44 protein-coding genes (2 of these 44 cut by a window edge) are annotated in these 57671 nt (G+C 50.7%); 32 read left to right on the top strand and 12 right to left on the bottom strand.

What is annotated here, in order from left to right:
- The 3 genes from hrpA to EBA_RS08745 form a co-directional block, all read right to left on the bottom strand.
- Nucleotides 1-2220 carry the 5' portion of an ATP-dependent RNA helicase HrpA gene (gene hrpA / locus EBA_RS08755; protein ID WP_192374366.1) on the bottom strand. The gene continues 1674 nt to the left of window position 1, outside the view, so only the first 2220 of its 3894 coding nucleotides appear in the window; its start codon is at nt 2218-2220; its stop codon lies off the left edge, out of view.
- A gap of 173 nt (nt 2221-2393) precedes the next feature.
- On the bottom strand, nt 2394-2798 hold the full coding sequence (locus tag EBA_RS08750) for a HEPN domain-containing protein (protein WP_192374364.1): 405 nt from the start codon (nt 2796-2798) through the stop codon (nt 2394-2396).
- Nucleotides 2795-3139, bottom strand: coding sequence for a nucleotidyltransferase family protein (locus EBA_RS08745; protein ID WP_192374362.1), 345 nt, complete (start codon nt 3137-3139; stop codon nt 2795-2797). Before EBA_RS08745 ends, EBA_RS08750 begins: the two co-directional genes overlap by 4 nt.
- A gap of 1201 nt (nt 3140-4340) precedes the next feature.
- Between EBA_RS08745 and EBA_RS08740 the strand changes: the two genes are divergently transcribed.
- The 3 genes from EBA_RS08740 to EBA_RS08730 all read left to right on the top strand — a co-directional run bounded on the left by EBA_RS08740 (nt 4341) and on the right by EBA_RS08730 (nt 9535).
- Nucleotides 4341-7424, top strand: a complete 3084-nt coding sequence (locus EBA_RS08740) for an SIR2 family protein (RefSeq protein ID WP_192374360.1) — start codon at nt 4341-4343, stop codon at nt 7422-7424.
- A gap of 359 nt (nt 7425-7783) precedes the next feature.
- Nucleotides 7784-8260, top strand: coding sequence for a hypothetical protein (locus EBA_RS08735; RefSeq protein ID WP_192374358.1), 477 nt, complete (start codon nt 7784-7786; stop codon nt 8258-8260).
- 45 nt (nt 8261-8305) lie between these two features.
- Entirely contained in the window at nt 8306-9535 is a 1230-nt protein-coding gene (locus EBA_RS08730; RefSeq protein WP_192374356.1) for an IS256 family transposase, read from the top strand.
- A 121-nt stretch (nt 9536-9656) separates the two neighbouring features.
- On the opposite strand, the gene EBA_RS08725 is transcribed toward EBA_RS08730, so the two are convergent.
- Nucleotides 9657-9959, bottom strand: coding sequence for a hypothetical protein (locus EBA_RS08725; RefSeq protein ID WP_192374354.1), 303 nt, complete (start codon nt 9957-9959; stop codon nt 9657-9659).
- A 71-nt stretch (nt 9960-10030) separates the two neighbouring features.
- On the opposite strand from EBA_RS08725, the gene EBA_RS08720 reads away from it, so the two are divergent.
- The 4 genes from EBA_RS08720 to EBA_RS08705 all read left to right on the top strand — a co-directional run bounded on the left by EBA_RS08720 (nt 10031) and on the right by EBA_RS08705 (nt 14041).
- Nucleotides 10031-10447, top strand: coding sequence for a transposase (locus tag EBA_RS08720; protein ID WP_192373081.1), 417 nt, complete (start codon nt 10031-10033; stop codon nt 10445-10447).
- The gene (gene tnpB / locus EBA_RS08715; protein WP_192373083.1) at nt 10423-10773 is read left to right on the top strand and encodes an IS66 family insertion sequence element accessory protein TnpB; all 351 of its coding nucleotides are present in this window, start codon (nt 10423-10425) and stop codon (nt 10771-10773) included. The genes EBA_RS08720 and tnpB overlap by 25 nt, the downstream gene beginning before the upstream one ends.
- 36 nt (nt 10774-10809) lie before the next feature.
- A complete protein-coding gene (gene tnpC / locus EBA_RS08710; RefSeq protein WP_192373085.1) occupies nt 10810-12405 on the top strand; it encodes an IS66 family transposase in 1596 nt (531 codons plus the stop codon).
- A gap of 631 nt (nt 12406-13036) precedes the next feature.
- Nucleotides 13037-14041, top strand: coding sequence for a hypothetical protein (locus EBA_RS08705; protein ID WP_192374352.1), 1005 nt, complete (start codon nt 13037-13039; stop codon nt 14039-14041).
- A gap of 109 nt (nt 14042-14150) precedes the next feature.
- Here the strand turns inward: EBA_RS08705 and EBA_RS08700 are convergent, their stop codons facing one another.
- The gene (locus EBA_RS08700; protein ID WP_192374351.1) at nt 14151-14333 is read right to left on the bottom strand and encodes a hypothetical protein; all 183 of its coding nucleotides are present in this window, start codon (nt 14331-14333) and stop codon (nt 14151-14153) included.
- A gap of 30 nt (nt 14334-14363) precedes the next feature.
- Between EBA_RS08700 and EBA_RS08695 the strand changes: the two genes are divergently transcribed.
- From EBA_RS08695 to EBA_RS08670, 6 genes are read left to right on the top strand one after another with little or no spacing between them, the layout of a single operon-like run.
- Complete coding sequence (locus EBA_RS08695) at nt 14364-16331, top strand: TonB-dependent receptor plug domain-containing protein (protein WP_192374349.1); 1968 nt, start codon at nt 14364-14366, stop codon at nt 16329-16331.
- 13 nt (nt 16332-16344) lie between these two features.
- A complete protein-coding gene (locus tag EBA_RS08690) occupies nt 16345-18426 on the top strand; it encodes a TonB-dependent receptor plug domain-containing protein (protein ID WP_192374347.1) in 2082 nt (693 codons plus the stop codon).
- Nucleotides 18427-18469: 43 nt separating this feature from the next.
- Entirely contained in the window at nt 18470-19102 is a 633-nt protein-coding gene (locus tag EBA_RS08685) for a YfiR family protein (RefSeq protein ID WP_225616043.1), read from the top strand.
- A 33-nt stretch (nt 19103-19135) separates the two neighbouring features.
- Nucleotides 19136-21877 (top strand): response regulator, encoded by a 2742-nt coding sequence (locus tag EBA_RS08680; RefSeq protein WP_192374345.1) that lies wholly within the window; start codon nt 19136-19138, stop codon nt 21875-21877.
- Between the two features lie 2 nt (nt 21878-21879).
- The gene (locus EBA_RS08675) at nt 21880-24024 is read left to right on the top strand and encodes a two-component system response regulator (RefSeq protein ID WP_192374343.1); all 2145 of its coding nucleotides are present in this window, start codon (nt 21880-21882) and stop codon (nt 24022-24024) included.
- Between the two features lies 1 nt (nt 24025).
- Nucleotides 24026-26884, top strand: coding sequence for an EAL domain-containing protein (locus EBA_RS08670; RefSeq protein ID WP_192374341.1), 2859 nt, complete (start codon nt 24026-24028; stop codon nt 26882-26884).
- Here EBA_RS08670 and EBA_RS08665 read toward each other — a convergent pair.
- Both EBA_RS08665 and EBA_RS08660 read right to left on the bottom strand, forming a co-directional pair.
- Nucleotides 26881-27711 carry a PHP domain-containing protein gene (locus EBA_RS08665; RefSeq protein WP_192374339.1) on the bottom strand — a complete coding sequence of 277 codons (831 nt, stop codon included), beginning with the start codon at nt 27709-27711 and terminating at the stop codon, nt 26881-26883. The two genes, EBA_RS08670 and EBA_RS08665, sit on opposite strands and share 4 nt — an antisense overlap.
- Nucleotides 27711-29507, bottom strand: coding sequence for an ABC transporter ATP-binding protein (locus EBA_RS08660; RefSeq protein WP_192374338.1), 1797 nt, complete (start codon nt 29505-29507; stop codon nt 27711-27713). The genes EBA_RS08665 and EBA_RS08660 overlap by 1 nt, the downstream gene beginning before the upstream one ends.
- 52 nt (nt 29508-29559) lie before the next feature.
- On the opposite strand from EBA_RS08660, the gene EBA_RS08655 reads away from it, so the two are divergent.
- The 5 genes from EBA_RS08655 to galE all read left to right on the top strand — a co-directional run bounded on the left by EBA_RS08655 (nt 29560) and on the right by galE (nt 35318).
- Complete coding sequence (locus EBA_RS08655; RefSeq protein ID WP_225616041.1) at nt 29560-31527, top strand: transglycosylase SLT domain-containing protein; 1968 nt, start codon at nt 29560-29562, stop codon at nt 31525-31527.
- 76 nt (nt 31528-31603) lie between these two features.
- Nucleotides 31604-32119: a 3-hydroxyacyl-[acyl-carrier-protein] dehydratase FabA gene (gene fabA / locus EBA_RS08650; protein ID WP_033156420.1), complete on the top strand. Its 516-nt coding sequence runs from the start codon at nt 31604-31606 to the stop codon at nt 32117-32119.
- 10 nt (nt 32120-32129) lie between these two features.
- Complete coding sequence (gene fabB / locus EBA_RS08645) at nt 32130-33350, top strand: beta-ketoacyl-ACP synthase I (protein WP_192374336.1); 1221 nt, start codon at nt 32130-32132, stop codon at nt 33348-33350.
- Nucleotides 33351-33398: 48 nt separating this feature from the next.
- Entirely contained in the window at nt 33399-34256 is an 858-nt protein-coding gene (gene ttcA, locus EBA_RS08640; protein WP_192374334.1) for a tRNA 2-thiocytidine(32) synthetase TtcA, read from the top strand.
- 15 nt (nt 34257-34271) lie between these two features.
- Nucleotides 34272-35318: a UDP-glucose 4-epimerase GalE gene (gene galE / locus EBA_RS08635; protein ID WP_192374333.1), complete on the top strand. Its 1047-nt coding sequence runs from the start codon at nt 34272-34274 to the stop codon at nt 35316-35318.
- On the opposite strand, the gene EBA_RS08630 is transcribed toward galE, so the two are convergent.
- Nucleotides 35315-36499 carry a sensor domain-containing diguanylate cyclase gene (locus EBA_RS08630; protein WP_225616039.1) on the bottom strand — a complete coding sequence of 395 codons (1185 nt, stop codon included), beginning with the start codon at nt 36497-36499 and terminating at the stop codon, nt 35315-35317. The two genes, galE and EBA_RS08630, sit on opposite strands and share 4 nt — an antisense overlap.
- Before the next feature lie 200 nt (nt 36500-36699).
- Here EBA_RS08630 and EBA_RS08625 point away from each other — a divergent pair, with 200 nt between their 5' ends.
- The 4 genes from EBA_RS08625 (at nt 36700) to EBA_RS08610 (ending at nt 42487) form a co-directional block, all read left to right on the top strand.
- Complete coding sequence (locus EBA_RS08625) at nt 36700-37239, top strand: RNA polymerase sigma factor (protein WP_192374331.1); 540 nt, start codon at nt 36700-36702, stop codon at nt 37237-37239.
- A 72-nt stretch (nt 37240-37311) separates the two neighbouring features.
- Nucleotides 37312-38274, top strand: a complete 963-nt coding sequence (locus EBA_RS08620; RefSeq protein ID WP_192374329.1) for a FecR family protein — start codon at nt 37312-37314, stop codon at nt 38272-38274.
- A 196-nt stretch (nt 38275-38470) separates the two neighbouring features.
- Complete coding sequence (locus EBA_RS08615) at nt 38471-40939, top strand: TonB-dependent siderophore receptor (RefSeq protein WP_192374327.1); 2469 nt, start codon at nt 38471-38473, stop codon at nt 40937-40939.
- A 390-nt stretch (nt 40940-41329) separates the two neighbouring features.
- Nucleotides 41330-42487: a PepSY-associated TM helix domain-containing protein gene (locus tag EBA_RS08610; protein ID WP_229427399.1), complete on the top strand. Its 1158-nt coding sequence runs from the start codon at nt 41330-41332 to the stop codon at nt 42485-42487.
- 3 nt (nt 42488-42490) lie between these two features.
- Here EBA_RS08610 and acnB read toward each other — a convergent pair whose 3' ends face one another.
- Nucleotides 42491-45049, bottom strand: a complete 2559-nt coding sequence (gene acnB / locus EBA_RS08605) for a bifunctional aconitate hydratase 2/2-methylisocitrate dehydratase (RefSeq protein ID WP_192374324.1) — start codon at nt 45047-45049, stop codon at nt 42491-42493.
- Between the two features lie 247 nt (nt 45050-45296).
- Entirely contained in the window at nt 45297-46307 is a 1011-nt protein-coding gene (locus tag EBA_RS08600) for an isocitrate/isopropylmalate dehydrogenase family protein (protein ID WP_192374322.1), read from the bottom strand.
- A gap of 337 nt (nt 46308-46644) precedes the next feature.
- Here EBA_RS08600 and EBA_RS08595 point away from each other — a divergent pair, with 337 nt between their 5' ends.
- From EBA_RS08595 to EBA_RS08585, 3 genes are all read left to right on the top strand, one after another.
- On the top strand, nt 46645-47559 hold the full coding sequence (locus EBA_RS08595; RefSeq protein WP_192374320.1) for an ABC transporter ATP-binding protein: 915 nt from the start codon (nt 46645-46647) through the stop codon (nt 47557-47559).
- The gene (locus EBA_RS08590) at nt 47556-48851 is read left to right on the top strand and encodes an ABC transporter permease (RefSeq protein WP_192374318.1); all 1296 of its coding nucleotides are present in this window, start codon (nt 47556-47558) and stop codon (nt 48849-48851) included. The genes EBA_RS08595 and EBA_RS08590 overlap by 4 nt, the downstream gene beginning before the upstream one ends.
- A gap of 142 nt (nt 48852-48993) precedes the next feature.
- A complete protein-coding gene (locus tag EBA_RS08585; RefSeq protein WP_192374316.1) occupies nt 48994-50844 on the top strand; it encodes a hybrid sensor histidine kinase/response regulator in 1851 nt (616 codons plus the stop codon).
- A gap of 153 nt (nt 50845-50997) precedes the next feature.
- Here the strand turns inward: EBA_RS08585 and EBA_RS08580 are convergent, their stop codons facing one another.
- On the bottom strand, nt 50998-51672 hold the full coding sequence (locus EBA_RS08580; RefSeq protein WP_192374314.1) for a response regulator: 675 nt from the start codon (nt 51670-51672) through the stop codon (nt 50998-51000).
- A 175-nt stretch (nt 51673-51847) separates the two neighbouring features.
- Between EBA_RS08580 and EBA_RS08575 the strand changes: the two genes are divergently transcribed.
- The 6 genes from EBA_RS08575 to EBA_RS08550 all read left to right on the top strand — a co-directional run bounded on the left by EBA_RS08575 (nt 51848) and on the right by EBA_RS08550 (nt 55599).
- Complete coding sequence (locus EBA_RS08575) at nt 51848-52702, top strand: C1 family peptidase (RefSeq protein ID WP_192374312.1); 855 nt, start codon at nt 51848-51850, stop codon at nt 52700-52702.
- A 279-nt stretch (nt 52703-52981) separates the two neighbouring features.
- Complete coding sequence (locus EBA_RS08570; RefSeq protein WP_192374311.1) at nt 52982-53863, top strand: hypothetical protein; 882 nt, start codon at nt 52982-52984, stop codon at nt 53861-53863.
- A gap of 45 nt (nt 53864-53908) precedes the next feature.
- Nucleotides 53909-54055: a hypothetical protein gene (locus EBA_RS08565; RefSeq protein ID WP_192374309.1), complete on the top strand. Its 147-nt coding sequence runs from the start codon at nt 53909-53911 to the stop codon at nt 54053-54055.
- Nucleotides 54056-54214: 159 nt separating this feature from the next.
- Nucleotides 54215-54727 (top strand): lysozyme, encoded by a 513-nt coding sequence (locus tag EBA_RS08560; protein WP_192374308.1) that lies wholly within the window; start codon nt 54215-54217, stop codon nt 54725-54727.
- A 16-nt stretch (nt 54728-54743) separates the two neighbouring features.
- Nucleotides 54744-55070, top strand: a complete 327-nt coding sequence (locus tag EBA_RS08555) for a hypothetical protein (RefSeq protein WP_192374306.1) — start codon at nt 54744-54746, stop codon at nt 55068-55070.
- A gap of 61 nt (nt 55071-55131) precedes the next feature.
- Entirely contained in the window at nt 55132-55599 is a 468-nt protein-coding gene (locus tag EBA_RS08550; RefSeq protein ID WP_192374305.1) for a M15 family metallopeptidase, read from the top strand.
- A 436-nt stretch (nt 55600-56035) separates the two neighbouring features.
- Here the strand turns inward: EBA_RS08550 and EBA_RS08545 are convergent, their stop codons facing one another.
- Entirely contained in the window at nt 56036-56965 is a 930-nt protein-coding gene (locus EBA_RS08545) for a hypothetical protein (RefSeq protein ID WP_225616037.1), read from the bottom strand.
- 121 nt (nt 56966-57086) lie between these two features.
- Here EBA_RS08545 and EBA_RS08540 point away from each other — a divergent pair, with 121 nt between their 5' ends.
- Nucleotides 57087-57671 carry the 5' portion of a class I SAM-dependent methyltransferase gene (locus EBA_RS08540; protein WP_192374303.1) on the top strand. 42 nt of this gene lie beyond the right edge of the window, so 585 of the gene's 627 nt are visible here — the first part of the coding sequence; the start codon lies at nt 57087-57089; its stop codon lies beyond the right edge, outside the window.

The raw sequence follows: 57671 nt of genomic DNA, 5'->3' as shown, positions 1-57671 counted from the left end.
TTTGGCATCCACATTTTCGTAAGGTACTTTGCGCTTGGCCTGCAAGGTCAAACCGAACAATAGCGTGCGCTCATAAACCCCGCTGCGGCCGGCGTTTTTCTCCCAATGCGGGTCGTAGTAATTGCGTTTGACCAAATGTTGGGCAGCGCCCTCTATCCATTCCGGCTCGACCTTGGCGACGGTACGGGCGTAGACCTTACTGGTTTCCACTTGCTCGGCGGCCATGATCCACTTCGGCTTGGCTTTATGCTGACCGGAACCCGGAAAGATGAAAAACTTCAAACCCCGCGCACCCAGATATTCGTATTGCTCGTGTCTAAAACCGATATTCGATAACAAGCCCGGCAACAACGCCATATGAATCTGTTCGTAATTGGCCGGATTGCCGCTGGTCTTCAAGCCCAAATCACCACGCGCAACCTGCATGATCTGAGTGTGAATGTCATGCCATTCACGCATGCGGATGTAGGACAAGAAATTATCCTGGCAATACTTGCGCAGTTTACTGTTGGTCAGATGCTTCTTCTGCTCTTCAAAAGCATTCCAAAGATTCAGCAAACTCAAAAAGTCGGAATCCTCGGCCTTGAACTGCGCATGCTTCGCTTCTGCCTGCGGCATTTTATCCGCTGGCTTATCACGCGGGTCCTGAATGCTTAATGCCGACACAATAATCGCCACCTCATGCAGCGAGCCCAGCTCAGCCGCCGCCAACAGCATCCGCGCCAGCTTGGGGTCAGTGGGAATCTTTGCCAGTTGTCGCCCTGTATCGGTCAGCTGGCCGGCCTTATCCAGCGCATCCACCTCAAACAGCGCATTCTTGCCGTCGCGGATCATCTTGTCGTCCGGCGGCTCCACGAACGGAAAATCTTCGATGTCGCCCAACTTCAAAGCCGCCATCTGCAAAATCACCGACGACAGATTGGTTCTTAGAATCTCCGGCTCGGTAAACTCCGGCCGCGCCAGGTAATCCTCTTTGGAATACAACCTGATACAGATACCTTCCGCCACCCGGCCACAGCGCCCTGCCCTCTGATTGGCGCTGGCTTGCGAGATGCGCTCGATAGGCAAACGCTGAATCTTGCTTTTATGGCTGTAACGGCTGATGCGGACATGGCCGGAATCGATCACGCAACGGATGCCCGGCACGGTCAAGGACGTTTCCGCCACGTTGGTAGCCAGCACGATGCGCGGCTTGTTACCGCTGGGTTTGAATACCCGCTCCTGCTCGCTAACGCTGAGTTTGGAATACAGCGGCAACACCTCATAGCGGGTATTATTGTGCGACTTGCGCAGCGATTCGGTGGTCTCGCGTATCTCATGCTCACCGCTCAAGAAAATCAGAATGTCGCCCCGCATATCCCGATACAACTCGTCCACCGCATCCAGGATGGCTTGCTGCAAATCCGCCGAAGTTTCGTCGTCTTCTTCGATTAACTCGATAGGCCGATAACGCACATCCACCGGATAAGTGCGGCCGGACACATTCACAATCGGCGCATCATTAAAATGTTTGGCAAAACGCTCCGGATCGATGGTCGCGGAAGTAATCACCACCTTCAAATCCGGCCGCTTCGGCAACAGCCAGCGCAGATAGCCCATTAAAAAATCGATATTCAGGCTGCGCTCGTGCGCCTCGTCGATGATGATAGTGTCGTATTGATTTAAATAAGGATCGTTCTGCGACTCGGCCAGCAGGATGCCGTCGGTCATCAGTTTAACCAGAGAATTGGGATGAGTCTGGTCGTGAAAACGCACCTTGTAACCCACCGCCTGTCCGATAGGCTGGCCCAGTTCCTCGGCGATGCGGTCAGCGACGGTACGGGCGGCAATCCGCCTTGGTTGGGTGTGGCCGATCAAACCGGTTAAGCCGCGCCCGATTTCCAGACAAATCTTCGGCAACTGTGTGGTCTTGCCGGAGCCGGTCTCGCCGCAGACGATGGTGACTTGATTGTTGAGGATTAAATCGGCAATCTCATCCTTCTTGCCGCTGACCGGTAAATCCGGGTAATTAATCACCGGCACGGAAGCGCGGCGCTGATGGCAACGCCCCATCGAACGCTCGATCTTATCAGCCACTTGCTGCACTTGTCCGGTCACATCCCTGCCCTTACTCGCCTCGCTCCGTAAGCGGTCCAACTGCCGCTTCAAGCCGTGGCGGTCGGTACCCATGCAGGTTTGAAGATTTTTGGCGAGTTGTTTCAGGGTGTCTTGGAGGGACATGGGGCGGAGAATCTGGTAAAAGCCCGGCATTATAAGGGCAGACGGGGCGGTTTTATATTTGGCTTATTGATCCTGCCTTCAAATGTCTCAACCGTTCGTGCTGAGCTTATCGAAGCGCAAGCAGCCTTTCGACAAGCTCAAGGCGAACGGATGTTAAAACTTCACAGCCCGGATCAACCTGACTCCGAGCCGTCAAGTTTTGCGACATACTCTTGCATACCGCGTACAAAACATTCGGCTTGCGCGACGGCGTCCGCAGCTTGTTTGAGATCAATCGCATCGCCAGTGTAATCGGCCAACAAACGAATTTCTTGGACACGATTCAGTGACCGCCCAAGTTCTACCGCTATCACGCCCGGCTTAACCAAATGCAAACTGAACAGCGTGATCAGGCCGTTGTGAGTGCGGCTAGCCTCGGCGCCAATCATCCGGCCGCTGACCGACAAAGCCGCTTGCGCGGATTCGAACATCGCATAATACGCCCGGTTGCAAGCCCCCTCGCTATCGCCATCGGCCAACAGCAAGCGCGCCGATGCCAACGCCCGTTCGGCCTTTTGCAACCACTCGCAGGCATTCATAACGGCACACCGTCGCGTTTCACATTTTCCAATAAGTGCGGATGCGCGGAGCTTTCCGGGCAATCCCATTCGGATTGCCAAATAGGCAGGGGCTGGATCAACACTCCAGTTTCCAGCAATACATCGTAAGCAATGTCCGCCAAAGCCAGCTTGGTTTCTAGGAATGGACCGGGCGCCCCGGATAACAACACCGCCACGTCGGTGTCGCTTTGCGCCTGATAATCACCACGCGCCCGACTGCCGAACAGCAACGCTCCGACTAAACGGAACCGGCCAGCCGTTCGACGGATAAATAGCCGCGCAGCCGCTAAGGTGTTGGGGTCTATTGGACGTGGAGGCATAGGTAAAGATAATGCGCTAAAAAACCAATCAGTATCTTACTATTTGCCGACGCTTAGCGAATCGGAATTTTTGCTTAATGTAGGCTTACACCCACACCTAAAATAGACTCGCTGCCACGCCCTGTAAAATCAACAAGCTGGATCACGGGCCCGGCGCAGCTCCGCTACGCGCCTATCGTTTGATCCAACGTCCGGCATTCAATGTTTGAGTGGCTTTGTATCGGAGTAAGCGGAGTTTCGATCGAAATTCGCACTGTGTCTACTTAGAAAAATCCACCCTTCGCCTAAACCTACCAAGATTAAATCCAAGAAATCGAATATTTCCTCTTACCAGCCACCGAATCCGATAAGATTACGCCATTAGCGAATGACGGCTTTTGGATGTAGCAAATTGTAGCAATCGACCCCTATGTATAGTGCCCAACTATGTATAGCTGTAAATTACTATCGACGGCAAAACTTGGTTTCTCTGACACTTGAGCCAACCATCAGTCAATAAGCTTTACATAGTTTTGCTGTTGTTCTGAAGGTGAAATTCACTCGCCTTAAGATACTTTAATGAAATTTGCCTACCAATCAATTTTAATCTGGCCTCCTGAGAGCTAATTGGGACACTATGTTGATGTTTCGCGCCTCATTAGTTGGCTGTCGCCGTATATCAATACGAATGATGGTTGTTATCCGGTTGGTGAGAAATTGATACGGTTTCGACAAGCGTCAAAACTATGCATAGCGTACTGGTAGTCATCTCTGGCTGCGCGCGGGTTGCCAGTCGAAATAGATCACTGCTATACATAGTTGGGCACTATACATTGGGGTCGCTATGGATAGCTATCCATAGCGACCCTAAGCTGCCAAATAAGATTTAATTTGCAGAGACAACAAATGGCAAATAAGCTGTCCTTCAAAATGTAGGTGCGATTAGCTTGCGTAATCACACATATTTAGCCAACTCCTCCGATTACGTTATCATTAACCAGAGCGGTCTACGTAGACATTAGCGGTTATATTTAAAAGTAACATTGCAATATATAACCTTTAATAAAGTTTTAGCAAGCGCAAAACTATTAAGGAACCTCTGATTAATTCAGTTTTTCAAGAAAAGCCAATGCACAAGTCATTGATTTAATTAGTCATGAAATTCATGCCAACGAATTAATCAGAGGTTCCTTAACACATCTGGATTCAAAAAATTTTCTATATGCAAAATCAACATATCACATTTTATCCGTATGAAGTGCTTGTAAACCGTTTATCTAATGCTACGAAACGTAACTCTAAGCGAATTGTTTTTCTCCTTGGAGCTCCTGTTTCAGCACCTTATGATGGTAGTCCAGGCATTGCAAACGTTGATGGCATGGTTGAACTGATCGAAAAAGAGTTTAGTGAGGATAAAACCGCTCTTAAGTCGCTAAGAGATCAATTAGAACAGTCATCAGGAAATGCTTATCAAATTGCGGTAAATTATTTAATAGGCTGTCGTGGTCAAGATGCAGTCAACGATTTAATTAGGGCTGCAGTAGTTGGTTCGTGTCACGATTCAACTAAGTTGATGGATGAACTAAGAATATCTAATGCTCCTGAAGATTATGCTGAACAATTGGAAAAAAATAAAAAGGCCTGGTTCATACCAAATTGTTTACAAGATTTGGCCTCCCTTTGTGTCAAATACCCAGATGTTTTTGGACAAGTACAATTAACAACCAATTTTGATCCTTTGCTTACTTTAGCGATACAAAACCTCGGTGGGTCTTGTTACAGATCAATCCTCAGCAAAGATGGAAGTCTAAATCAAGTACAAGGAGACGGATGCCACATAATACATTTACATGGATATTGGCGTGGGGTGGATACACTACATACTCCCCGACAATTAAATCAACCACGCCCCAAATTGAAGGCCTCTTTATCAGATTTACTACGAAATAGCATTGTAGTACCGATAGCATATAGTGGATGGGATGATGTATTCACAAGAACCTTGATTGAAATTGTAAGTGAAGATGCAGCAAGACCTGAAATATTGTGGACATACTATGGAGAGAATGATGCTGATCTTATGGCGCAAAATGCTTCTCAATTCAATTTATTTTCAGCTGGATTAGACAGTGGTCGTTTAAATTTATACAAAGGCGTTGATTGTCACCAGTTATTTTCTGACTTAACAGGTGAATTGGGTTTGAAACAATCTCAATCCATTCATCTATCGCAAGATAAAATAGCGTCTAGCCCGTTAATTAAACAAGTAGATCATGGACTGTATTCCTCGCTAATTCGTGAAAAAAATATAGAAGAGTTTCATAGTGACTCAATACCCAGCGTTACCGATTTGGTAGGTCGTAGTGCTGAGTTAGAACATCTGACTGACGGACAAAACAAATTAGTCGCAATCGGTGGAATCGGTGGTCAAGGAAAATCAAGCCTTGCCGCTTACTATGCTTTAAACTGTCAAGGACAGGGTAATTTTCAGTTTATTGAATGGAGAGATTGTCGAGAACAAAATGACACGCTTCACAATATTTTACTAAAGACTGCATGTTCACTCATTGGAACAGAAGATTCTATAATTACTTTAAAAGAATTAAGTATTGATAACTTAGCTCAAGAGCTGTCTCAACTTTTCGAATCTAGGGACGGATTGATTGTTTTCGATAATGTTGATAAGTATATTGACCTCAATACAGGCAATCCTTTAGGCGCTTTAAAGTTTTTACTCGAAGCAATTCAACCAAAAAAATTACGGACTCAGTTAGTATTTACAGCAAGACCTCTTTTGAAGTTCGAGTCTGAAAAAACAATATCTATCCCACTTAAAGGGCTTAGTGATCAAGATGTAAGAGTTCTTTTTGAGCAAAAGAGCGATTCGTCAATTCATGAGGATGACTTTATTTCATTGATAAATGTAACCGAGGGTCATCCTTTTTGGATAACGCTCATTGCATCAAGATGTCGCCAACAAAAAATAAGTGTCAATAATATAATTAACGAAATCATTTCTGGCAAAGGAGAACTCCCAGAAAGGACTATACAGTCGATATGGAATTCGTTAAATGACAAACAAAAAGAAGTGCTTAGAACAATTGCGGAGATAGAACGGCCTCTTCCTGAAAAAGAAGTCAGCGAAATTGACTTTGGACTCAACTATAACCAGTTTACAAAAGCATTAAAAGTTCTTAAAAATTTAGGTTTGGTTGAACCTCGTCAACAGAACAATGGAATAGAAGTGCTTGACCTGCATCCTCTTATCCGTAGATATGTACGAACAAATTTTCCACGCCAAGAGCGAGAAAAATTTATTTTAAGAATCATTCATCTGTTTGATAAGCAAATATTAGTCTTGCGTGAGCGATTTAAGTCAAGTTTTCCAACTGACATGTTGGAGTTATGGACTCATAAAATTGATGTGAGCCTAAACGGTGGTAAGTTTGAAGCAGCAATTGACTCCCTTGTCGAAATTGGTTCGTCACTAATAGATAGTGGTCAACTTGAAGAATATATTCGCCTTTCAATTCGTGTCTTTGATGAAGTTAATTGGACTTTAACAGTCGCGAAATATCCAAAGTTTGATCGTTTATGGTCAAGTTCTGTTAATGCTTTAATCGCATTAGGCGATTTCGAAAGAGCTGACTCCTACATTAATCGTTATGCTGACTCAATTGAAGGCACAGGCTCTCAATTTATTAATCTTTGTGACACTAAATGTTACCGTTATTGGTTTGAAGGTGATTTCGAGCAAGCAATATTTTATGGCGAACAAGGGGTTAATTTAAAAAATGCGACAAACGTAGATATTGATTTTGACTGCTCACATAATCTAGCCTTGGCACGTCGTGATAACGGTAATATAGACGAAGCTCTTCAGTTTTTCATAGGTCAACACAATGAAGATGAAATTCTTGATCCAACCGAACTAGATACTCATCGAGGTGGAGTATTCTATGGCAATATTGGTCGATGCTATTATTTTAAAGACGAAATTGCTAATGCTATGAGTTGCTATAAAAAATCTGCACAATTGCTTGAACAGGCAAGAGAAGATGTTCTAAATCGGGGGTATATACGTTTATGGGTGGGGCAAGCCCTTCAAAAACTAGGTCATGTAGAAGATAGCCTTATGTTTCTACGTGCTGCCCATGTTATGTGGAATGGATTCATTCCACAAAGAGCAGATATGACGGAATCTCAACTCAATTCGCTAATTGAAAGTAATCCAAAAATGGAATCTATAATGGAGATGCCGCAATGGCGTCTTGAAAATAGATTTCAACAGTGGATTAAAAGTTAAATATTTCCCTAAAGATAAAAAGTGAACGTCTTGATCGATATTAAGAAATGCCACATTGTAAACATACAAATACTCATCTCGTGTTTGTTCACAACTAAGCGACCGGCGGTACTTGATCAGAACGAAAATTGAACGACTGCTATGGGGCTCATAATTGGCTTTAACTTGATTTTCTGACCGTCCCCTTATGGCCGACTGCCGCCGATTACAAGCCAAAGCTTGGAAACCAGAATCAATCAAAACGCCGCCAATACCTAGCAAATAAAGTAACGCGCTTCTGCAAAAATAGCCTACGCTTTTCTTCTGCGGACCACACCCCGCCATCCGCAATATCAGTAACGCCAAAAAAGGAGATAAACATGAGTCAAAATCTGATTTCTTTAACCCTTTCCGACAATGATCTGACGGACATAGACGCCGCCCTGAAAACATTGGAAGACCGCTTCGCCGGCTTCCTCGTTTTATCACCCGAAGAGCGCCGCACTATCCTGAAGATGGGTGATAAAACCGAAGCGTTCTGCCGGCAGACGCTGACGGTGGCCACCCAAAACACTCATGCCATTCCGCCCGGTCTCGATGTCGTCGAAGCGCAAGCCGATTTGGTGACGCTCGACAAACTCCGCCCTCGCCTACACCGCCTGCGTGATTTAATGAGCAGAGGCGAAGATACCGATATGGCGCTGGGCAGCGATATTTATAGTTTTAGCCTGGATGCTTACGCCTCGTTGAAAATCGCCGGCAAGGGCGCGGGCTTGGAAACGCTGCGGCAGGCGATGTCTGTTCGGTTTAATCGCGGCGCCAAGGCAAAACCCGAGGGTGTAAGAATTTTTGTGTAAACGGCCATGAGGTAGGAAACTACCGATCCTGATGAGGATGAAAAAATGACCGTATCACCCAAAGCCATTCCTGATGAATTACTCGATGCCTTAATGTCGAACTATCAAACACCCGAAGACCTGATCGGTGCCAATGGACTGTTAAAGCAGTTGACCAAAGCCATTGTCGAACGCGCCCTGGAAGCGGAAATGACCGCGCATTTGGGCCACGGCAAGCATGAGGCGGTGACCAACGCCAATAGCAATGCCCGTAACGGCAAGAGCCGGAAAACGCTCAAAGGCGACTTCGGCGACTTACCCATCGAGATTCCCCGTGACCGTCATGGCGAATTCGAACCCCAGATTATCGCCAAGCATCAACGGCGCTGGACGGGCTTCGACGACAAGATCATCTCGTTGTACGCCCGCGGCCTGACGGTACGGGAAATCCAGGCCCATCTATTGGAGATCTATCACACGGAGGTGTCGCCCACCTTGATTTCCTCGGTGACCGACGCGGTCCTTGAGGAGGTGAGCGCCTGGCAAACCCGTCCGCTGGATCCGATTTACCCCATCGTCTACCTCGACTGCCTACACACCAAAGTGCGGGACAGTGGCAGTGTGCGGATCAAGGCGGTCTATCTGGCTATTGGTGTCAATCTGGACGGCCACAAAGAGGTGCTGGGGCTGTGGATTGCCCAAAGCGAAGGCGCCAAATTTTGGCTGCAAGTGGTCACCGAGCTCAAGAACCGTGGCGTCAACGACGTTTTTATCGCCTGTGTCGACGGTCTAAAGGGGTTTCCGGAAGCGATCGAAACCGTGTTTCCCAAAGCCACTGTGCAGTTGTGCATCGTGCACTTGGTCCGTAACAGCCTTAACTACGTCAGCTACAAAAGGCGCCAGTCGGTCGCCGACGACCTCAAGCGTATCTATCAAGCCGCTACCGTCAGGGAAGCCGAACAAAAACTGGCCGAATTCGAGGCCAACTGGCACGAAGCCTATCCCACCATTGCCCCGATCTGGCGACGAAACTGGGACCGTATCATCCCGTTTTTCGACTATCCGCCCGAGATTCGCAAGGTGATCTACACCACTAATACCATCGAATCGGTGAACCGAAGCCTGAGAAAAATCATAAAAAATCGCGCGATCTTCCCCAGCGATGACGCATTATCCAAGTTGCTCTATCTGGCATTGAAGAATATCAGCCAAAAGTGGACCATGCCCGTCTATGACTGGAAAGCCGCATTAAACCGGTTTAGTATTCAGTTCGAAGACCGAATCCCTAACCGATAACTTAAACCCGTTTACACAAAATTCGGGATACCCCCCAAAAACCCATGCCACCCAACCCACCAGCTAAACAAGATAAGCATAATGACTGCCCGGCAAGGCTTTCCGGCTTAGCGATTAAGCTTTATCCCTTGGCGGAATAGATAAAAGCATAGCGCGCAAGCCTTCCCGCTAAAGCCGCAAGCTTATTAGAGTTGCTCGCCACTCTCAAAGCCTTGCCCGCAAGGTAAATCGCTTCGCGGGCAAGGCGATTTGCAATAAACGCAAGTCTAAATGGCTTAAGCGCAAGGCATTGAGGCCAAACCGCAAAGTTCTTTGACTTGCGCGCCAGCTTCAATGGTTTGCGCGCAAGGAAAAAAGCCTTGCTCGCAAGGCAAATAAGCTTGCGCGAATCCGGAAAAGCCTTGCGCACAACGTAAGCGCTCATGTAACTACGTCTGTCATCGATAACTGAAAGAGTCGAAGATGGTGTCCACCTTCGACTAAGTGGACACCTACATGCTAGAGACAAAGAGTGCGTTATCCAGGCGGTTAGTCATCGGTCACCGCTGTGATGGCCGATGCCGCTATGATCCGATCGCTAAACAAGAGCTGGTTCAGAGTTGCTTGCAGCCGGGTGTGTCGATTGCACGCAAAGCGCTGGAGCATGGCATCAATGCTAACCTACTACGAAAGTGGATCAATCACTATCAGGCCGCTGCGCGTGACACCCAAGCCGATGAGTTAGTGCCGCCACTACCGGCTTTTGTGCCGGTGCTGACACCGGTTATTAAGTCTCAGACGTGCGAAGCGATGCTGTCCATTACCCTAGTGAACGGTGTGCAGATGACGCTCCAGGCCATTGACCTGGCTGAGCTATCACCGCTATTAAACACCTTGGCCCACTTGCCATGTTCCGCTTCGACCCGGGGTTAAAGGTTTATCTGTACCGTGAGCCGGTGGACGGCCGTAAAGCAATCAATGGTCTGGCGCTGCTGGTCGAACAGGGACTCAGCCTCAACCCGTTTGAGTCGGCGGTGTTTGTGTTTAGCAATCGCCGCCGTGATCGGATCAAGTTACTGGCCTGGGATCGCAACGGCTTCTGGTTAATGATTAAACGCCTGGAGGCTGACCGGTTCCGTTGGCCGAAGCAGGAGGCGCTGATGGTGCTGAGCGTGGAACAACTCCATTGGCTATTAGAGGGCATTGATCTGGCCGCCATGCGCCCACATTCCGCCCGAAGCTACAGCCAAATTAGCTGAGGTTTCGTCGTCAAAAACCTTGTAAAATAGGCACTTATGACGACGACTATCACGCTGACATCTGACGAATATGCGGCCTTATTGGCCGAGCGGCAGTCGTGGTTAGCTGACCAGCAGTTGGTGCATATGCTCACCCAACAACTACGTGTAGTCACCGTCGAGCGTGATCTGCTCAAGCAGCGGGTCGATGCCTTTTTACGGCAGCTGTTTGCTGCCAAATCTGAAGCCCGAGCTAATCCTGCTCAGCGCGACTTGTTCATCAACGAAGCCGAAGCGTTGGCGCCCACCGGACAGCCGGTGGCTGAAGAAAGCATTCCCGATACTGAAGTCCAGATCGCCCCCCATAGCCGCAAGAAACGCGGTCGCAAGCCGCTGGATCCTTATCTGCCTCGCGAGATTGTCCGTCATGAATTGCCAGAGTCGGAACGGGTATGCGCGCATGATGGCAGCCCATTGGTGGAAATCGGTGCCGAAATCAGTGAACAGCTGGACATCATTCCACAACAAGTGCGGGTGATACAGCATCAACGCATCAAATATGCCTGCCCCTGCTGTGATGACAGTATCCGGGTCACCCCGGCACCAGTGCGGATTATTCCGAAAGGCTTGCTCACCGAGGCGGCACTGGCCTGGGTCATTACCGGTAAATATCAGGACGGCCTGCCGTTATACCGGCAAGCCGCGCTGTTGAGCCGTTTTGGCGGTGATTTATCCCGCAGTACGCTGGCTGCGAGTGTGGTGCGCGTAGGACATGCGTTGCAACCTTTGATTAATCTGTTGCGGGATCGACTACTGGAAGCGGATGTCATTCACGGTGATGAGACCGTGGTGCAAGTGCTCAAAGAACCGGGGCGCGCAGCACAGACCAAGAGCTATTTGTGGGTGCAGATGACCGATTCTGGGCCTCCGATCCGCTTGTTCAGCTATACCCCGGGGCGTGGTCGTAGCCAGGCGCAACCCTTATACGAAGGCATCAAACCCGGCAGCGTTCTGATGAGCGATGGTTATGAGGTCTATAACGGTTTGGCTGCCGGTCACGGCCTGATTCACTTAGGGTGTTGGGCGCATGCCCGACGCTATTTCGTCGAAGCCGAAGCCGCGCAGCCCAAACCAGCCCGAGTGTCTGAGCCACTAGCGACACGCTTTATCACCGCGATTGGCCAGTTGTACGCCATTGAATCACGGACCAAAGACGCCAGTCCCGAACAACGTCTGCAATTCAGGCAAACGCACAGTCGCGAGATCCTGGCCAATATCGAAACACTGCTGCTACAACACCTGCATGGCGTGATGCCTAACAGTTTACTGGGCAAAGCACTGCATTACCTGTCAGCCCAATGGCCAAAACTGATCCGTTTTGTCGAGAACGGCCGCTGGCCGATTGATAATAACGCCTGCGAAAATGCGATTCGCCCCTTTGTGATTGGCCGTCGCAACTGGTTGTTCAGCGACACGGTGGGTGGCGCACAAGCCAGCGCCAGTCTTTATTCGCTCATCGAAACCTGCAAAGCCAATAGCATTGAGCCTTATGGTTATTTGATTGCCGTGTTCCGGCAACTGCCTTTGGCAAAAACGGCAGAAGATTTTGAAGCCCTGTTACCTTGGCAACTCACACCCTCTGTCATACGTTAATAAACTCAGTCAAGGGTGGTGTTTAATAAGCGCTTACCGCACAACTCTAATTGGCTTGCGCGCAAAACGCTGAGTCTTGCGGTTATGGCAAAAGCTGGAATACATTGCCTAGATAACGATTCTCGCGTTGAGAAGCTACAGATGCGCCGACTTAAACTGAAACGCGCGATCACGACTAGGACCAACCTACCACCGACAAGATTCTAAGCTCTCCAGTGTGGTAACTGAACCTTGAAAGCTCTAGCTTTCTCTATTGGATGGGAAGCAAGAGCTTCCAAGATTGGTATCCAAGCTGGAGTTTGGATACTAGGAATAGGCGTCATCGCGATGGAAAGCCGTTTTGGCCGGACAGCCTTATAAGAGATTGTATTGACTCTATCCCTATTCGTGGAAAAGCCTTTAGCAAAAAAGACACGGGGATTTGCCTGATTAGCGCAGCAAGTTGCGTGAATTGACGCATTCGGATTGACCACTCCCGGCTTCGCCATGGAGAAAGCTTATTGATTTCAATAAAATAAGATTTGGGGCGCCATATTTGCTTAAGACAAATTGCTATACCTTTCTATCGAGGCTTAGCGAAACGAATTTCCTCTAAAGTCAATTGGATTTGTTCTTAAACAAGGAGTCATAAATGAAATATCCAAGCAATCTTTCTTTACTAGTGCTTCTGAGTCTCACAGTGTCGGGTGTCGCTTCTGCCGCTTTCGACCAATACACCATCATCGATCTTGGTAGCCTCGATCCTGGTGGGGTCAACGACTACAGTTACGCCTTCGACATTAACGACAGAGGCGATATTGTAGGCTTCAGCAAAGGGGCCGACGGACTGGATCATGCCTTTGCCCGTATGCGGGGACAAACGTTAAGCGATCTAGGCCAGGGGCGGGCCACTAGCATTAATAACCGCCGGCAATTGGTGGGTCGGGGAGCCGGCCCGAACTATCTGCTGTGGAAACAAGACGCCGCCGGCAACTGGGAAGCGCTGGACCTCAACATCCCTGTCATCCCCGCACCTTTTCTGGGCCAGACAATCAAAATAAATGACAGGGGTAATATTGCCGGCGCCGGAGAAATCGGCATTTTTTACTGGAGCAACGGACAAATCGAGTATATCGCTACAAACGCGGGCTGCTTCCCACTTACCGTGGTCGGATTGAATAACCGCGATGAAGTTTTGTACGGGGACTCCATGTCAATGTACTTGGTAACGAACACCGGCGAATCCGTTTTAGGGGACGGGCGCTTTGCGGAGCTGACCGCTATGAATGACGAAGGCGAAGCGGTCGGTTTAAGCGCGTTCGCCTCGGCTTCTTCCTACTTTTCCACTGAAACGGGATTTACGAATCCGCAAACCAATCAATCGTTTAAGGACATTAACAACGCCGGGATTGCGGTCGGTGGAGGAAACTACGGTAGTTATGTTGCGTCTTTCGCACTAGCAAGCACTTTCCGCGCGGTGATTTACTCTAAGGCCGAAAATAGCGTTGTTTACCTGGATACCTTAATCCCCAACAACCCCGGCTGGAGCCTGAGAATCGCCAACGGTATCAGCGATGCCGGACAAATCGTCGGCGTAGGTATCAATCCCGCCGGTAAGACCCACGCTTTCCTACTAACGCCCGTTTCGCCTCCTTAATGAACTGATTCACCTGGTTCCCAAGCCCCGGCTTGGGAACCCTGCTCTCAGGAGTCACAGTTTCCCAATCCAATCACCAATCTCTAATCGCCTCAATCAAGCCTTCCATTCACAGATAATCCCTGGCAATGGGATAACGCCAATGCTTAGGTAAATCAACATCGAGTCCAAAAACCCCAGAATTAAAATCTAAGTAGCTTGAACAACAATAATCTATTGTAAAATAATCGTTTTTCTTTTCCGCGTTGATCGACAGTTCGTACGCACCAAGCCGAGTTTTATCATTATCCATGTCCCCGCTATCCATTCGACAAGACTTTCAATGCGGGCGCTGATCGTCCTAGGTATTTTCTTGATGCCGTTGGCTAGCGCACAAGCAGTCGGCAAGGCTTCGGAAGATTTAACCAATCTGTCTATCGAGCAGTTGCTGAATGTGGAAATCATTAGCGCATCCAGACTGGGTCAAAAAGCCAGTCAAGCCCCTAGCTCGGTTTCCATTTTAACCGCAAGCGACATAAGAACCTTCGGCTGGCGCACGCTGGCGGAGGCGTTGAACAGCATGCGCGGCTTGTTTACCAGCAATGATCGCAACTATAGCTTTGTTGGCGTGCGCGGCTTCATTCAGTCCGGAGACTACAATTCCCGCGTATTGTTCATGATCGACGGCCAACGCATGAACGAAAACATCTTCGACTCCGGCAATATCGGCCAGGAATTCATGCTGGACATGGATTTGGTTGAGCGCATCGAATTTATTCCCGGTTCCGGCTCCACTATTTACGGCGCCAACGCGTTTTTGGGCTTGATCAATGTAGTGACCAAAAAAGGTAAAGCCGTCAATGGCGCGCAAATCGCCGGTGAAGTGGGCAGTTTCGATACTTATAAGGGCCGCATTAGCTACGGCAAACAGTTTGACAACGGCGCCGACGTGCTGGTTTCGGCGTCGCATTACGATACCAAGGGCGTGGAAAATCTCTATTTCCCGAGTTTCGACGACCCCAGCACTAACAACGGCATCGCGCACAATATGGATACCGAGCGCGCGGATCGTTTGTTCGGGCGGATGCAATTCGAAGAATTCACCCTCAGCGGCGGTTTTGTTGATCGATACAAGCGCGTGCCGACTGCGGCTTACGGCGCTGTTTTCAACGACCCCACTGCCCATACTTACGACCGACAGTTTTTCAGCAACCTGAAATATCAAAAAGCTCTGAGTGCGAAAACCTCGTTTTTGGCTAAGGGGTTTTACCAGGGCTACGATTACATGGCCGAAGACCCGTTCAATGACGCCGGTAATTATATTTATCACGACCAAACCAGTGGCCGCTGGTTGGGCGGCGAAGCACAACTAACAACTAGCGTATTCGACGGACATAGACTACTTTTCGGCTTGGAATATCAATACGATCAAACCCAACGCCAATTTGGCTATGTTACCCAACCTTATCAAGTTTACCAAGACAGCGACCTCAGCGGCCACCGCGTCGAACTGTATACCCAAGACGACATTCAGTTGCTGGACAATCTGGTCTTCAGCGCCGGGCTACGCCTAGATCAGACCCACATGCTCAAACGTCTGCAACTTAATCCGCGCCTGGGTTTGATATGGAACCCGCTGGAAAACACCACCTTCAAGCTGTTATACAGCTCAACGTTTCGCGCACCTCATGCCTGGAACCTGGATTACAACAACTATTATTACGGCGTCAGCCCAGAGCTCCGAGAAGAGCAAATCAAAAGCTACGAAGCAATTGCCGAGTGGCATTCCAATGCCGGCTTAAAAGCACTGGTTTCTTTGTTTTACAACGACATCACAAAGCTACTGAAAGCCAACCCCGATACCGCATTGCTGGATAACGTCGGCAAGTACCATGCCTATGGTGCGGAATGGGAAGCGGAAAAACGCTGGGACAACGGCAGAATGTTCAAGGCATCCTACACCTATAGTTTGTTTACCAACGAAGCCAGACACGGCGTGTGGGCTTACGGTTCGCCGCAAAATATTTTCAAATTACACTATGCTGAGCCTTTGTTCGACGATTTTGCAAAGCTCGGTATCGAGAACATTTATATTGGCGACCGTAAGACCTTTCAGGGCGGCAAAGCCGACGCCTACAATCTGGTCAACATGAATTTGACCACGGATCGCTTGATGCGTGGCCTGGACGTGTCTTTCGGGGTTTATAACCTGTTCGACAGCCATTATGAAATGCTGATCAACAGCGACCGACTCGACCTGCTACAAATGAACGGTCGGGAATTTCGCTTAAAACTACAGTTGACGTTTTGAAAGGGCCGATGTCATGAATAAGGCGTTTTACCGACTAAATCCTTGGGCCATTTGTCTAGGGTCGATTTTGTGCTTGGGACACGGCACATTGCAAGCTGCCAATCAAGAGCCGGAAAACGAAAACTTAGAGGATTTGACTAGCCTTAGCGTCGAGCAATTGATGAATCTCGATGTAACCTCGGTCATGAAAGTCCCCACCAATGTCAACCATGTGCCCGCCGCAATTTATGTATTGAGCAACGATGAAATTCGCCGCACCGGCGCTACAACCATTCCGGAAGCGCTGCGCGTGGTACCGGGCATGCATGTGGCCAAGGTGGACGGTAATAAATGGGCAGTGTCCATGCGCGGCTTCAACAGCCAATTCGCCAATAAATTACTGGTTTTGGTGGACGGCCGCAGCGTCTATAACCCGCTATTTTCCGGGGTATGGTGGGATCAGCAAGACATGATGATGGAAGACATCGAGCGCATCGAAGTCATCCGCGGCCCCGGCGCCAGTTTATGGGGCGCTAACGCGGTCAACGGCGTCATTAATATCATCACCAAATCCGCCAAAGACACGCAAGGCGCCCTGCTTTCCAGCCATGTCGGCACCCAACGCTACGGCGGCGGCATGCGCTACGGTGCCGATCTTGGCGACGATGCATACTTAAAAGTCTACGGTCGCCACACTGATTATGGCGATTCAAAAACGCGTGGTGCCTCCACATCCGCTGACGACGATGGTGATCTGAGTAAAGTTGGTTTTCGTTATGACAAGACCGTGGACATTACCAACAAGTTAACTATGCAAGGCGATGCCTATCTCGGCGAAAGCGGTGGAGCCATGCAAAGTTTTCCCTCGGTATCGGCCAACCAAACACCGGTGCTGGCACCGCCTTATTCGCGGACATTACCAACCGATCAGTTATTCTCCGGCCATTATATTCAAGGTCGCTGGGAACAGCGTCAAAGCGCGGATTCCAATACCGTATTGCGTATGTATTGGGACAGGCATAGCCGCAAATCACCCTATCTGGATTCCCAATACCAAATCGACAATATCGATGTCGATTTTCAACACAATTACAAGTTGAACGACAGCCATATGTTGGTCTGGGGTAGCGGCATCCGCTTCAATCTGAATAAATTCGAGGATAGCACGCAGATCCTCATGACCTCGAACAACCGTACCGATCGGATTTACAGCCTATTCGGGCAGGACGATATTACGCTGGTACCTGATCGTTGGCATTTGACCCTAGGCAGCAAGCTGGAGCACAACCCGGTTACTCAGTTCGAAGTCCAACCGAATGCCCGCTTATTATGGACCCCCGACGAAAAGCATTCGTTCTGGGGCTCGGTATCCCGTTCGGTGCGCACACCCAATTGGGTTGAGCAGAATATTTCCTATGGTCTGCAAACGCGGCCACCTATAGGCGGCGGCGCCGCTAGTTCGCTCAATCCGGCGGTGATGCTTAATTTGACGGGCAACCCAGACCTCACCGCCGAAAAAATGATCGGTTTCGAACTGGGCTGGCGCGGCCAGCTGAGTCGCCAACTCAGCATCGATGTAGCCTTGTATGACTACAACTACGACGACTATGCCAGTTTGACCCCCACCTCTCACCTATTCAACGGCTATGTGCTGCAGACGCTGGATCACAACAACTATGGCCATGTGCAAATCTATGGCGGTGAATTGAGTGTCGACTGGCAGGCCACCGAGGATTGGAAACTACGCGCCAGCTATAGTCATGAGGAAGAGCGCTTTCGGGTATCGCCTACCGCACCGGCCAACACCACCCTCATCTCCGGCAACAGTTATCCGGCGCACAAAGCCATGCTCTGGTCTATGCACCAGCTCTCGCCACAACTCAAGCTCGATCTGAATTGGCGCTATTCCGACGCGTTCGGAACTAACGGCTCGCAACCACGCGCCTACCAAGATGTGGATGCCCGTCTGGCATGGGATATGGGCTCAGGCGTCGAACTGGCCTTGGTTGGCCGCAACTTGCTGAATAGCAGCCATTTCGAATATGGCTCGGATCTTTTTTCCACCGCAACAGCCGTACAACGTGAGGTATACGGCACCTTGCGCTGGGATTTTTAGGCGACACCCACACTATGCATACCGCAAAGCACAGGTGTCTGACATGAGCCAAATCTTGCATAAGGCCTACGGGAAACTATGCAGATCGCGCCGCGACCGCGGCTGCGGTGCATTGCCCGGCCCACAAGGACGAACATCCGTGTTCTCCACGCCGATCTCGGTGTTGTGCAAGATGCTAATACTCCCTTTGCTGTTTAGCAGCCAACTCTGCTTAGCCGAAGCCGCCAGCGAAGCGGCGGTCAAAGTGGCGTTTTTATATAATTTCTTTAAGTTTATCGAATGGCCCGAGTCGGCAATCGCGCAGAATCGTTACACTTTGTGTCTGAGCAGTCATTCCGATTTCGGCGACAACTTGTTGATGCTGGAGGGCAAAACCGTGAACGGTAAGCCCTTGGATGTGGTCCGCAATATCGCCGCGAAAGATCTAAAATCCTGCCATCTACTCTTTATCGATGCCGCCGACAATCCCGGCGACTATGCACATGACTTAAAAGGCATGCCTATAGTAACCGTCAGCGACAAATCCGGATTTATCAACCAAGGCGGCACGATAGGCTTAATCCAAGACGGCAATCGGCTTAGTTTTGAAATCAATTTAGAATCCGCGAATGCCGGCAACACGCGGATCAGCGCCCAGCTGCTGAAGCTGGCTAAAAATATTGTGGCCGGCAAATAATTCCATTATGCAGATGACTTTGCGACACCGTCCATGATCCGCGACAAACTCGCCAATCTGCCGATGACCTACAAGCTGCAACGTTTGCAAGCCATCACCTTGGCATTGGCCTTGCTGTTTACGTTATTGATCACCAGCATGACCCATATCTGGCAGGAACGGCAGGAGCTGTCAACTGAAGTGCGTTCGCTCGGCAAAATGATCGGTTTTAATGCCAACGCTGCGCTGCTGTTTGGCGACACCAAAACCGGCACCGAAATTCTCGCAACCTTACGCGGCAAATCCGAAATCATCTCCGCACAACTGTACAAAAACGACGGCGAAATTTTCGCGCATTATCCCGCCAAGGCCGCACCGGACAGTTTTCCCCAAACCGTGAGCGATGCGGAACAACAGCAACGCGAGCAGGGCCTTAAAATTGCTAGCCAAGTAATTTTGAACCCCTTACCCGATGATGCCGGTGACCTGATAGGCACCTTGCGATTGCAGCTCGACTTAAAACCTATGTGGCGCATGGTGATTATCAGTCTGGGCCAAATTTTTTTGGCGATGGTGGTGTCGTTTATGCTGGCGGTATTTTTCGGCCGACGCCTGGCGGAATCAATAGCCGCGCCGCTGATACGCTTATCCTCGTTAGCCAAACAGGTGTCCATGGACAACAACTACATGGTGCGTGCCCAAGGGGAAGGCAAGGATGAAATCGGCCAATTGGTGAAAAGCTTCAATCAAATGATTGAACGGGTGCAACAGCGCGATGCCGAGCTGGAAAACCAACGCGGCAATCTGGAGAAGGAAGTTGATCTGCGCACTGCCGACCTGCGTCAGGCCGTGGTCGATGCCCAGGCCGCGAATATCGCCAAGTCGCAATTTCTGGCTACCATGAGTCACGAAATCCGCACACCTATGAACGGTGTGCTCGGCATGACGGAACTACTGTTGGGCACCGAGCTGGAGACCACGCAACGTCAATATGCGGAAACCGTGTTTAGTTCTGCCGATGCGCTGCTGACTGTGATTAACGACATCCTGGATTTTTCAAAAATCGAAGCCGGCAAACTGGAACTTGAAGAGATCGACTTTAACTTAGCCAATCTCACCGACCAACTCACCGCTTTGTTTTACGAACCTGCCAGCAGTAAAAACATCGAACTGGCTTGCAGTGTCGATAGCCGCGTGCCGCGCGATGTAAGAGGCGACCCTTATCGCTTGCGGCAAATACTCACCAACTTATTATCCAATGCAATCAAATTTACGGATGCCGGTTCGGTGAAGATGCATGTCAATCTAGCCGCGCCTGATCGATGCCTGTCGGCCGACAGCATGTGCTTGGAGTTTTGTATCAGCGATACCGGCATCGGCATGACGCCCGACATCCAAACCCGCTTGTTTAAATCCTTCAGCCAGGCCGACGGCTCCACTACCCGCAAATACGGCGGTACCGGCCTGGGCTTGGCCATCAGCAAGGAACTTAGCGAATTGATGGGCGGTAATATCCAGGTACAAAGCCGAGAAAACAGTGGCTCGGCATTTACGCTACACATCCCACTACGCAAAGCCTACGAGGCCCTACCCGTCGCAGTGCCAGGCACTAGTTTGCTAGGCAAACAGGTGTTACTGGTCGAAGACAACGCCACCAATGCGAAAATCCTGGAAAATCATATGACCAAATTTGGCATGCGTACCCGCATCGCCAAAAATGGCGCCCATGCCCTGGAAATTCTCGATCAATCGGCTCGCTTAGGTCTGTTCTACGACATCGCCGTGCTAGACATGAAAATGCTGGGCATGAACGGTGCCGAATTGACTCAACGCATACGCCGGGACAAACGCTACGCCGGGATCCGTATCGTCATCGTCACCTCCAGCAACGCCGAAGACGTATTGGCCACAATTCGCAGCAGCGCCTGCGATCTGTATCTCAATAAACCCTTACACCGACGCACCCTACAAGACGCCTTGCTCGGACTACTTACCCAAAAACCGCAATCGCTCGACGCCCTCGCCCCAAGGTCCACGAAGATTAAAATTCTGTTGGCCGAGGACAACCCGGTTAACCAGAAAGTTTGCAGCGCCATGCTACGCCAGCTAGGCTACACGCTAATACTGGCGAATAACGGCCGGGAAGTGTTGGATATTATCAGCCGCGAGCCAGTGGATCTGATCCTGATGGATTGCATGATGCCGGCCATGGATGGTTATACCGCAACCCAATACATCCGAGATTTGGAGCGCAGTCGCGGATTAACCAAAACCCCGATTATTGCGCTGACCGCCAATGCGATGGAAGGCGACCGAGAACGCTGTTTGCTGGTCGGCATGGACGATTATCTCAGCAAACCCTTTTTACAAAAAAACCTGCAAGACAAAATCCAGGCATTGATAGTCCCGCTAGCGAAAACAACAGTCAATCCCTCCTTACCCGAGATAATGCCGACCAATGTAACGCTCGATCCTTCCTCCTTAAACACCCTGCGAGAAATTGGCGGCAACGCGCTTATCGAGGAAGTGTTGGCCTTATTTCGCACCAATGCCAAGCAATATATCGCGACACTCCGCACCGCCCTGCACGAACGTAATAGGGAAAGTGTGCGGCATGCCGCGCATAGCTTAAAATCGGCCGCCGCCAACATTGGTGCACTGAAATTGGCTGAACTGGCACGTTTGCTCGAAAATGCAGCGCGGGACAATACTTTGCAATTTGATAGCCAAGTTGCCGAAAGCCTGCAAACAGAATATAAAGAAATTCTCCAGCGCCTTTCGCAACTCAAATCTTGATAATGGAACGATTACCTGCACGCAGCCTGATTTTGGCAATAGACGACGACGATATGGTGCGTCTGATGTTGCAAGAAATTCTGCAAAAAGAAGAGTTCGATGTAATTTGTGTGGCTAACGGCAAACAAGGCTTGGCACTGGCGGCTAGCAAACGACCGAATTTGGTATTACTAGACGTTATGTTGCCGGACATCAATGGGTTCGACTGCTTACAAACGATCAAAGACATACCCGGCAACGCCCTCTTGCCCGTGGTGATGCTGACCGGCATGGACGACCTGGAATCGGTGAATCGTGCCTTTCAATTGGGCGCTACCGATTTTATCCCTAAACCGCTCAACTGGCCGACTCTGCCGCACCGCTTACGCTACTTGCTGCGTTCGGTTGCCACCTTAGACAAATTGGCAAGAAGCGAAGCGGAACTGCGCAAAGCGCAAAAAATTGCGCAACTAGGCAGTTGGCACTGGTCTGTCGCCGACGACCGCATGCAATGGTCGGAAGAAGTATTCAACATCCTGGGTACCAATCGGCCATTGTTTGAACATAAATGCCGCGACTTGTTTAAATCCGTGCCGCCTTCCGAAGTCGGCAAGCTGCAACAAGCCATCGATCTTTGCGTAAAAAACCAGCGCAGCTTTCGCCTGGAATTACCGATTTGCCATCACGATGGGGCTAACCACGTGGTGCATATTCAAGGCGAGCCCGTCGTCGAAAACAACTTGGTAAGCCATATTCACGGCACGGTGCAGGATATTACCGAACGCCGCCACATCGAAGAACGGGTGCGGTTTTTATCTTACTACGATCCGTTAACCGGCCTGCCCAACCGGACGCTGTTCAAGGAAATTCTGTCGCAAGCCATTTCCTATTGCACGCGCTACGGCAGAGTAATATCGACTTTATTTATCGGCATTGATCGTTTCAAACGCATAAACGAGACGCTAGGCCCGAAAATCGGCGATCAGGTGTTGAAAATGTTCGCCGAGCGCTTACTGACCGAAGTTCGGGAGTGCGACTACATCGCTATCAACGCCGATTACGATTTATCTGAAATGACCGTTTCCCGGTTGGGCGGTAACGAATTTACCGTGTTGCTGAATCATATTGAGGACGCGCGCGATAGCGTCAAAGTCGCTAAACGTATTTTTCATGCCATGCAGCAGGCTTTTCCGGTGGATAACACCGAATTATTCCTAGGCATCAATATCGGCATCGCCATCTACCCCGGCGATGGCCAGGACGAAGACAGTTTCATCAAAAACGGCGAGTTCGCCATGAATCACGCCAGCGAACACGGCCATAACAACTACCAGTTTTTCAGTAAATCGTTAAATGTCGCCGCGTTTCATAAACTGGCCATGGAAAACAGCCTACGCCGGGCCATCGAACGCGACGAATTACAGCTTTACTATCAAGCCAAAATCAATATCCGCCACCAACAAGTAGTGGGCTGTGAAGCCTTGATTCGCTGGCAACACCCGGAATTGGGTTTGATAGGGCCCTCGCAATTTATTCCGATTGCCGAGGATTCCGGCTTGATCGCTCAAATCAGCGACTGGGTGCTGGAAAACGCGAGTCGGCAAACTATGGACTGGCAGCAGTCAGGACTTTGTCACGGACTGATCATGGCGGTTAACGTATCCGCCACCCAATTTAGACAGTACGGCTTTGGCCGTCAGGTCCGCGAAGTCTTGACCCACATCGGTCTTGAACCGCGATACCTGAGGCTGGAACTGACCGAAACCATTTTGTTGGACCACATCGACGACGCCTTAGTGACGTTAGGCGAACTACAAGCCCTGGGTGTCAAAATCAGTATCGACGATTTCGGCACCGGTTATTCGTCTTTGTCTTATTTAAAAAAACTACCTATTTCCGAATTGAAAGTCGATCATTGCTTCGTTCGCGATCTACCGCACAATGAAGACGATATGGCTATTACCGCTGCGATACTGGCCCTGGCCGACGCGTTGTCGCTGGATGTGGTCGCGGAAGGCGTGGAGAATGAAGATCAGGCCAATTTCCTGCTGGATAGCGGTTGCGAAGTAGTTCAAGGCTTTTTGTATAACAAGCCTATGCCCGCAGAGGAGTTCGCGGCGTTTGTTCGCGCCTTTAACTCACAACACCTGTTTGCCGACAAAGCCTGATATGACTGCCAAACCGCGTATCCTGGTAGTCGATGACGACCCGATGATCCGCCTGCTGCTCAGGCAAGTCTTACAAGCTGACAACTACGAATTGATCGAAACAGAAAACGGCGTGGCGGGACTGGAACAATTTATCGCCGCAGCGCCGGATCTGGTATTGCTCGACGTCATGATGCCGGAGATGGACGGCTTCAGTTGCTTAAAAAACATGCGCGCGGCCAGCGACAAGAGCGTGCCGATTGTGATGATGACAGCCATCGAAGACGCACAAGCGGTGGAAGAGGCATTTCGACTGGGCGCCACCGATTTTATCGGCAAACCCATCCAATGGCCGCTGCTACCACACCGAATCAGCTATGTATTGCGTGCGCATCGCACCACGCAAAGTCTGATCGAACAACAAAGCTTACTCAAACAAAGCGAACAACGCTTCCGCGACTTGGTGGAAAACATCGGTAACGAATACTTTCTGTATTCCCACGATGCCAACCGTATTTTTACCTATCTGGGCCCTTCAGTGGAACATATCCTCGGCTACACACCCGACGAATTGCGCCGCGATTGCTTCGATATTACCACCGACAATCCAATCAATCAGATCGCCCGGATGTACACCGAACGATGCCTGGCTGGAAGCAAACCACCCAACTACGAAGTGGAAGTGCGCTGTAAAGACGGCAGTCTGCGCTTACTGAACCTTAATGAATCACCGATGTTCGACGATCAGCAACGCGTGGTGGCGGTGAACGGCTTGGCGCACGACATTACCGACATGCGCAGTACGCAACAAGCGCTGGCCGATAGCGAAGAACGCTTACGGCTGTCCATGCAGGCAGCCAAGCAAGGCTTTTACGATCTTAATCCGCAAACCGGCGCGATGATCATCAATGCCGAGTATGCCGGAATGCTCGGCTACGATCCGACGGATTTCGACGCTAGCATCGGTTGCTGGGTAAACCGCTTGCATCCGGACGACCGGCAGCGAGTTATCGATACTTACCAGCGCTACATAGCCGCCGAACTGGATGAATATCGTCTCGAATACCGGCAGCGCTGTGCGGACGACAGCTGGAAATGGGTATTATCGATCGGCAGCATCGTCGAGCGCGACGCCAATAATCAGCCGGTGCGGATGCTGGGTACTCATACCGACATCACCGACAGCAAAATGGCGGCCGAGCGCCTGAATCTGCTGGCCAAGGTGTTCGAAAACAGTGGCGAAGCCATTTTCCTATGCGATCCGGAAACCCGTATCGTCTCCAGCAATCAAGCCTACACCAATATCACCGGCTACAGAGCAGAGGAAGTCCTGCAACAAACCCCGTCGCTCCTGGATGCGAGCCATCTCGAACACGGTCACTATCAACGCATCTGGCAGGCATTGCACGAAAACGGCTACTGGCAAGGCGAAATCTGGGATACCCGCAAGAACGGTGAATCTTATCCGGCGTGGCTGGGTGTTTCGGCGATGTACAATGCACAGGGCGTGATCAGCCATTACATCGGCATTTTTTCGGACATTACCGAACGCAAGGCCGCCGAAGCGCAAATCGAATATATGGCGCGTCACGATCCCCTCACCAACCTGCCCAATCGCAGCTTATTACGCGACCGCTTCGATCAAGCCATGGCCCATGCCGTACGCAACACCACGCTGGTCGGTTTGCTGTTTTTAGACCTGGATCATTTTAAAAACATTAACGACACGATGGGCCACGATGTCGGCGACCGCTTGCTACAAGGTATTGCCGAGCGCCTGGTGCAATGCGTACGGGAAGTGGACACGGTTTGCCGGCAAGGCGGCGACGAATTCATTATTATCCTCACCGATATTCCCGACATTGAAGCCGTCACGCAAATCGTACTGAAAATTCTCGATCAACTGACTCAACCTTTTTCTATCGAAGGCGTCACCGTCTGCACCTCATTCAGCATAGGCGTCAGTTTGTATCCCAATGACGGTTTAAACTTTCACAGCTTGCTCAACAAAGCCGACACCGCGATGTATTCGGCGAAAAACGAAGGCCGCAATACCTTCCGCTTCTTTTCCAACGATATGAATCTGGCGTCGATAGAACGGATGGCTATCGAGAACGGTCTACGCACGGCCTTGAAGCGCAACGAATTTCGGCTGCACTATCAACCGCAATATTCCATACGCAACAACGTCGTGATCGGCGCGGAAGCCTTGCTGCGCTGGCAACCGGAAAACAGCCCGATGATTCCGCCAGCCAAGTTCATACCCATCGCCGAAGACAATGGCATGATCGTACCGATAGGTGACTGGGTCTTGCGCGAAGCCTGCAGGCAAAATAAGCTCTGGCATGATGCCGGCATGAAACTGCTGGTCACCGTCAATATCTCGGCCTTGCAGTTTAAACGCGGCAACTTACTGGAATCGGTGCAAACAGCGCTGGCTGAATCCGGCCTGGAACCGCACTATTTAGAGCTGGAAATAACCGAATCGGTGCTGATGTTCGACACCAAGGTGGTGATCAACACCATTGCCCAATTGCGGGCCTTGGGCATCAGTTTTGCCATCGACGATTTTGGTACCGGCTATTCCTCGCTCAGCTATCTGAAGCGATTTGCGGTCAATAAGCTAAAAATCGACCAGTCCTTTATTCGGGATCTAAGTTCGGGTAAGGCCGAAGATAGCGCAATCGTCCAGGCTATTGTGCAACTCGGCGATACGCTGGGGCTGCTGACAGTGGCAGAGGGGGTGGAAACCCGGGAACAAGTCGACAGACTCGAGCAACTCGGCTGTAGTAAAGGCCAAGGCTTTTATTGGAATCAACCGCTGCCCGCCGACGAATTCGCCCTACTGTTTACCCCCGACAGCCTAAAATCGGCGGTTTAAAATAATTGCCAAATCGGCGTGGCGCCATCCGGCAGGGCCGCCAGCCGTCCCAACTCCAACCATTGGTTGCCCGGCGCATGAAAATCCGATCCCATAGAGGCATGCAACTGATGCTTGCTGGCGTGCAAATAACTTAAGCGAATATCGTCTATGCTGGCGCGGCCAGTCACTACTTCTATGCCCTCTCCGCCCACCGCCTTGAAAGCGCTCAAGGCTTTGTTGATCCATTTGGTGCTGAGTTTGTAGCGTAAGGGATGCGCCAGCACCGCCACACCGCCCGCCGCCCGTATCCAGCCGACACAATCGGCCAGACCGGCCCAAACCGTCGGCACATAAGCCGATTTACCCTTGCTCAAATAACGATCAAATGCATCCTGCTGGGTTTCAACAATACCTTGATTAACCAGAAAGTCGGCAAAATGCAGGCGAGTGATTTCGCCGTTACCGGCGATTTGCCTTAAAGTGGGGTAGGCATCGGCTATGCCCTTCTTGGCCAGCTTTTCGGCAATTTTTTGCGCGCGTTGATCGCGAATAAATTGTTGTTTGGCTATACCCTCGAGTAAGCCTGGATGCTGCGGATCGATATTTAATCCGACGATATGCAGACAATGGCTTTCAAAACTGGCCGACAATTCGATGCCGGGAATCAAACGGATACCCGCTTGCGCGGCGGCTTCGGCGGCTTCTTGTAAACCGGCGGTGGTATCGTGATCGGTCAGGGCCAGCGCGGTAACGCCATGCTGTTTGGCGCGCAACACCAGCTCGGTCGGCGACAAAGCGCCATCGGACGCAGTGGAATGACTATGTAAATCGTATAATTCCGACACTATTGGTAATCACCGTAAAGTTTGGCGTACAAGCCATTTTGTTGGATCAAGGTATCGTGTTTGCCTTGTTCGCAAATCTGGCCTTGTTCGAAGACATACACATGATCGGCCTGTTTCACGGCGCTAAGTCTATGGGCGATGATGATGGTGGTGCGGCCTTCCAGAAAAGTATTCAAGGCTTGGTGTAGTTTGAACTCGGTTTCGCTATCCAGCGCCGAGGTGGCTTCGTCGAGAATCACCACCGCCGGATGACTAACGATCATCCGTGCTATTGCCAGCCGCTGTCGTTGGCCGCCGGATAAGCGCATACCCTGCCGGCCTACCACGGTATCCAAGCCCTGCGGCTGTTCTTCGACGGTGAGCCTCATTTGCGCAATCTCCAAGGCGTGCCACAACTCGGCATCGGCAATCTCTCTTCCCAACGTCAGGTTAGCGCGTATCGTATCGTTTAACAAAGCGGGATGTTGCAATACTGTCGCTACGTGTTCGCGCACCACGTCCAAGCCTATCCGATCCAGCGGCACGTCGTCGAAATAAATCATGCCCCGACCCGGCGGATACAAACCGATCAAGGTTTGCGCTAGCGTAGACTTGCCGCCGCCGCTGGCACCGACCAAGGCGATTTTTTCGCCGGCGGGAATGGTGAGATTAATACCATTCAGTACCGGCTCGTCCTTATAACTAAAATGCAGGTTTTTAACGCTGACCGACACGGTTTTATGCCCGGAGAAAGGGTTCTGCAAATGCGGATAGTAGGGTTCGCGCTGCAGCAGGGTCAGTTGATTGACGCGAGCCAACGCGGCCTTGGCAGCATAAAAGGACTGCTGAATACTTAATATCTCCTGCACCGGCGCCATCATGAACCAGAGATAACCGAATACCGCCAGCATCTCGCCTATGCTCAAGTTGGAATACAACACCATCAGCATCGCGGTCGCCCGGAAAATGTCAAAGCCGAATAAGAAAGTCAAGAAGCTCAGACGCACCGTCGCATCGCTTTTCCAGGCATAAATGGTAGAGTGATTTTTCACCGCCAACGCGCTGCCTATCAATTGCCGGCAATAGTGCTCTTCGCGGTTGCTAGCGCGGATTTGATGAATCGCTTCCAGGGTTTCGCTCAAGGCTTGTTGGAAGATCGCATAGGCTTTATTTTCGTTGGCTTTGAGTTCCTTAACCCTGGAACCAACCGCCCTGGCCAGATAAATCACCAGCGGGTTTAGAAAGATAATGAATAAACCCAACTGCCAATGCATCCACAGTAAAATTAATGCGGTACCAAATACCGTCAATACAGCCACCAACAGTTTGCTGATAGTGGTGCCGATGAAATTATCCAGCGTGTCCAAATCGGTGACCATATGCGAACTGACCGTGCCGCTGCCCAGGCTTTCATATTCGGACATCGATATGTGTTGCAAATGCTTCACTAAACTTTCGCGGATACGAAAGATCACATCCTTGGCAATATTGGAAAACTGCCGGGTCTGAATGATGTTTAATACCAATGCAAACAAGCGCAACACCAAGCTAGCCAGCAAAATAATGGCAATGTAAACAACAGGTTGCTGCCACTCACCCGGCAACCAAGGATTGAGACTCCGCAGTACCACGCCCGGATGGTTAAGCAAGACCTCGTCTACCAATAAGGGCATCAGTAAGGGCACAGGCACGCTGGCGACAGTTGCCAATATGGCGACGAAATGGCCGTTGATCAGTTGTTTTTTATGCTGCTGAGCGATGCGGTATATGTACTGCCAGGAATATTCGGCTTGCGCCGCGCGGTTTGATGTATTCAAGGTAATGAAACAAATTCGATGAAGTTTAACGATTATAATGGCCCGGCCAACTTTGCAAAAACTTCTTGCTCAGTGTTTCGTGCCGGCCATTGTGGAAATTGATATGCATTTTATTCCGTGTTTTTTAGTGCTTGCCGCTCTGACCGGCGTTTTGCCAAACAGTGCCCAGGCAGATGAAATCTCGCTAGTCACGCAACGCCAGCAATTTTTGCGTGCCGAACAAGCGCTTAACCAGAATCGGGACGCCGAGTATTTTGCGCTGGCTTCAGGCTTGAAAGACTACCCGCTCTACCCTTATCTGCAATACCAATGGCTAAAAAACCATTTGGACGCCGATGGCGAAATCAAGCAGTTTCTAGTGAACTACGCCGCCAGCCGATACGCGGCAGGACTTAGGCAAAAGTGGTTGCTGGCTTTGGGTAAAAAGCAGCAGTGGCAGCTGTTATTGAATCACTACCAAGGCAGTGACGACCCCGAACTGCAATGCTATGCCGGCTTGGCCCAAGTCGAAACCGGCCAAACCCTGGAAGCATTCAATCAAGCCCGCGCCTTGTGGATAAGCGGCAAATCGCAGCCGGATAATTGCGATGCCTTGTTCGAAGCTTACAAAACATCACCTTACTTTAATAAAGAACTGATAAAACAGCGATTTCAGGCAGCACTTAATCGCGACAATCAAAGCCTGGCAAGCTACTTGACTCGATTCTTCAGCGGCCCCGAACTCAATCTAGCCAATACCTGGTTAAAACTGCACCGACAACCCGAAACTCTTAGCACAGACGGTAGTTGGCGAGAATACCCCGAGCAAGCTGGAGAACTGTTTGCACATGCGATAGATCGCTGGCTGGAAACCGATCTCGAAGCGGCCATGACAAACTGGGACCGCGTTAAATCGCAAATAAGCCTTGCGCCGGCGACGACTGCATTTATCGAAAAACGCATCGCTATAGCACTGGCCTTAAAACACGACAACCGCGCCTACGTCCGCTTGTCGCAGCTCGAAAATAGCGACGAATCGGCCAGAGAATGGCGGGTCAGAGCCGCATTAAACATGCAAAACTGGCACGATGTCGCTACCGCGATTGCCGGCCTGAACGACGAAGAAAAATCTCGCGAAAAATGGCAGTACTGGCAAGCTCGCGGCTTGGCGGCAACGAGTCAGAGTGCGGCAGCCACAAGCATATTTCAACAGCTGGCACAAAATCGCAGTTTTTACGGCTTCCTGGCTGCGAGTAGGATACGTCAAGCCATCGAACTGGTCGATAGACCATTGGTGGTATCTGGCCAGGATCTCGATATTTTACAAAATCACCCGGATTTTCAGGTGTTTTTCGAACTACTGGCTGTCGATAGAAAACCCGAAGCCAAGCGCCAATGGTGGTACGCCATTGCAAAACTCGACAGCCATCAGTTACCCGCCGCCGCTAAACTGGCACAACAGGCGCATTATCCGGCTTTGGCAATTGCCACGATAGCCAAGGCCAACCATTGGGACGATGTCGATCTGCGCTTTCCGCTGGCATACGTCCAGCAAATTCAAAGCAACGCTGCCGCACAACAATTGGATCCCGCCTTGATTCTGGGCTTGATCCGTCAGGAAAGCGCGTTCGATGAATTAGCCGACTCGCCGGCCGGTGCCAAGGGCTTGATGCAAGTCATGCCGAATACCGGCCGACAAATCGCCGCCGACTTGCGCGATAGTTGGGATAGCGATAACAGCCTGTTCAAGCCCGAACTTAACCTGAAATATGGCGCGTTTTATTTCAAAAAACTCCTGCGCCAATTCAACGATCACGTCCCGCTAGCTACAGCTGCCTATAATGCCGGCGCCAACAAAGTTAAACGCTGGCTGCCGGAAAGCCGCACGCTACCTGCAGACATCTGGATAGAAAACATACCTTATAAGGAGACGCGCGGCTATGTCGCATCGGTATTGATGTATAGCTTGATCTACCAGCAGCGCCTGCAACGCGACAGCTTAAAGATCGACGATCTAATGCGCGAGGTCATGCCCGGATAAAAATTGAGCTGATTTTTTAAGCCGATTATTAGATAATGCCGCAGTTTTTGAACCCACCAACCAGGTAAAAATCAAGATGGAGAAGCAGCACAGTTTCACGCGCGAAGAATTATTAATGTCCGGCCGAGGTGAATTATACGGCCCGACCAACGCGCAGCTTCCGCTTCCCAATATGCTGATGATGGACCGCATCGTGCATATTTCCGACGAAGGCGGCAAATACGGCAAGGGCGAAATCATCGCCGAGCTGGATATTACCCCCGAATTATGGTTTTTCGACTGCCACTTTCAAGGCGACCCGGTTATGCCCGGCTGCCTGGGTTTAGATGCCATGTGGCAATTAGTCGGTTTTTATTTATGTTGGCTGGGAGGTCCCGGCAAAGGCCGCGCACTAGGTTGCGGCGAAGTGAAATTCACCGGACAAGTTTTGCCTACCGCTAAAAAAGTCACTTACAAAATCGACTTGAAGCGCGTGATTCTGCGCAAATTGGTCATGGGCATCGCCGATGCGACGATGGAAGTCGATGGCAAACAAATCTACGAAGCGACCGATTTAAGAGTCGGCTTGTTCACTTCCACCCAAGATTTCTAAGGAAACCGTCATGAAACGCGTCGTTGTCACAGGTTTAGGGATAGTTTCCAGCATAGGTAATAACCGAGATGAAGTAGTCCATTCTTTGCGCGCCGGACGTTCCGGTATCGTGCATGCGCCGGTCTACGCAGAGATGGGCTTTCGCAGCCATGTGCATGGCCCGGTTAATATTGATTTGGACGAAGCGATAGACCGCAAAGTTAAACGCTTTATGGGCGACGGCGCCGCATACAACTACCTGGCTATGGAGCAAGCTATTGCCGACTCCGGCCTGGAAGAGTCGCAAGTTTCCAATATCCGCACCGGCTTAGTGATGGGCTCCGGCGGACCGTCAACATCAAACCTGGTCGATTCCGCCGATATTCTGCGTTCCAAAGGCGTGAAAAAAGTCGGCCCCTACATGGTGACGCGCGCCATGTCCAGCACCAATACCGCCTGCCTAGCCACACCTTTCAAAATCAAAGGCGTCAACTATTCCATCAGTTCCGCTTGCGCCACCAGCGCTCACTGCATCGGCCACGCCATGGAATTGATTCAGCTAGGCAAACAAGACATCGTGTTCGCCGGCGGCGGCGAGGAACTACACTGGACCATGTCCGTCTTGTTCGATGCGATGGGCGCGCTATCGTCGAAATATAATGACACGCCGGCTACCGCCTCTCGTCCCTACGACGAAACCCGCGACGGCTTCGTAATATCCGGCGGCGGCGGTGTACTGGTTATCGAGGAATTGGAACACGCCAGAGCGCGTGGCGCAAAAATTTACGCTGAATTGGTAGGCTACGGCGCCACATCTGACGGCTACGACATGGTGCAACCTTCCGGCGAAGGCGCGGTGCGCTGCATGCAACAAGCCCTGGCTACCGTCACCGATAAAGTAGACTATATCAATGCGCACGGTACCAGTACACCAGTAGGCGACACCCGCGAACTGGAAGCGATGCGCGAAGTATTTGGTGCCGATGCCGTACCAGCTGTCAGTTCGACGAAATCTCTAACCGGACACGCACTAGGCGCAGCCGGGGTTAACGAAGCAATTTACTCACTGCTGATGATGCAAGAAAATTTTCTCAGCGCATCCGCTAACATAAACCAACTCGACCCAGGTGCGGCCGACATTCCGATTGTTAGAGAATATCGGGATAAGGTCACGCTAAACACCATCATGTCCAACAGCTTCGGTTTTGGCGGCACCAACGCCACGCTGATTTTCCAACGCTATAACGGCTAATTTTTGGTGCGGCTGAAGCACAGGTTTCAGCTGCCCTTTTCCGCATCTATGTCCGATCCAGAATACAAATCCCGCACCCAATTTAACAAGCTGCAAAAACGCCTGAGACGTTGCGTTGGCGAAGCCATCGCCGATTTCAACATGATAGAACCCGACGACAAGGTCATGGTCTGTCTGTCCGGGGGCAAGGATTCTTATACGATGCTGGACATTCTGCTGAATTTGCAGAAAACCGCGCCGATTGATTTCGAAATCATTGCCGTCAACCTGGATCAAAAACAGCCGGGTTTCCCGGAACATGTTCTGCCGGAATATCTGCAATCGATAGACGTGCCCTACCACATCATCGAGCACGACACCTACAGCATCGTCAAACGCATTATTCCGGAAGGCCAAACCACTTGCAGCTTATGCTCCAGGCTACGCCGCGGCACGCTGTATGGGTTTGCCAAGGAACATAACATCACCAAGATCGCCCTGGGTCATCATCGCGACGACATTATCGAGACCTTCTTCCTGAACATGTTCTACGCCGGCAAATTAAAAGCCATGCCGCCGAAACTGCTCAGCGACGACAAACAAAATATAGTTATTCGCCCGCTAGCTTATTGCCGGGAAAAAGACATCAACCGTTTCGCGACTTTCAAACAATTTCCCATCATTCCCTGCAATCTGTGCGGTTCCCAAGAAAACCTGCAACGCAAGGCGATGAAGCAAATGCTGAACGGTTGGGATAAACAATTCCCCGGCCGGATCGAAACCATTTTCGCCAGCCTGCAAAATATCGCACCTTCGCAGATGGCCGACACCAGCTTGTTTGATTTTGCGGGTCTGCGCCGTGATCCCGATGCTAGTCTGCCGCGTGTTGTCTCGGACGAAGCCGGACTCGACATCCTCGAACGTTAACCACGGAACGCAACGATGAAAAACACAATTTTGGTGACGGGTGGAGCCGGCTACATCGGTAGCCATACCTGCGTAGAGCTACTGAATAACGGTTTGGAGGTCATCGTGGTCGATAACCTGAGTAACAGTAAAATCGAGTCGCTGAAACGCATCGAAACCATTACCGGGCAAAAACCCGGCTTCTATCAAGCCGACATTACCGACCAAGCCGCGCTACGCGAGATTTTTAGTACACATAAAATCGATGCTGTGATTCATTTCGCCGGCTTGAAGGCCGTCGGCGAATCCTGCCAGCAACCCTTGAGTTATTACCGCAACAACATCTACGGCACCCAAGTGTTGCTGGAGACAATGAATGAGTTTGCGGTAAAAAGATTGGTATTCAGCTCCTCGGCAACTGTTTACGGTGACCCGCACCGCGTACCGATTCTGGAAAGCTTTCCGCTACAAGCCACCAATCCCTATGGACGTACCAAACTATTTATCGAAGAAATCCTGCGTGATGTCAGTAATGCCGACAGCTTGAACAGCAACAAGCAGCCTTGGCAATTCACGATACTGCGCTATTTCAACCCCATCGGCGCGCACAGCAGCGGCTTGATAGGTGAAGACCCTAACGGCATCCCCAATAACCTGATGCCGTTTTTGTCGCAAGTCGCCATCGGCAAATTACCGATATTGTCGGTGTTCGGCGACGATTACCCAACCAAGGACGGCACCGGTGTACGCGATTACATCCATGTGGTGGATTTGGCGCAGGGTCATATCAAAGCCTTGCAATACCTGCTCGGCAAAACAGCCGATACCGCCGTTTGTGAGGCGATTAATTTGGGAACTGGCAACGGCTACAGTGTGTTGGAAATGGTGAATACTTTTATCGAAGTCACCGGCCAAGCAGTGCCCTATAAAATCGCGCCACGCCGAGCGGGCGATGTCGCCGCCTGCTACGCCGACCCAAGTTTGGCGGAAGCAAAAATTGGCTGGAAAGCAGAGCGGGATTTAAAGCAAATGATGACCGATACCTGGCGCTGGCAAAAACACAATCCCAACGGTTATCACTAAACGGACTCCGAAACCAATACCAGACCGCCGTTCTCAACACGGTTCCTGCCTTTGCGTTTAGCTTCGTAGAGTGCGGCATCGGCGGTTTGGATCAATTGCAAGGCAATCTCGGTAACCGGCTTTTTCTGTGAGCGACTGGCTTGGTAAGTCGCGACCCCAATTGAAATAGTCACCGGGATGACTTGGTCAGCATATTCCACCTGCAGCTTGGCAATGCTCAAGCGAATCCTCTCGGCGATTTCCGAGGCCGTACTTGCATCGCTTTGCGACAGCAAGGCCACAAACTCCTCGCCGCCATAGCGTGCCAGCACGTCATTATTCCGCAATACCTTCTTGATAACCCCGGCGACGACCGCCAACACATGGTCGCCTGCCTGATGTCCGAAGCCATCGTTGATACGTTTGAAGTAATCGATGTCCAAAAACAGACAAGACAAAGGTTCGCGATTGCGTTGACTGCGATCCAGCTCTTCCTCTATGCGTTGTTCCAAAAAACGCCGGTTGTTCACGCCAGTCAAAGGATCGACCAAACTGGTACGACGCATGGTTTCGACGTTAAGATTATTTTCCAGACAAATACTGATGACCGAGGCAATGTGTTCGACAAAATCGGTGGCCATGCCTTGCATGAAACGCTCGTTATGATAACTACCCAGGTTCAACGAACCCAAATACTTATCCCGACGAATCAGCGGAGCAATGACCACTGAGGCGGGCTTTTGTTGATTGGATTCGGAGAAAAACTTCTCGCAGGCCGTGGTTTGATAGCTACCCAGAAACGGTTGATCGGACAGGCCAAAACTATGCCGCAATTGCCATTCGCTACTCGCCAAAAACAGCCCTTCCCTGTCCTGATAATTATAATTATCCACTTCCAGATAACTGGCAATTTCGTTTTTTGCGTCGATCAAACACAGGCTGATTACGTCCAGATCGAATAGTGCCTTGGCCTCACCAAGAATGAACTCTATCATTTCCGCCAGCGAACTAAGTCCCAGCAGGCGCATTTCAAAGCTTTGCAAACGCTTTAAAGTTAGGCTGTTATGTTGGACGCGGTTGAGCATGCCGTCCAAGTGACTTTCCAACACGCGTAAATCTGTTGTTATATCCTGTTCCAAGCTCAGCCCCACCTGCTTAATCAAGGGGATAAGACTAGCAGTTTTCGGCGTAAAAGTGTGCATCTATGATGCAGTCATGGCCCAGTTAACGTTCATTAAGACACCTTAAGATTCAGGCATTTCACGCATACGATGCGGCATTTGCCGCAATCAATAACCACATTCCACACTCCTTTACTTATAAAAATCAATACACTCGGCTAGTGGATTAAATTTTGCTTAGCATCCAGTCTAACTGGGTTTAAACCAAGCACATCCACGCCATGAACAGCATCACCTTCGACATCGACGATTTATTTCTGAGCCATCGCGATTCGTTGATTCACACCATTTTCGGCATCGTCGGTTGCCCGCAAACCGCCGAAGACCTGGCGCATGAAACTTACATAAAAATGCTGCACGCTCTGGAGAACCAAAACATCAGTTACCCGCGACCGTTTCTGTATCAAATCGCGAAAAACCTGGCACTGGATCACCTACGTAAAGAACGTGTTCGCCAACGTGCAGACGACGCAAAAACGGCTGATACCGACGACGACATATCGCTGCTGGACAATTTGCCGGCCGACACGCCAACACCCGAACAGCAAGCTTCCGATCAACAAGAACTGGTATTGATGTTGGCAGCGCTTGAGCAATTATCCGAACGGCGCAGGCAAATTCTGGTGTTGCACAAATTTCATCATTGGAATTACGAACGGATTGCCACCTATTACGGCATATCACGCAGCGCGGTAGAGAAGAATGTGCAGGCAGCTCTAACCCACTTATTAGCCAGCCGGAAAGACTATCCATCACCCTAGGCAATACTGATTTTCCTTAGCAAAGCACCAATACTGATAAAATTCGCCAAATTGCCCAACCCGTCAACCGCCATGACTTTACGTTTTGATCAGGAAGTTCCAACGCTTGCTAATGTCCAAGATCAAGCACTCGCCTGGTTTGCCCGCTTACAAGACAATCAAATCGGCACGGCCGATCAAGCGGAGTTTGCCTGCTGGTTAGCCGCCGACCCTACACATCAAACCGCTTACGACAAAGTTGTACAACTCTGGCAATCGCCGGCATTGAACGCGGCCCTAAGCCAATACGCCAGCATCCCACTTCGGCCACCCGCACAGCGTAAATCGAAAATTCGGCGCTGGGCAGCGGCCGCCAGCTTCGTATTCCTTAGCAGTTGGTTTTTGGCAACAGGCGAATGGATACAGCGCTGGCAAGCGGACCTCACCACCGCCACCGGCGAGCAGCGCCGGGTAATACTGGCGGACGGTTCCTCGCTGGTTCTTAATACCGACAGCGCGGTAAAACTGGATTACGCCGGCCAACAGCGCGGCGTAACCTTGTTAAGCGGCGAGGCTTATTTTGAGGTGCAAGCCGACAAAGACCGGCCATTTATTGTGACTACAGAACAGGGCACAGTACGCGTCGTCGGCACCCGTTTCAGTGTCAAAACCGGCGATACTACCCAGGTGAATGTCGAAAGCGGCGTAGTGATTTGCAGTGCCCAACAAGGGCAAAACCGGCAATTAAGTGTCGGCCAACATACCGAAATCGATACCCAAGGCGTTGCGGAAATCAGCCCCATAGATACCGGCAAAACATTCGCCTGGCTGAAAGGCCGCCTGATCTTTCAAGATCAAACCCTGGCCGATGTCATCGCTGAACTGGATCGCTACCATCCCGGCGCTATCGTCATCGCCGACGCCAAGTTGGGCCAAACCCGTATCACCGGCAATTACAAACTGGAAGATACCGCAGCGCTGATTCGAACCCTGGCGGATATTGCGGGTGCCGAAACCGTCAATATCTCGCCTTATCTGACGGTGCTGAAAAGCTAAGTCCAAGCCCCGTCGTCGAGTGCTACCCAGGGTGCAAGTCGGCTCAAACTTCACCTCAATTACCAGCGCATTGGGCAACGCTACACTTGCCGATAAAAAAATCTCTTACCTAACTGTGTATTCCATTTTCTGAAACGTCTCGGTAGCCATGCGCTTTTTTTGCGCTGACTATTCACACCACAGACCAGGAGTATTCATGTATCGGCTACAGCCCATCGCACCCGGCGCATTACGTAAACTTGCCATCGCTATCGCTTTGACTTTACCGGCTATTGGGCCGCTGCCGGCTTATGCCGCCGAGGCCGGCCAAGCCGATAGCCTCAACGCCACACAACATTTCAATATCCCGGCTCAGGCCTTGACAGACGCTCTGAACGCCTTCATTGCTGCCAGTGACTGGCAAGTCGGTTTTCCGGCCGGCTTAGCCAAAGACACGCGCTCCAATGCGGTCGTTGGCACTTACACACCAGAACAAGCCTTGGATAAATTGCTGCACGGTACCGGCTTAAGTTACCGCTTAACGGGCGGGAATAGCGTGACGCTTGAGTTAGCACCCGACTCTCGTGCAACGGACACCACAACATTGTCAGCAGTAACGGTTACCGGGCAAAGGCGATACGATCCTAACGATCCGTACAACAGGGACTATTCGGTGCCCAACACCAGCTTCGCTACCAAGACTGACACCCCCATTATGGAGACGCCGTTAAACGTCCAGGTGATTCCGAAAGCGGTGTTGGATGACAATCAAGCAATCAAGCTCGACCAAGCAGTGAAATACGTCAGTGGCGTGACGACCGGCCAGGCGGCGGGCGGTTTGACGGACCAAGTGACCATACGCGGCTTCTATAACTACAATTTGTTTCGCAACGGCTTTCGTATCGACGCATCCGGGCCGGAAGGCACGCGAAACATGGCGAACGTGCAAAGTGTGGAAGTGTTGAAAGGTCCCGCCGCGATGCTGTACGGCCGCGTCGAACCCGGCGGCATGCTCAATATCGTCACTAAAAAGCCGCTGGATACCGCGTATTACGCATTCCAGCAGCAATTCGGCTCCTACGATTTATTCCGCTCCAGCCTCGATGCCACCGGACCGGTGACCGACCATAAGGATTTGTTGTACCGAATGAACCTCGCTTTCGAAAAAAGCGGTTCGTTCCGGGAAAACGTGGATTACGACAAACTGTTCGTCGCGCCGGTGCTGCAATGGAATATCAGTCCAGCCACCACCGCGTTGTTAGAACTGGAGTACCGCAAGGAAAACAATGTGTACGATCTTCACGCTCGGCCGTTGATTATCGACGGCACGAGGGCCGACGGCTCCTGGATCAATCCGCGTCTGGCGGATATTCCCCGTGAACGGAATTTAATGGAAGACAACCGCAATCACGTCGAAGACAAGCTGATCGGCTTGAATCTTACGCATAAATTTAACGACGATTGGGTATTGACCGAGCAGTTGAATATCCAGTTATTGGACCGGGACCGCTTGGTGATGCTGCCCGGCACGCTGCAAGCCGACCAGCGCACGCTGAACAGACGCATACTCACCAGCGACTTTTTCACAAACGACAGTTATTTTACGACCACCAATTTGACCGGCCATTTCGATACCGGATTTCTAAAACACACCTTGTTGATAGGCGGCGACTATTACCTGCAAGACATTAATTCGGTTGGTTACAGCAGCACGGTGGCAAGCACCATCGACATTTACAACCCTATTCATACCGGCAATCCGCCCATCGATCCGACGACGCGCGCCAGCCAGTCGTTTCATACCCAAACCGACTTCTACGGCATTTATTTGCAGGATCAAATCAAGCTGCCTTACAACGTCCACGTCATGGGCGGCTTCCGCTATCAAAACGTGGAGCAGTATGACGTGGTCGCCGGAACAATCGGCCAGAAAGCCGATGCGGTGACCCCGCAGGTCGGCGTTCTTTGGCAGCCGATTAACTGGCTGAGCCTTTATGGTAACTACGTCGAAAACTTTGGCGTCACCAACGGAAACTTGACTAGCGATAACTCGTTTTTGCCACCGGAAACCGCGGAACAGTGGGAGATTGGTTTTAAAACCGCATTTTTCGAAGATAGATTGACCAGCACGGTCGCCTATTACCAATTGACCAAGCGAAACATCGCCACCACCGATTTACTCAATCCGAGCTTCATGGTTGCGACTGGCGAAGCACAAAGCCGTGGCGTTGAGGTGGATGTTAAAGGTGAAATTTTGCCTGGATGGAACACCATTGCCACCTATGCGTATACCGAAACCGAAGTCCTTAAAGAAAACGACCCGAATAACATCAGAGTTGGCGGCGGCTTTCGTGGTATTCCCAAACACACCTCCACGCTGTGGACGACATACGATTTCCAGCAGGATTATCTGCGCGGACTCAAGGTTGGGGCCGGTTTGGAACTGGTCAGCGACAAGAAAGCCACTTTCGACAATCACGACTTTAGTTTCGCCGGCTACGGCGTTATAGACCTGTTGGCGGCGTACACGCGGAAAGTGGCGAAAACCAACGTCACGTTACAGCTCAACGTCACCAATTTATTGGACAAGGAATATGTCCACGACGGCTTTGCGATGCCATTCCAAACCCGCGCGACCTGGGGTACGCCCCGGTCTTTCATGGGTTCGGTCAAAGTTGAATTTTGACCGGGCAAGTCGCAAACAGCGGGAGTCCTTCCCGTTCTGTGCGATCGATCCGCCCCTGATTGTAAAGTGGCGCCAGCTCTGTCAAGTATCGTCATCTCGGCAGGGATTGCCGAGATCCAAGAGCCAAGGACGGCAAGCATCTAACGCATCCATGTCGCCTGGATTCCGGCAATCCCTGCCGGAATGACGTTGTTGCTTAAACCACTGTTTAATCGGGAGCCGCCTTGCGTTCTTTAGCCGAAATCGTTTTTTAAAATTTTTATGAAACTAGCCCTTGAGAATTTAATGTCCAGTAGCGCAAAGCTTCCCGCACCCAATGCCAGTGCTCGACGGTTAACGAAGCTTAAATCCCGTCGTAAAAGATGGCTGACAGTTCACCTTTATTTAGGTTTGAGTGCCGGATTACTGTTGGCCGTCGTCGGTCTGACCGGCGGCATACTGGTCTTTTATCTGGAAATGCAGGAAATACTGAACCCTGAGTTGTCCGTCGTTTCCTTACCCGCCGTAGAACAACGACACTTGCGTTCGTTAGACGACATCGTCGCTGCGGCGGAGAACGCCAAACCGCCCGGCAGCTATTTTTTTAAGGTGTATTACCCCCGAAAAGCCGACATAGCCTATAAATTTTTATATTATGTCCGGGAACAAAACCCGCCCGGCAAGGGCGACGGCTATTACATTTTTGTCGATCCTTACACTTCGCGGGTTCAGGGCTTGCAACTCTGGCATCCGAAAGACAAATACTGGGGCCGGCCCTTGGTGAGTTTCATCATGCAATTGCATTGGTGTTTACTACTCGGTAAAACCGGCGGCACCATCGTCGCGATTCTCGGCGCATTTTCGATTATTTCGGTATTGACTGGCTTGATCGTCTGGTGGCCGTTGACCGGCAAATTCAGACAAGCGCTGACATTCAAGGCCAAGGCGGGGCCGGTCCGGTTTAACTTCGATCTGCATAAAACCGTCGGCTTCTATTTCAGCATCGCGTTATTGCCGGTGCTGTTTTCCGGTATTTACATGACGCTGCCGGAGCGAATAGACGTTTTAGTAAAGCCGTTCTCGACGATTACCCGGCCGAATGCCTACAGCGGCATTCCGGAAACGATCGATAGCGCCAATCCGGTCGAGGGACAAGCGGCGATAAGCTTGTCGCAGGTGGAAGAAATTACGCAGAAAAACTACCCCGGCGGCCGGCTGTGGATGCTGAATGCACCCAAAGACAGAACCGACGTGTTCCGGGTCATGAAGCGCGATGTTGACGAATTAAGCCGCTTCGTCGGCTATCGGGAGATTGCCGTTGATCAATACAGCGGCGAAATTCTGAAAGTCTACGATTCCGGCACCGGCTCCAACGCCGATGCTTTTTACGATTGGCAATGGCCCTTGCATAGCGGCCACGCTTTCGGTTGGCCAGGGCGGATTATGGTATTGCTGGCGGGGCTAGCTTGCCCGATATTGTATCTCACCGGTTTTATTCGCTGGCTACAGAAGCGGCGGGCGAAGATTCAAAAAACAGTTCCCGTGCGTGGCACGGGAACATTTGGGTGACGATCAAGCCACTTGTTTAGCCTTATCCTGGTAGCTATCGATTTTATCGAAGTTCAGATAGCGATAGGTATCCGCACTGGTTTGCTCGATGCTCGCCGCGTATTGCATGTATTCCGCCACGGTTGGAATCTTGCCGAGTAATGAACATACCGCCGCCAGTTCCGCCGATGATAGATAAACATTGGCCCCGTTACCCAAACGGTTGGGGAAGTTACGAGTCGATGTCGATACCACCGTCGAACCTTCCGCCACCCTTGCTTGGTTGCCCATGCACAAGGAGCAACCCGGCATTTCGGTGCGAGCACCGACCTTGCCGAAGGTGCCGTAGTAGCCTTCTTCCACCAATTGATCCTGGTCCATCTTGGTCGGCGGCGCCACCCACAAACGAGTCGGCAAGGTGGCGGCTTTTTCCAGCAATTTGCCGGCCGCGCGGAAATGACCAATGTTGGTCATGCAGGAACCGATGAATACTTCGTCGATCTTGGTGCCGGCCACTTCCGACAGTGGTTTGATGTCGTCCGGATCGTTCGGGCAAGCCAGCAACGGTTCGGTGATTTGGTTCAAGTCAATTTCAATGATTTCCGCATATTCGGCATCTTTATCCGCTTCCATCAATACCGGATTAGCCAGCCAATCCTGCATGGCCTTGATGCGGCGCTGAATGGTTCTGACATCGCCGTAACCTTCGGCAATCATCCATTTCAGCAGGGTGATATTGGAATTGAGATATTCGCGGATCGGGGCTTCGTTGAGCTTGATCGTACAACCACCGGCCGAGCGTTCCGCAGACGCGTCGGACAACTCGAACGCTTGCTCGACTTTCAAATCCGGCAAACCTTCGATTTCCAGAATCCGTCCGGAAAATACATTTTTTTTGCCTTGCTTAGCCACCGTCAACGAGCCGCTTTTTAATGCCGCATAAGGAATCGCGTTGACTAAATCGCGCAAGGTAATGCCTGGCTGCATCTGTCCTTTGAAGCGGACCAACACCGATTCCGGCATGTCGAGCGGCATCACACCTGTCGCAGCGGCGAAAGCGACCAAACCTGATCCGGCCGGGAAGGAAATGCCAATCGGGAAGCGAGTATGGGAATCGCCGCCGGTGCCGACGGTATCCGGCAACAACATGCGGTTCAGCCAGGAATGAATCACGCCATCGCCCGGACGCAAGGAAACACCGCCGCGCGTCATGATAAAGTCCGGTAACGTATGTTGCATTTGTACATCGACTGGTTTGGGATAGGCGGCGGTATGACAGAACGATTGCATCACCAAGTCCGCCGAAAAACCTAAGCAAGCCAAGTCTTTCAATTCGTCGCGGGTCATCGGCCCGGTAGTGTCTTGGGAGCCAACGGTGGTCATTTTCGGTTCGCAATAGCTCCCCGGTCTGACACCGGCCACACCACAGGCTTTACCGACGATTTTTTGCGCCAGCGTATAGCCCTTGCCGGTATCGACAGCTTCGCCCAAGCGGCGAAACACATCAGAGGCCGGTAAGCCCAAAAATTGCCGGGCGCGGTCGGTCAAGCCCCGGCCGATGATCAACGGAATCCGGCCGCCGGCGCGGACTTCGTCGAAAATCACTTCGGTTTTCAAGGCAAACTCGCAGATTACTTCATCAGTGCCGTGGCGCTTGACCGCGCCTTGATAGGGATAAATGTCGATCACATCACCCATCGCCATGCCGGTCACATCGCATTCGATTGGCAATGCGCCGGAATCTTCCATGGTGTTGAAGAAAATTGGTGCAATTTTGCTGCCTATGCAAACGCCGCCGCCGCGCTTGTTGGGGATAAACGGAATGTCATCACCCATGAACCACAAAACCGAGTTGGTGGCGGATTTGCGCGAGGAACCGGTGCCGACCACATCGCCCACATAAGCCACCGGAAAGCCCTTAGCTTTGAGTTCGGCAATTTGCTGTTCGGCGTTGGTGATGCCGTCGCGCGGCATTTTCAGCATGGCTTTGGCGTGCAAGGGAATATCCGGCCTAGACCAAGCATCCGGTGCTGGCGAAAGGTCGTCAGTATTGGTTTCGCCGGTCACTTTGAACACGGTCACCGTGAGTTTCTCCGGCACTTCCGGTTTAGCGGTAAACCATTCCGCATCCGCCCAGGATTGCAAAACTTGCTTGGCGTAAGCGTTGCCTGCTTCGGCTTTTTCTTGCACATCGTGGAAAGCATCAAATATCAGCAGAATTTGCGATAAGGCCTTGGTAGCAATGGGGGCCAAGGCGGCGTTGTCCAGCAGTCCGATAAGCGGCGCGACGTTGTAACCGCCCAGCATGGTACCGAGCAATTCGGTGGCTTTTTCCGAGCTCAACAACGGCGATGTGGTTTCGCCGTTGGCCACGGCAGTCAGAAAGCCCGCCTTGACGTAAGCGGCTTCATCGACGCCGGCTGGAATGCGATTCGCCAGCAAATCCAATAGAAAATCGGCCTCCCCAGCTGGCGGATTTTTCAGTAACTCAACCAGCGCCGCGACTTGCTCAGCATCCAGCGGTTTAGGGACGATGCCTTCGGCGGCGCGTTCTGCGACATGTTTTCGGTATTGTTCTAGCATAGATTTGTCCTGAAAAAACGGTGCGCCCGACAAGCGGGGCGGGGAAACAAAAGATTAATTAATCACAGCCGCCGAGTTTTCCAACCCGGCTTGCTGTTCGAGCAAAAAAGGTACGCACATTATCGATTTCGACCCGTGCGTAAAATCGGCCACGCTTAAGGTCAAATCGACAGATGCGAACGCCACGTCATCGCCACGGAAATAGTGGTTGTGCCTTCATAAGACCACCCTCCTTCATTTTAATCGATCACTCCATCGCATCGACGATGGCTTGCCCCATTTCCTTGGTGCCGTATTTACTGTCAGGGCTCAAGTCTGGGGTGACATAAACACCGCCATTCACGACTTTTTCAATCGCGTTTTGCATGCGGATTGCAGCTTCGTGTTCGCCCAAATGATTCAGCATCATCACGCCACCCATCATGACGGCGGTCGGATTGGCGATATTTTTGCCGGCAATGTCCGGCGCACTGCCGTGTACCGCTTCGAACAGGGCTGCGTCGACACCAATGTTGGCGCCGGGAATCAAGCCCAAACCGCCCACCAAACCGGCGGTCAGATCGGACAGAATGTCACCGAACATATTGGTGGTTACCACCACGTCGAATTGTTCGGGTTTCATGACCATGTGCATGCACGCCGCATCGACGATTTTTTCGTCGAACTCGATATCCGGGTATTTAGCCGCGATTTCCCGCGCTGCTCTCAGGAATAAGCCCTGCGTGTATTTAAGAATATTAGCCTTATGGCAAACCGTGACTTTTTTGCGGTCGTTGTCGATTGCGTATTTGAATGCATATTCAACGATACGTTCCGAACCGGCTTTGGTCACTACGGCCAAACTCTCGGCAATGTCTTTAGCCGGGGTCAGATAATGTTCCAAACCAACGTAAAGGCCTTCGGTATTTTCGCGGACGATGACAATATCGACGTCGTCGTAACGGGTTTTTACGCCTTTCCAGCTTTTCGCCGGCCGCACGTTGGCATAAAGATCGTATTGTTTACGCAGTTCCACGTTGATGCTTCTAAAACCTTCCCCCACCATCGTGGTTAACGGCCCTTTGAACGCCACCCTAGTCTGGGCGATGGATTCCATCGTGGCATCCGGCAGCGGCGTGCCGGTTCTTTCATACGCCGACATGCCGGCGTCCGCCTCATGCCAATGAATTTTCGCACCCGAAGCGTTGATCACCGCCACCGCGGCGTCCATGATCGAAGGACCAATACCATCACCTTTAATCAACGTGACGTTATGCATTCATTTCTCCTAACTTGATGTTTAAAAAATAACAACTCACTCGACGCGCTTGGCTATATCACGTTTGAGCGATCAATTCGCCCTCAGGGTAAAGCGTCAATATAATGAGCAATAATACACAGTTTCTCGGCCAACCGCATGGGCAAGCCGCATACAAATATGCCTTAACTAATGGCGTCCTCGGGCTGTATCAGCCAAACTCACCCGATAAATCCAGCAAAATTCATACCCAAGCACACGCATAAGCTCGGCTCGCCGATAATCGACATCCGGCGAACAAAAAAGCGGTATCATCAAACCAGCATTATTTCCGCCCAAATCCCTAAAGCGATTAATCATGATCACCGTCGATAAGCTGACTTTCGAATACCCCGGCCTGCGCGCTCTGGACGATGTGTCGTTCACCATTGCCGCCGGTAGCATCACCGCGCTGGTTGGGCCCAACGGCGCCGGTAAAACCACCTTACTTCGTTGCATGGCCGCTCTGGATCAACCCGTCAGCGGCTCCATCAATATCGCCGGCATCGACGTATTGGAACAGCCGCGCGATTGCCACCGCATCATTGGCTATTTATCTGATTTTTTTGGACTCTATCAACGCTTGACCGTACGGCAATGCCTGCATTATGTCGCCCGTGCCCAAGGTATTCCCGAATCCGCTTGCGAGCCCGCCATCAACGATGTCAGCCGGCGTTTACATATTCAGGACCGTTTGGAGAACCACCCAAGCGAGTTATCACGCGGTTTGCGGCAAAGAGTAGCCATCGCCCAGGCCATCATCCACAAACCGCCGGTGGTATTGCTCGACGAACCGGCCTCCGGCCTGGATCCGGAAGCCCGCCACAAACTGGCTGAGCTATTTCTGGATTTGCAAGCCCAAGGCATGACGTTATTAGTCTCCTCTCATATCCTCGCCGAACTGGAAGCCTACTGCACCGATATGCTGGTGTTGCGCCAGGGCCGAATCGTCGAGCAAGTTGCGGTAAAAGCGCCGGCCTTGCTCAAACCGTTTAATTTGCTGCTGGCTAATCCGGTAGAAAACCTGCTGCGGCTCCTGCAATCCGTGCCTGATATTAAGGTGTTGAATTGCGACGATAAACAACAAGCCCTGTTACAAATACACGGCGACGCTGCACAACAACACCAGCTATTAAAGGCCTTGATCGCGTTGGATTTACCAGTCTGCGAATTTGCCCCGGCCGCCAGCAATCTGCAAGACACTTACCTGCAAACCATCCGCCAACAGCCATGAATCTAAATCCCGAATTTCAACGCCAACTGATTTTGGAATGCTCGCAAGCCCGGCTGGTAGGCGCACCTGCAGTGCTAGGCGCGATATTTACTTTAACGTATTCGCTGGACAACTACCGGCTAGGTAATTTAACCGCGCAAGCCGCACTCACACTGTTTATGCTGATTACTCTGCTGTGGGGCACCCGGCAAAGCCTGGACAGCATCGTCGAGGAATACCGGGACCGCACCTGGGATACGCAACGCCTGTCGGCTCTCGGCCCTTGGCAAATGGCCTGGGGCAAACTGCTGGGCAGCACCAGCATGGCCTGGTATTGCGCCGGCATATGTTTGCTGGTCCACGCGCTAGCTACCGACAATCCGGCCGCCCTGCCCTTGCTGTTTTTTGAGGCGATTGGTACGGCGTTATTGGTGCAAAGCGCAGGTCTTTTGCTGGGTTTACTGGCGGCACAACGCGGTCAGCTTAAAACCGGGTCGATACTGATTTTGGTATTAGTGGGTTTTATTGTCATCATGCCGCCGCTATCCGATTTAACCGATACCGCCAATTATTTGCCCGACAATTCACAAAGCAGTTCTTGGTACAGCCTGACGGTGAACGCCCAGACTTTGCACCAAATCAGCCTATGCTGCGCATTATTCTGGTGCGTAATGGGCAACTATCGACTGCTGGCGCAAGACTTGGGTTTACGAAATTTGCCTTGGGCCTGGTTGGGATTTACGCTGTTTTTGATCGTCTACTTAGGCGGCTTTATTCCGAGCTCGAGTTATTCGTTTTCCTTGGCTGCATTTGCGGTGTGCAGTGTACTGACTTATATCGGTGTGGTTGTCGAACGTCACGAACCGATGCGCATCAAACGCTTGCTAGATTATTGGCGACAAGCCAACTGGCGCCGAGTGGGCGAGGAACTACCGCTAAGCGCGCTGAGCTTTGCGCTGAGCATGCCGTTTGCCCTTTTTCTAAGTTTTCACGAACAGCCATTTGCCTGGCTGAACATCTCCTTACATTCCTATCCTCTGGCAATAGCATTATTGGTGTTGCGGGATTGCGCCGTGTATCTATTCTTTTGCTACGGCAAAAATCCGCAACGCGCCTTCAGCCTGAGTTTGTTATCGGCCGCGCTACTGTACGGCATTCTGCCTGGCTTGTTCGGCGCGATCGGGATGAGCAGTATATCGGCGCTATTTTTTCCGCTGTGGGCCGATTCGGCAATTGGCGCGCTGAGCATTGCAACTTTGCAATGCGCATTGATTTTAAGCATCCTTTATCAACGCTGGAAACTGAGTATTTAAAGGCTGACGAACATGTCTATACGTTAGTTAGATCTGCTTGCTTAAGCCTCTCAGAACAGTGAGAATACCAACCGGAGCTAAAAAAATTACATTAACTTGGCTATCGGAAGGGCTAATGCGCCAATAGGCATGGCCCAACGCGATGGTTGCGACTGGAACCCGCGACGTGCGCAAACCCAACCCGTTTATCGACCATCTATCCAGCAAGGCGTTTTTCCGAGCACCCGCCAGTCGCCCGTTTGCGCATTTTCAGAATTTAACGCTGTCATTCAGCCCCACCAAACTATTTGCCATCCCGGAGTTTGATGAAGACAGCGAACAGCAATTTTGGGAAGAGCGTTATCGGGTATTGCTCAGCCCCTTAAAATGGGCTTTGGCCTTGGGCGCTACTGCTTTCCTGGCCTATACACTGCTTGATCTGCAAATTGGTAATACCGCAAACGCCGAAGCCTTCTTAAGACTACCCATCGTCTTGGTGCTTTTGGGTTTATTCAGATACTTGCATGTCGAATTGGCTGCCGTATCAAACATTAATACCATAGCTAAACTCAGCGCCGGACTTTCCGCAGCCAACTTAATCGTCGTCTTGTTATATGACGGCAACCCCCGCTACTACGCTGAAATCTGGCCGGCCCTGCTACCCATGTATTTTTTCAGTTACGGGCAAATGTTTATGTCACTGCGGGCGACCATAGGCTTTGGCTGGGGCACCGCGCTGGCAATGCCGCTGGCCGGATATTCGCTAGGTTTGACCATTATCGACTTGATCCCGTCCATTCTGAATCTAGCGATCGTTAACGTGTTTGGGGTTTGCACTCGATGTCAATTGGAAACCTACGCCCGCAACTCGTTCCGAGAAAAACGCAAAGTGGAATTAATCGCCGAACGCAAAAGCCGTTTCTTGCACCAGCTCAGCCATAATTTGCGCCAACCGCTGCAGGCCCTGAGTTGTTATTCCTCGGTTATGGAAGCGGCTTGCGGCGAACCCGCTAGCCAGCATTTGCAACATGTCGCTAGCCGTATGGGATTGGCGATAGACGAACTAAACCGGGCCATCAACCATATTCTGGACATCGGCAATCTGGAAAACGGCAGCCAACAGCCATTATTAACCCATGTTGAGATTAACCTGCTGCTATCCGCGCTGGAAAACCAGTTTGCGCCGCAAGCTGCCAAACGTGGGCTGAACTTAATCGTGCGCCTGCGCCAAAGCCCCCCATACAACGTCTATAGTGACATCAGCATTTTGAGCCAAATCACCGGCAACCTGCTGGATAACGCCATCAAATATACTCAGAGCGGCTGGATCGTCGTAGCGGCAGTCAAAACTGGCCCCAACCGTTTGAAACTACATGTCCGAGACAGCGGCCCCGGCATTGCGGACGATGTCCGTGTCGATATTTTCAAGGAATTCGTGCGCGGCCAACGCCGTCGCAACGACACGGCGGCGCCGGGTTTGGGCATTGGTCTGGCTTACGTCGCCACGGCCATCCAGCATCTGCCGGACCACGAGCTGGCGCTGCACTCCAAACCCGGACACGGCTGCGATTTTCAACTGACATTACCCGTCACTCAACACCAGCAACCCGCGCTGGAATCGCACGCGCCAACCGGCGATTTCGCCGGCCGTTTTATCTTGGCCGTGGACGACGATGCCGACATGCTGGAGGCCTTAAGCTGCCAGCTGCAGGCCTGGGGCTGCGAGATACAAACTGCCAGTTCGCTGGCCGAAACCCGATTGGCCCTAGCCGACAACGTGCGCATCCCGGACTTGTTGATCACCGATTTTCTCCTTAGCAACTCTGAGACCGCGCACGACATCATCGCCGCCGTTTACGCCGACTGCGGTCCGGTGCCAATTTTGGTATTGTCGGCAGAAGGTATCAACGATTCGGAAAAAGCCAAATGGCCGACCGACACCTGTTTGCTGCGAAAGCCGGCGAAGTCGGATATGTTGATGGGGATGATGGCCAAGGCAATGGGCCTGAGTTGACGGATTGGCGATACGGATGCTATTTCCCACTCACTCCGGGATTAAGTTAAGCCGTTCGTGGTCGATTTTACGAATGCAGGAGTTAGAGCAACGCCGGAGTTGCCGCTTACCCGCCGGGTGAATTAGAAATCCCTCTCCCCCTGCTGTCGCCACTCACTTCCCCGCCCCCGACAAACCAAACACAATCCCCTGCTCGAACAACTTGACTAACAACTCGGTCCGCCGCGACACACCGAATTTCTGAAAAATCGGCCGCAAATGATTCCGGACCGTCTGTTCCTGAATATTCAATTGTTTCGCAATTAGTTTGTTGGTATGCCCGCAGGCAATCCAGCGCAAAATCTCGAACTCGCGCGGCGTTAAACCCAAGCTGGCCGGACTGGTCGCCGGGCGTATGCCTGTCGTGGTTTGATCACCAGAAGTTAAAAGCGTCGAACTACCGACAATAGTCGCCGGCAAATACACCTTGCCGGACAACACATCGCGCAAGGCTTCGGTGAACACCTGACGGGAGACAGTCTTAACCACAAACCCCATCGCCCCGGACTTTAAAGCCTGAAACACCAACTCCCTATCTTCCACTCCGGAAAACATCACGACGCACAAGTCCGGAAACTCCTGTTTCAACTCAACTAAACCTGCCAGACCACTCCGATCCGGCAATTGCAAATCCAGCAATACCAAATTTAACGGCTGCTCCCGAGCAATTGCCAAGCCGCCGGTAAAACTCTCCGCCTCGAACACCTGTATATCCGGGTAGATCTGTTTCAACAAACACGCCACGCCCTCCCGGGCGCAGAAGTGGTCGTCTATGAGTAGGACGTTCATCTATGAATAGCCTATCGAAGATAACGTAAGGCTGAATTCTAACGCTAAACAGCCGAGTAAGTAGCCAGTACGTTTGTACTGGTACGAAACGTCACTGGATAACAGCCGTTAGTTACCGCAAAATCCGAGCAAGTGCCAAAACAGCGATTTTCAATTTCAAATTAGGGTGCAAACCATGGCCAGAAACTATCGATACACCTTGGGGTGGCGACCGGATTTACCGGACATCCGCGACTATCAACCGGAAAGCGATAGTATCCAAAAGATACTCAGTAAATCGGAAGCCTTAAAAGCCGCACCCAAACAATTACCAGCTTCCGTAGACCTGCGGTCTTGGTGCTCGCCTATAGAAGATCAGGGCGATCTAGGCTCCTGCACCGCCAACGCCGGTGTTGGCCTGATCGAATACTTTGAGCGGCGAGCCTTTGGCAAACATCTGGATGCCTCCCGTTTATTTCTATACAAAGCCACCCGTACCCTGGCCGGCGATAAAGGCGATTCCGGCGCACAGCTCCGCGACACCATGAAAGCCCTGGTGTTATTCGGCGTACCGCCCGAACAATATCATCCTTACGATATTGCCCAATTCGATCAGGAACCCACGGCGTTCTGCTACGCCTTCGCGCAAAATTACAAAGCCCTGCAATATTACCGCCTAGACCCGCCCGGCACGCCGTTATCCAAACGCTTGAACATCATCAAAACCAATCTGGCTGCCAAACTACCGTCGATGTTCGGTTTTTCCGTTTACAACTCGATTTACGACACGGCCAACAAATCCGGCGAAATTCCTTATCCAGGCCCCGGCGACAAACTGGTCGGCGGCCATGCCGTTGTCGCCATCGGCTACGACGACACCAAGAAAATCGGCAAAACCAAAGGCGCGTTATTGATTAGAAACTCCTGGGGTGATACTTGGGGCCAAAAAGGTTACGGCTGGTTGCCCTATAAATATATTGAGGATGGTTTGGCGGATGATTTTTGGTCGTTGATTAAGACGGGGTATGTGGATACTGAATTGTTTAATTGATTTTTTTATACAAGAAAAATTTTTATTCGACAAAAAATATAGCGGACTATAGATACCTCATATCCCGACAAGTTAACCTTTACCGCTCACAGGAATGCATATCTATTATAAAAAATAACATCCTTAATATAACCTTACTTTTGATAAAAAACAACATCGAGACACAATAAATTAAGTAACACAGCCTTATATTAACTTTAATATATATAAAAATACAAAATACTTACAGCATATATTATTTAAAATTAAATAATACTTTATAATCGGAGATCATAGCAAATGGGTTATAGACACTTACAAAAAACAATTTCTTTAGTTGTTGTTGGCTCCATTGTTACTTTCGAAACAGGATGCCAATCGTTAAAAGGATATCCTGATAGAACAGTTGACATAAGCGCTGAAATTAAGCCTCTTGAAGACTATTTCACAGCAAAAATAATAGAAACATATAACAAAAAAACTGGCGAAGATAAAAAACTTTACCGTGATGAAGTTGTACATGGTCGCCTTCGAGCGATTGATTTGCAATTTGAGGCCTTCGAAAAACAAATTCAATTAGAAAAGAATTCAATGGATATGGGAATAGATTTGGCCGTATTAGGCCTAAGCGGAGCCGGAACCATGGCCGGAGGGGCCGCTACAAAAGCGATTCTTGCCGCAATTTCAGGCGGACTAACCGGAGCAGATCTTTCAATAGATAAATCTTTGTACTACGAAAAGACTATGCCAGTTCTTTTTTCCCAAATGGAAGCGATGAGAGCTACTCAACTTGTGAATATTTACAAAGGGCTCGAACAAGATACTAGTCGATATCCACTTTCTCGTGCTTTATTTGATATAGATACTTATTATAAAGTTGGCACAATTCCTGGAGCAATTGTAGGCATAACAACTGCAGCTGGCGCCTCGCATGAAGAAGCAAATAAAAATATCGAAAAGATACTAGAAGGAAATTTCATGAAAGATAGGGCTGGAGATATTTTGAGAGAGTTTTGGAAGCCAGACGGTGAAAATATTAATACTGAAAATCAAAATCGGATAAAGACATGGATGGAAAGCAATGGCTTTGATTCCAACGCAATAACTTTATTTTTGAGGGATTCTACTAAAGCAGATGCCCGCGTTAAGGCAATATCCGACTTAGGTATTGACAAGAAGTAATTTTTTTTAATTTCAAAATACATTATATTTTTAGTCGAGGTAGTTATGAAAAAAACAGTTGTGATTCACGATGTCCCCAAAGAAGACTTAATTGAAGTAGAAAAAGATTTAAAAAGCGAAGGCTATAACACTACACATTATGAAGAACCAGACGGTCAATATACCGTAATCGGCACAAAGAATATAAGCTAGAGCTAGGTGTTATAATAATTTAAACAGTTCCTTAGTTTTTATCTTGAAAACCAGGAATCCAAAAATCAGCTGCAGCCTGGAGGTCTGTGACGGTTCATTTTCATAGAACCATTCTTCTGATTGTAGAAATAGTTTAAGCGTATTTTTTGAGGAAAGATAATGGCAAGAGATATAAGTAAAGCAGTTGAATTAATTAAATCGTTTGAAGGCATACCTGACGGTGACCCATCGACAGTCAATTTAGATGCGTATCTATGTCCGGCAGGTTACTGGACGATTGGCTGGGGACATGTGGTAATAGACTCGAACGGAAGTCAGGTCAAAGGTGTTTCTAATAAACCTATAGCCCGCGCAATTTATCCCAATGGCATCACAAAGGCCGAAGCAGAAATTTTGCTACAAGACGATGTCAGAAAGTTTTCTACTGGCGTTGAAGATGCAATACATGTTCAGATTAGCGATACGCGCTTCTGCGCCTTAGTCAGTTTCGCATTTAATATTGGTATTGGCGCATTCAGAGACTCAACATTGACCAAGTTATTAAATCAAGGCGAAACAACTCAAATACCCTCTCAACTTCTACGGTGGACAAAATCTGGCGGGAAAGAATTAGCTGGTTTAAAGCGAAGAAGAACTGCCGAAGCGGAACTCTGGAATTCCGTAGCTTCCTAAAAAATTGGAGAATATCATGTCGAATTTGAATATTGGCGGGGCGGTAGCGCGTAATTTTGGCGGATCTTGGACACACCGTAGACGAATTATTTATTGGACTCTGGGATTCTGTGCGTTTTGTATACTTTGGTTACTATTTTTTGGAAAAGGTGATAATAGACTGCAAGAAACAATCGCTGAATCCGCCTTTTTCCTTGCTGGTGGCGTAATAGGCTCTTATGTATTTGGCGCAGTATGGGACGATAAAACGGCGATAAGTTCAACAATCAAAACAAACGTCGATACTGAATCAAAAGGCGATACCGTTACAGGTACCGATGTAGTTGATGACCCTGACAAATAGGAACTTATTGTTTCAATGACATTTGAGAAGAATCGAAGATACAATATGAAAGGAGCCGCAAATGAGCAGTTTTAAATTGGGTGAAAAATCGCTAAAAGAATTAAATGGTGTTCATACAGATTTAGTAGCGGTTGTAAAACGAGCTATCGAACTATCAGTGCAGGATTTTTCTGTTCACGATGGCATTCGCACCTTAGAGGAGCAAAAAGAATTGGTCAGACAGGGCGCATCTCAAACATTGGATTCCAGACATATCACAGGACATGCTGTAGATTTGGTGCCGTATATAAACGGTAAGTTGCGTTGGGAATGGGAGCCTATTTATAAAATTGCCGATGCAGTGAGAATAGCCGCCAACGAGTTAGGCATTCCAATCCGCTGGGGAGGCGCTTGGGATGTTGCATTTACGGAAACAACCGACTCGCCGGCGGATTTAGTAGCAGATTATGTTGCTCGACGGAAAAAAGCCGGGAAAAAAGCGTTTATTGATGGTCCGCACTTTGAATTGCCGAAAACCAAATATCCGTAGGGGTAAAGCTATGAATTTTATGGTTTCCACAGCCATCCTGAGGAACCCTAAGAGCGGCCGCTGAATTTCTTTCTGGCGGTCCGCGACCAGGTGTGTACCCATCCGTTGAACAAGCTCTAAGAATACAAAAGCTTCGAGGCCTTGTGCGAGATTTACCGCAAGGCATTCCACTTGCCGAATATCAACGAGTTAATACGTACCTTGCCGACTTATGGAATCCTCTAAACCTAGCTCCCAGCCTGGTGTTTAGCGAGGCGCTGATAAGTTAGAAGCTGGAGTATTCAGTCAATCCGTTTAAGCTTGGGCATGTAGTTTTGCCGGAGCAATGGTTGCATTCCAGCACGGTTAATTATGCGGCGCTGGTTAGTGTGATTGACATTGATCACTGGTGAGGATCGGAGCGATGAAAAATATGCTTATCAATGATCGGAAGGTCTCAACCCGCCACTGAGGGACCACGCAACGAGCGTAGGTAATCCAGCACGCGTGCCTGGCGCCATTGCGCATCGGCAGCACAGTGAGCGATCCGGGCGCGCCTGCAGGCAATGATGGATTCGTTGAGGCCTTGAGCTGTCCACGGCCTTAGATCGGCTGGTGTGTCGGCCAGCAGCTTGGCAGCCTCTTCGTCCGGCAACGCGGGGCCGTCACGCAGCCAGGCTTCGGCTTGCTCAAAGCTATCGAGGCACATCAGCGCGATCATATAATCGCAAGCCGACTGCAGGCCGGCCTGCAGTCGGCCAGGGCTGACGGATACCATGGGCAGCAGTGGCGCCAGCGAGGGCAATAGGTGGTTGGCATAGATGGTCGCCCCCCAATAAGATTCGGCGGTCCGGCGAAAATGGGCCAGATCGCGCACGGCTGTCATACCGCTGGCGGCCAGCGGCAGAATTTCCACTGGCGGTTTATTCACATCCACGGTGTCGTTGGCAACATCGACATACAGGCCGCCGAATTGCAACGCGTTCTGGAAATATTGTTCGCGCAACACGCCCCATATCGAGCGCACGATACCTCCTTGAGCCATGAAACCGCGCAGTACCTGTTCGATTGGCGTCTCGGGTTGGCGCAGCCGAGTCGAGAGCAACGCGTATAGCTCGCGGGTGATTTCCTCACAGCGGCCATAAGGATAAGCCTTGCCCGCAGCTGCCGGAAGTTGAGCCGCCAGCAGCGCATCGACCGTAACCCGCAGGTCCAAAAAATAAGCCTGCAATGCATCGATCCGCTCGAGCAGATAGGCATCGGTCAATGTACGCTGCTGGGTATCAACGGGCGCTATTTGTTGAGGAAGTAAGGTGGTCATGACGGGGCCGGATTGTCGCCGCGAATCCGTATCGTTGCAAGCTTCCATCGTTTGTAACAGTTTCATCTGCTGCGGCGAACATGCCATTAAGTTAAGCCATTCATAGTTCGACAAACTCACCACGAACGGCTCCTGTGCCATCAGGTATAATTTAGCGGCATTGATCCCTACTACTCAAATACCCCCTATGGAAACGCAAAGCGAGTCATTGGCAGAGATCGAAGCCGCTACGCTGAATCATTACAATCAAAATGCCAAATCGTATTGGCAGGGTACTAAGGAGCACGACGTCTCGCAGAACTATGCGGCCTTCCTGGGCGCGTTGCCGCAAGATGAAGCGCTGGACATTTTAGACTTGGGCTGCGGGCCTGGCAGAGACGTGTTCTATTTCAAGTCATTGGGCCATCGTCCGGTTGGCCTGGACGGCAGCGAAGTGTTTTGCCGGATGGCGCGCGCTTACAGTGGCTGTCGGATATTGCAGCAAAGTATGCTTAGCCTTGATTTGCAGGCACTGAGCTTTGATGGCATCTTTGCCAATGCGTCCTTATTTCACGTGCCTAGCCGGGAATTACCGCGAGTGCTTAATGAGTTGTACGCGGCGTTAAGACCGGCGGGGATTTTGTTTATCTCCAACCCACGCGGCAGCGGCGAAGGCTGGTCCGGGCAACGTTACGGCCATTTCATGGAAATCGACAATAGCCGGGAGTTTTTGGCAAACGCGCAATTCGAGATGCTGGATCATTACTACCGCCCACCCGGCAAGCCCAGGCAC

The organism is Methylomonas albis, assembly GCF_014850955.1.
Classification (GTDB): Bacteria; Pseudomonadota; Gammaproteobacteria; order Methylococcales; family Methylomonadaceae; genus Methylomonas; species Methylomonas albis.
The sequence above is the reverse complement of the archived record's forward strand: the minus strand, read 5'-3'. Positions and strand labels throughout refer to the sequence as shown.

Bases quoted from the DNA above. Each gene is read 5' to 3' on its own strand.
- EBA_RS08750 (WP_192374364.1), bottom strand. From the start codon at position 2,798: ATGAATGCCTGCGAGTGGTTGCAAAAGGCCGAACGGGCGTTGGCATCG.
- EBA_RS08745 (WP_192374362.1), bottom strand. From the start codon at position 3,139: ATGCCTCCACGTCCAATAGACCCCAACACCTTAGCGGCTGCGCGGCTA.
- EBA_RS08740 (WP_192374360.1), top strand. From the start codon at position 4,341: ATGCAAAATCAACATATCACATTTTATCCGTATGAAGTGCTTGTAAAC.
- EBA_RS08735 (WP_192374358.1), top strand. From the start codon at position 7,784: ATGAGTCAAAATCTGATTTCTTTAACCCTTTCCGACAATGATCTGACG.
- EBA_RS08730 (WP_192374356.1), top strand. From the start codon at position 8,306: ATGACCGTATCACCCAAAGCCATTCCTGATGAATTACTCGATGCCTTA.
- EBA_RS08725 (WP_192374354.1), bottom strand. From the start codon at position 9,959: ATGAGCGCTTACGTTGTGCGCAAGGCTTTTCCGGATTCGCGCAAGCTT.
- EBA_RS08720 (WP_192373081.1), top strand. From the start codon at position 10,031: ATGCTAGAGACAAAGAGTGCGTTATCCAGGCGGTTAGTCATCGGTCAC.
- tnpB (WP_192373083.1), top strand. From the start codon at position 10,423: ATGTTCCGCTTCGACCCGGGGTTAAAGGTTTATCTGTACCGTGAGCCG.
- tnpC (WP_192373085.1), top strand. From the start codon at position 10,810: ATGACGACGACTATCACGCTGACATCTGACGAATATGCGGCCTTATTG.
- EBA_RS08705 (WP_192374352.1), top strand. From the start codon at position 13,037: ATGAAATATCCAAGCAATCTTTCTTTACTAGTGCTTCTGAGTCTCACA.
- EBA_RS08700 (WP_192374351.1), bottom strand. From the start codon at position 14,333: ATGGATAATGATAAAACTCGGCTTGGTGCGTACGAACTGTCGATCAAC.
- EBA_RS08695 (WP_192374349.1), top strand. From the start codon at position 14,364: ATGCGGGCGCTGATCGTCCTAGGTATTTTCTTGATGCCGTTGGCTAGC.
- EBA_RS08690 (WP_192374347.1), top strand. From the start codon at position 16,345: ATGAATAAGGCGTTTTACCGACTAAATCCTTGGGCCATTTGTCTAGGG.
- EBA_RS08685 (WP_225616043.1), top strand. From the start codon at position 18,470: ATGAGCCAAATCTTGCATAAGGCCTACGGGAAACTATGCAGATCGCGC.
- EBA_RS08680 (WP_192374345.1), top strand. From the start codon at position 19,136: ATGATCCGCGACAAACTCGCCAATCTGCCGATGACCTACAAGCTGCAA.
- EBA_RS08675 (WP_192374343.1), top strand. From the start codon at position 21,880: ATGGAACGATTACCTGCACGCAGCCTGATTTTGGCAATAGACGACGAC.
- EBA_RS08670 (WP_192374341.1), top strand. From the start codon at position 24,026: ATGACTGCCAAACCGCGTATCCTGGTAGTCGATGACGACCCGATGATC.
- fabA (WP_033156420.1), top strand. From the start codon at position 31,604: ATGGAGAAGCAGCACAGTTTCACGCGCGAAGAATTATTAATGTCCGGC.
- fabB (WP_192374336.1), top strand. From the start codon at position 32,130: ATGAAACGCGTCGTTGTCACAGGTTTAGGGATAGTTTCCAGCATAGGT.
- ttcA (WP_192374334.1), top strand. From the start codon at position 33,399: ATGTCCGATCCAGAATACAAATCCCGCACCCAATTTAACAAGCTGCAA.
- galE (WP_192374333.1), top strand. From the start codon at position 34,272: ATGAAAAACACAATTTTGGTGACGGGTGGAGCCGGCTACATCGGTAGC.
- EBA_RS08630 (WP_225616039.1), bottom strand. From the start codon at position 36,499: ATGCACACTTTTACGCCGAAAACTGCTAGTCTTATCCCCTTGATTAAG.
- EBA_RS08625 (WP_192374331.1), top strand. From the start codon at position 36,700: ATGAACAGCATCACCTTCGACATCGACGATTTATTTCTGAGCCATCGC.
- EBA_RS08620 (WP_192374329.1), top strand. From the start codon at position 37,312: ATGACTTTACGTTTTGATCAGGAAGTTCCAACGCTTGCTAATGTCCAA.
- EBA_RS08615 (WP_192374327.1), top strand. From the start codon at position 38,471: ATGTATCGGCTACAGCCCATCGCACCCGGCGCATTACGTAAACTTGCC.
- acnB (WP_192374324.1), bottom strand. From the start codon at position 45,049: ATGCTAGAACAATACCGAAAACATGTCGCAGAACGCGCCGCCGAAGGC.
- EBA_RS08600 (WP_192374322.1), bottom strand. From the start codon at position 46,307: ATGCATAACGTCACGTTGATTAAAGGTGATGGTATTGGTCCTTCGATC.
- EBA_RS08595 (WP_192374320.1), top strand. From the start codon at position 46,645: ATGATCACCGTCGATAAGCTGACTTTCGAATACCCCGGCCTGCGCGCT.
- EBA_RS08590 (WP_192374318.1), top strand. From the start codon at position 47,556: ATGAATCTAAATCCCGAATTTCAACGCCAACTGATTTTGGAATGCTCG.
- EBA_RS08585 (WP_192374316.1), top strand. From the start codon at position 48,994: ATGGTTGCGACTGGAACCCGCGACGTGCGCAAACCCAACCCGTTTATC.
- EBA_RS08580 (WP_192374314.1), bottom strand. From the start codon at position 51,672: ATGAACGTCCTACTCATAGACGACCACTTCTGCGCCCGGGAGGGCGTG.
- EBA_RS08575 (WP_192374312.1), top strand. From the start codon at position 51,848: ATGGCCAGAAACTATCGATACACCTTGGGGTGGCGACCGGATTTACCG.
- EBA_RS08570 (WP_192374311.1), top strand. From the start codon at position 52,982: ATGGGTTATAGACACTTACAAAAAACAATTTCTTTAGTTGTTGTTGGC.
- EBA_RS08565 (WP_192374309.1), top strand. From the start codon at position 53,909: ATGAAAAAAACAGTTGTGATTCACGATGTCCCCAAAGAAGACTTAATT.
- EBA_RS08560 (WP_192374308.1), top strand. From the start codon at position 54,215: ATGGCAAGAGATATAAGTAAAGCAGTTGAATTAATTAAATCGTTTGAA.
- EBA_RS08555 (WP_192374306.1), top strand. From the start codon at position 54,744: ATGTCGAATTTGAATATTGGCGGGGCGGTAGCGCGTAATTTTGGCGGA.
- EBA_RS08550 (WP_192374305.1), top strand. From the start codon at position 55,132: ATGAGCAGTTTTAAATTGGGTGAAAAATCGCTAAAAGAATTAAATGGT.
- EBA_RS08545 (WP_225616037.1), bottom strand. From the start codon at position 56,965: ATGAAACTGTTACAAACGATGGAAGCTTGCAACGATACGGATTCGCGG.